This is a genomic window from Neorhizobium galegae (genome assembly GCF_021391675.1).
Lineage (GTDB): Bacteria > Pseudomonadota > Alphaproteobacteria > Rhizobiales > Rhizobiaceae > Neorhizobium > Neorhizobium galegae_B.
This window is the reverse complement of record NZ_CP090095.1, coordinates 968,058-1,025,728: the sequence shown is the minus strand read 5'-3', so window position 1 is coordinate 1,025,728 and position 57,671 is coordinate 968,058. Positions and strand designations below refer to the sequence as shown.

49 protein-coding genes and 1 riboswitch (2 of these 50 cut by a window edge) are annotated in these 57,671 nt (G+C 62.6%); of the genes, 28 read left to right on the top strand and 21 right to left on the bottom strand.

Going from position 1 to position 57,671, the window contains the following annotated elements:
* Both treS and glgB read left to right on the top strand, forming a co-directional pair.
* Positions 1–1,650 carry the 3' end of a maltose alpha-D-glucosyltransferase gene (treS, locus tag LZK81_RS04950; protein WP_418936493.1) on the top strand. 1,656 nt of this gene lie to the left of the window's left edge, so the window shows 1,650 of its 3,306 coding nt (coding positions 1,657–3,306); its start codon lies beyond the left edge, outside the window; the stop codon is at positions 1,648–1,650.
* The gene (gene glgB, locus LZK81_RS04945) at positions 1,647–3,854 is read left to right on the top strand and encodes a 1,4-alpha-glucan branching protein GlgB (RefSeq protein WP_233955373.1); all 2,208 of its coding nucleotides are present in this window, start codon (positions 1,647–1,649) and stop codon (positions 3,852–3,854) included. The genes treS and glgB overlap by 4 nt, the downstream gene beginning before the upstream one ends.
* 309 nt (positions 3,855–4,163) lie before the next feature.
* On the opposite strand, the gene LZK81_RS04935 is transcribed toward glgB, so the two are convergent.
* Positions 4,164–5,357 carry a winged helix-turn-helix domain-containing protein gene (locus LZK81_RS04935; RefSeq protein WP_233955372.1) on the bottom strand — a complete coding sequence of 398 codons (1,194 nt, stop codon included), beginning with the start codon at positions 5,355–5,357 and terminating at the stop codon, positions 4,164–4,166.
* Positions 5,358–5,465: 108 nt separating this feature from the next.
* Between LZK81_RS04935 and LZK81_RS04930 the strand changes: the two genes are divergently transcribed.
* Genes LZK81_RS04930 through LZK81_RS04920 form a run of 3 tightly spaced genes read left to right on the top strand, consistent with a single transcriptional unit; the run spans position 5,466 to position 7,339 of the window.
* The gene (locus tag LZK81_RS04930) at positions 5,466–6,143 is read left to right on the top strand and encodes an energy-coupling factor ABC transporter ATP-binding protein (RefSeq protein WP_046603444.1); all 678 of its coding nucleotides are present in this window, start codon (positions 5,466–5,468) and stop codon (positions 6,141–6,143) included.
* Positions 6,140–6,745: an energy-coupling factor transporter transmembrane component T family protein gene (locus LZK81_RS04925; RefSeq protein WP_233955371.1), complete on the top strand. Its 606-nt coding sequence runs from the start codon at positions 6,140–6,142 to the stop codon at positions 6,743–6,745. The genes LZK81_RS04930 and LZK81_RS04925 overlap by 4 nt, the downstream gene beginning before the upstream one ends.
* Positions 6,746–6,775: 30 nt before the next feature.
* Positions 6,776–7,339: a biotin transporter BioY gene (locus tag LZK81_RS04920; protein WP_233955370.1), complete on the top strand. Its 564-nt coding sequence runs from the start codon at positions 6,776–6,778 to the stop codon at positions 7,337–7,339.
* A gap of 13 nt (positions 7,340–7,352) precedes the next feature.
* Here the strand turns inward: LZK81_RS04920 and LZK81_RS04915 are convergent, their stop codons facing one another.
* A complete protein-coding gene (locus LZK81_RS04915; RefSeq protein ID WP_233955369.1) occupies positions 7,353–7,751 on the bottom strand; it encodes an acyl-CoA thioesterase in 399 nt (132 codons plus the stop codon).
* Positions 7,752–7,897: 146 nt separating this feature from the next.
* On the opposite strand from LZK81_RS04915, the gene LZK81_RS04910 reads away from it, so the two are divergent.
* The 9 genes from LZK81_RS04910 (at position 7,898) to dxs (ending at position 16,506) form a co-directional block, all read left to right on the top strand.
* Complete coding sequence (locus LZK81_RS04910) at positions 7,898–8,830, top strand: histone deacetylase family protein (protein ID WP_233955368.1); 933 nt, start codon at positions 7,898–7,900, stop codon at positions 8,828–8,830.
* Between the two features lie 3 nt (positions 8,831–8,833).
* Complete coding sequence (locus tag LZK81_RS04905; RefSeq protein ID WP_007757495.1) at positions 8,834–9,088, top strand: exodeoxyribonuclease VII small subunit; 255 nt, start codon at positions 8,834–8,836, stop codon at positions 9,086–9,088.
* 161 nt (positions 9,089–9,249) lie between these two features.
* Positions 9,250–10,185, top strand: a complete 936-nt coding sequence (locus LZK81_RS04900; RefSeq protein ID WP_046603561.1) for a TAXI family TRAP transporter solute-binding subunit — start codon at positions 9,250–9,252, stop codon at positions 10,183–10,185.
* Positions 10,186–10,370: 185 nt separating this feature from the next.
* Positions 10,371–12,479 carry a TRAP transporter permease gene (locus LZK81_RS04895; protein WP_233955367.1) on the top strand — a complete coding sequence of 703 codons (2,109 nt, stop codon included), beginning with the start codon at positions 10,371–10,373 and terminating at the stop codon, positions 12,477–12,479.
* A 10-nt stretch (positions 12,480–12,489) separates the two neighbouring features.
* Positions 12,490–12,849: a DUF1850 domain-containing protein gene (locus tag LZK81_RS04890; RefSeq protein ID WP_233955366.1), complete on the top strand. Its 360-nt coding sequence runs from the start codon at positions 12,490–12,492 to the stop codon at positions 12,847–12,849.
* Positions 12,850–12,889: 40 nt separating this feature from the next.
* Positions 12,890–13,201 (top strand): nucleotidyltransferase family protein, encoded by a 312-nt coding sequence (locus tag LZK81_RS04885; protein ID WP_046625055.1) that lies wholly within the window; start codon positions 12,890–12,892, stop codon positions 13,199–13,201.
* A 96-nt stretch (positions 13,202–13,297) separates the two neighbouring features.
* Entirely contained in the window at positions 13,298–13,552 is a 255-nt protein-coding gene (locus LZK81_RS04880; RefSeq protein WP_233955365.1) for a DUF86 domain-containing protein, read from the top strand.
* 9 nt (positions 13,553–13,561) lie between these two features.
* Entirely contained in the window at positions 13,562–14,485 is a 924-nt protein-coding gene (locus LZK81_RS04875; RefSeq protein WP_233955364.1) for a pirin family protein, read from the top strand.
* Positions 14,486–14,586: 101 nt separating this feature from the next.
* Positions 14,587–16,506, top strand: coding sequence for a 1-deoxy-D-xylulose-5-phosphate synthase (gene dxs / locus LZK81_RS04870; RefSeq protein WP_046611009.1), 1,920 nt, complete (start codon positions 14,587–14,589; stop codon positions 16,504–16,506).
* A 24-nt stretch (positions 16,507–16,530) separates the two neighbouring features.
* Here dxs and LZK81_RS04865 read toward each other — a convergent pair whose 3' ends face one another.
* From LZK81_RS04865 to LZK81_RS04840, 6 genes are all read right to left on the bottom strand, one after another.
* Positions 16,531–17,370 carry a 2OG-Fe(II) oxygenase gene (locus LZK81_RS04865; protein WP_046603434.1) on the bottom strand — a complete coding sequence of 280 codons (840 nt, stop codon included), beginning with the start codon at positions 17,368–17,370 and terminating at the stop codon, positions 16,531–16,533.
* A gap of 256 nt (positions 17,371–17,626) precedes the next feature.
* A complete protein-coding gene (locus LZK81_RS04860) occupies positions 17,627–18,214 on the bottom strand; it encodes a YceI family protein (protein WP_052753472.1) in 588 nt (195 codons plus the stop codon).
* A complete protein-coding gene (locus LZK81_RS04855) occupies positions 18,211–18,804 on the bottom strand; it encodes a cytochrome b (RefSeq protein WP_233955363.1) in 594 nt (197 codons plus the stop codon). The genes LZK81_RS04860 and LZK81_RS04855 overlap by 4 nt, the downstream gene beginning before the upstream one ends.
* A gap of 121 nt (positions 18,805–18,925) precedes the next feature.
* Positions 18,926–19,921: a DUF4424 domain-containing protein gene (locus LZK81_RS04850; protein ID WP_233955362.1), complete on the bottom strand. Its 996-nt coding sequence runs from the start codon at positions 19,919–19,921 to the stop codon at positions 18,926–18,928.
* Between the two features lie 25 nt (positions 19,922–19,946).
* Complete coding sequence (locus tag LZK81_RS04845; protein WP_233955361.1) at positions 19,947–21,956, bottom strand: HAMP domain-containing methyl-accepting chemotaxis protein; 2,010 nt, start codon at positions 21,954–21,956, stop codon at positions 19,947–19,949.
* A gap of 334 nt (positions 21,957–22,290) precedes the next feature.
* Positions 22,291–24,231 carry a methyl-accepting chemotaxis protein gene (locus LZK81_RS04840; protein ID WP_046625052.1) on the bottom strand — a complete coding sequence of 647 codons (1,941 nt, stop codon included), beginning with the start codon at positions 24,229–24,231 and terminating at the stop codon, positions 22,291–22,293.
* 153 nt (positions 24,232–24,384) lie between these two features.
* On the opposite strand from LZK81_RS04840, the gene LZK81_RS04835 reads away from it, so the two are divergent.
* The 3 genes from LZK81_RS04835 (at position 24,385) to LZK81_RS04825 (ending at position 28,107) form a co-directional block, all read left to right on the top strand.
* The gene (locus LZK81_RS04835) at positions 24,385–25,149 is read left to right on the top strand and encodes a TlyA family RNA methyltransferase (RefSeq protein ID WP_046625051.1); all 765 of its coding nucleotides are present in this window, start codon (positions 24,385–24,387) and stop codon (positions 25,147–25,149) included.
* Positions 25,146–26,390 carry a class I SAM-dependent RNA methyltransferase gene (locus LZK81_RS04830; RefSeq protein WP_046603428.1) on the top strand — a complete coding sequence of 415 codons (1,245 nt, stop codon included), beginning with the start codon at positions 25,146–25,148 and terminating at the stop codon, positions 26,388–26,390. Before LZK81_RS04835 ends, LZK81_RS04830 begins: the two co-directional genes overlap by 4 nt.
* A 133-nt stretch (positions 26,391–26,523) precedes the next feature.
* Positions 26,524–28,107 carry a peroxidase family protein gene (locus tag LZK81_RS04825; protein WP_046625049.1) on the top strand — a complete coding sequence of 528 codons (1,584 nt, stop codon included), beginning with the start codon at positions 26,524–26,526 and terminating at the stop codon, positions 28,105–28,107.
* 38 nt (positions 28,108–28,145) lie between these two features.
* Here the strand turns inward: LZK81_RS04825 and LZK81_RS04820 are convergent, their stop codons facing one another.
* From LZK81_RS04820 to LZK81_RS04810, 3 genes are all read right to left on the bottom strand, one after another.
* Complete coding sequence (locus LZK81_RS04820) at positions 28,146–28,514, bottom strand: hypothetical protein (RefSeq protein WP_233955360.1); 369 nt, start codon at positions 28,512–28,514, stop codon at positions 28,146–28,148.
* 83 nt (positions 28,515–28,597) lie between these two features.
* Positions 28,598–29,305 (bottom strand): crotonase/enoyl-CoA hydratase family protein, encoded by a 708-nt coding sequence (locus tag LZK81_RS04815; protein WP_233956471.1) that lies wholly within the window; start codon positions 29,303–29,305, stop codon positions 28,598–28,600.
* A gap of 62 nt (positions 29,306–29,367) precedes the next feature.
* On the bottom strand, positions 29,368–31,161 hold the full coding sequence (locus LZK81_RS04810) for an acyl-CoA dehydrogenase (protein WP_233955359.1): 1,794 nt from the start codon (positions 31,159–31,161) through the stop codon (positions 29,368–29,370).
* Positions 31,162–31,491: 330 nt separating this feature from the next.
* Between LZK81_RS04810 and LZK81_RS04805 the strand changes: the two genes are divergently transcribed.
* Complete coding sequence (locus tag LZK81_RS04805; protein ID WP_233955358.1) at positions 31,492–32,487, top strand: transporter; 996 nt, start codon at positions 31,492–31,494, stop codon at positions 32,485–32,487.
* A 67-nt stretch (positions 32,488–32,554) separates the two neighbouring features.
* Here LZK81_RS04805 and LZK81_RS04800 read toward each other — a convergent pair whose 3' ends face one another.
* The 3 genes from LZK81_RS04800 to LZK81_RS04790 form a co-directional block, all read right to left on the bottom strand.
* The gene (locus LZK81_RS04800) at positions 32,555–33,007 is read right to left on the bottom strand and encodes a BA14K family protein (RefSeq protein ID WP_233955357.1); all 453 of its coding nucleotides are present in this window, start codon (positions 33,005–33,007) and stop codon (positions 32,555–32,557) included.
* A gap of 192 nt (positions 33,008–33,199) precedes the next feature.
* A complete protein-coding gene (locus LZK81_RS04795) occupies positions 33,200–33,622 on the bottom strand; it encodes a BA14K family protein (protein ID WP_046625103.1) in 423 nt (140 codons plus the stop codon).
* A 110-nt stretch (positions 33,623–33,732) separates the two neighbouring features.
* The gene (locus LZK81_RS04790; RefSeq protein WP_233955356.1) at positions 33,733–34,977 is read right to left on the bottom strand and encodes an aromatic ring-hydroxylating oxygenase subunit alpha; all 1,245 of its coding nucleotides are present in this window, start codon (positions 34,975–34,977) and stop codon (positions 33,733–33,735) included.
* 101 nt (positions 34,978–35,078) lie between these two features.
* Positions 35,079–35,310, bottom strand: a riboswitch (cobalamin riboswitch).
* A gap of 166 nt (positions 35,311–35,476) precedes the next feature.
* Here LZK81_RS04790 and LZK81_RS04785 point away from each other — a divergent pair.
* The 4 genes from LZK81_RS04785 to LZK81_RS04770 are packed head-to-tail and all read left to right on the top strand — an operon-like array spanning position 35,477 to position 38,951.
* Positions 35,477–36,091, top strand: coding sequence for a DUF6656 family protein (locus LZK81_RS04785; protein WP_233955355.1), 615 nt, complete (start codon positions 35,477–35,479; stop codon positions 36,089–36,091).
* A gap of 33 nt (positions 36,092–36,124) precedes the next feature.
* On the top strand, positions 36,125–37,102 hold the full coding sequence (locus tag LZK81_RS04780) for an L-threonylcarbamoyladenylate synthase (RefSeq protein ID WP_233955354.1): 978 nt from the start codon (positions 36,125–36,127) through the stop codon (positions 37,100–37,102).
* Between the two features lie 26 nt (positions 37,103–37,128).
* Positions 37,129–38,574: an FAD-binding oxidoreductase gene (locus LZK81_RS04775; protein ID WP_233955353.1), complete on the top strand. Its 1,446-nt coding sequence runs from the start codon at positions 37,129–37,131 to the stop codon at positions 38,572–38,574.
* Entirely contained in the window at positions 38,571–38,951 is a 381-nt protein-coding gene (locus LZK81_RS04770; protein WP_046603420.1) for a winged helix-turn-helix domain-containing protein, read from the top strand. Before LZK81_RS04775 ends, LZK81_RS04770 begins: the two co-directional genes overlap by 4 nt.
* Before the next feature lie 16 nt (positions 38,952–38,967).
* Here the strand turns inward: LZK81_RS04770 and LZK81_RS04765 are convergent, their stop codons facing one another.
* On the bottom strand, positions 38,968–41,556 hold the full coding sequence (locus tag LZK81_RS04765) for a DUF1217 domain-containing protein (protein WP_233955352.1): 2,589 nt from the start codon (positions 41,554–41,556) through the stop codon (positions 38,968–38,970).
* A 303-nt stretch (positions 41,557–41,859) separates the two neighbouring features.
* On the opposite strand from LZK81_RS04765, the gene LZK81_RS04760 reads away from it, so the two are divergent.
* Positions 41,860–42,426 (top strand): DUF6101 family protein, encoded by a 567-nt coding sequence (locus LZK81_RS04760; protein ID WP_037084360.1) that lies wholly within the window; start codon positions 41,860–41,862, stop codon positions 42,424–42,426.
* Between the two features lie 80 nt (positions 42,427–42,506).
* Here LZK81_RS04760 and ubiA read toward each other — a convergent pair whose 3' ends face one another.
* The 4 genes from ubiA to LZK81_RS04740 all read right to left on the bottom strand — a co-directional run bounded on the left by ubiA (position 42,507) and on the right by LZK81_RS04740 (position 48,191).
* Positions 42,507–43,457, bottom strand: coding sequence for a 4-hydroxybenzoate octaprenyltransferase (ubiA, locus tag LZK81_RS04755; protein ID WP_233955350.1), 951 nt, complete (start codon positions 43,455–43,457; stop codon positions 42,507–42,509).
* 99 nt (positions 43,458–43,556) lie between these two features.
* Positions 43,557–44,366 carry a MipA/OmpV family protein gene (locus tag LZK81_RS04750; RefSeq protein ID WP_418936468.1) on the bottom strand — a complete coding sequence of 270 codons (810 nt, stop codon included), beginning with the start codon at positions 44,364–44,366 and terminating at the stop codon, positions 43,557–43,559.
* A 100-nt stretch (positions 44,367–44,466) separates the two neighbouring features.
* On the bottom strand, positions 44,467–45,723 hold the full coding sequence (locus tag LZK81_RS04745) for an SAM-dependent methyltransferase (RefSeq protein ID WP_046603416.1): 1,257 nt from the start codon (positions 45,721–45,723) through the stop codon (positions 44,467–44,469).
* Positions 45,724–45,893: 170 nt separating this feature from the next.
* Positions 45,894–48,191 carry a Tex family protein gene (locus LZK81_RS04740; protein ID WP_233955349.1) on the bottom strand — a complete coding sequence of 766 codons (2,298 nt, stop codon included), beginning with the start codon at positions 48,189–48,191 and terminating at the stop codon, positions 45,894–45,896.
* 225 nt (positions 48,192–48,416) lie between these two features.
* Between LZK81_RS04740 and LZK81_RS04735 the strand changes: the two genes are divergently transcribed.
* From LZK81_RS04735 to LZK81_RS04715, 5 genes are all read left to right on the top strand, one after another.
* Positions 48,417–48,626 (top strand): hypothetical protein, encoded by a 210-nt coding sequence (locus LZK81_RS04735; protein WP_046603414.1) that lies wholly within the window; start codon positions 48,417–48,419, stop codon positions 48,624–48,626.
* Between the two features lie 146 nt (positions 48,627–48,772).
* Positions 48,773–50,044: a phosphoribosylamine--glycine ligase gene (purD, locus tag LZK81_RS04730; RefSeq protein ID WP_233955348.1), complete on the top strand. Its 1,272-nt coding sequence runs from the start codon at positions 48,773–48,775 to the stop codon at positions 50,042–50,044.
* Between the two features lie 100 nt (positions 50,045–50,144).
* Positions 50,145–50,663, top strand: a complete 519-nt coding sequence (locus LZK81_RS04725; protein WP_233955347.1) for a plant virulence effector HPE1-like domain-containing protein — start codon at positions 50,145–50,147, stop codon at positions 50,661–50,663.
* Between the two features lie 280 nt (positions 50,664–50,943).
* Entirely contained in the window at positions 50,944–52,785 is a 1,842-nt protein-coding gene (locus LZK81_RS04720; RefSeq protein WP_046611027.1) for a methyl-accepting chemotaxis protein, read from the top strand.
* 370 nt (positions 52,786–53,155) lie between these two features.
* Complete coding sequence (locus tag LZK81_RS04715; RefSeq protein ID WP_233955346.1) at positions 53,156–55,009, top strand: methyl-accepting chemotaxis protein; 1,854 nt, start codon at positions 53,156–53,158, stop codon at positions 55,007–55,009.
* Positions 55,010–55,074: 65 nt separating this feature from the next.
* Here the strand turns inward: LZK81_RS04715 and glyS are convergent, their stop codons facing one another.
* Positions 55,075–57,297 (bottom strand): glycine--tRNA ligase subunit beta, encoded by a 2,223-nt coding sequence (gene glyS, locus LZK81_RS04710; RefSeq protein WP_233955345.1) that lies wholly within the window; start codon positions 57,295–57,297, stop codon positions 55,075–55,077.
* 88 nt (positions 57,298–57,385) lie between these two features.
* Positions 57,386–57,671 carry the final stretch of a DUF2207 domain-containing protein gene (locus LZK81_RS04705; RefSeq protein ID WP_233955343.1) on the bottom strand. It continues 1,643 nt past the right edge of the window, so only the last 286 of its 1,929 coding nucleotides appear in the window; the start codon falls outside the window, past its right edge; its stop codon occupies positions 57,386–57,388.

Here is a 57,671-nt window from a genome sequence, read left to right as displayed (position 1 = left end):
TTCTGGTTCCAACTCGTGGCCGAAGCCGACGGCCCGGTCTGGCGCAAGGAGCCGCCGGAGCAGTTGCAGGACATGGTGACCATGGTGACCCGCCGCGACCTGCAGGAACTGGTCGACGAGCCCCGGCTTGCCGCAACGCTGTCCAACGAGGTTCTTCCCGCCTATCTCGGCAAGCGCCGCTGGTTCGGCTCCAAGGGCGAAGTCCTGACAGGCGCCACGCTGGTCGCGGCAACGCCGATCGCCTTTGCCAACAACATCCTGCTCGGTGAACTCGAGGCGGAGGTGGATGGCCACAAGGACACCTATCTTTTGCCGCTTGCGGTGTCCTGGGATGATGCACAGCCCACCGCGCTCGCCCAGCAGCTCGCGCTTGCCCGTATCCGCCAGGGCCGCCGTGTCGGCTTCCTGACCGACGGGTTCGCCATGGAGGGCCTGGCGCGCGGCGTGATGCGTGGCCTCGGCGAGCGTTCGGTGATTTCCGGTCGCGCCGGCACATTGGAATTCATCGGTACAGAGAGTCTCGACAGCCTGACGGTCCACGACGACATGGCCGTCCGTTGGCTCTCGGCCGAGCAATCCAACAGTTCGCTTATTTTGGGCGACCTGGCGATGGTGAAGCTCATCCGCCATGTCTTTCCCGGCGTGCATCCGGAAGTCGAAATGACCCGATATCTGACCAATGTCGGTTATCAGAACACCGCGCAACTGCTTGGCGAGGTCGCCCGCACGGCCCCGGACGGCAACAGATACACGCTGATTATCGTGCAGAGTGCGATCCGCAATCAGGGCGACGCCTGGAACTGGATGCTCAGCAACCTGCGCCGCGCCATCGACGAAATCGTCGTGACCGGCCTTGAGGGCGAGGTGGTGGACGAGCATTTCAAGCCGTTGGTAAACTTGGTCGCGACCATCGGCAAACGGCTGGGCGAGTTGCATGTGGCACTCGCTCAGGCGACCGACGACCCGGACTTCCAGCCGGTCCGGGCGACGGCGGCGGATGCCAAAAAATGGCGCGAGGCCGTCACGGGCCAGATTTCCCACAGCCTGGCGATCCTCGAAAAGACGGTCCAAGGTCTGGATTCGGATATCGCCATCGAGGCAAAAGCGCTCCTCGACCGCCGCGACGACCTTCTCGGCCTCGCGACGCACCTCGCGAGCGCGGTGAAAGGCACGCTGATGACCCGCAACCATGGCGACTTCCATCTCGGCCAGATCCTGGTCGCGGAGGGCGACGCCTATATCATCGACTTCGAAGGCGAACCGACCCGCGACCTTACCGAGCGTCGTGCCAAGACCAATCCGCTGCGCGACGTCGCGGGGCTTTTGCGGTCGCTGAGCTACCTCGCAGCCTCGGCCGACCTCGACCGGGAAATCGTCAGCGAGGTGGACGACGCGCGCCATCGGGAGCTCGTCGCCCGTTTCATCGAGATGGCGGAACCGGCCTTCCTCGATGCCTATTTCGAGGCGACCGAGAATTCCGAGGCGCTGCGCATCCCGCAGGAGGCTCGCACGCGCATCCTCGATCTCTTCCTGCTTGAAAAGGCCGCCTACGAGATCGCCTACGAAGTGCGCAGCCGTCCGCACTGGCTTCCCCTCCCGCTTGCCGGCTTCTCGGCGATCGCATCCCGACTTCTGGAGAACGTCTCATGAGATACGAGCGCACAGACCTGATGATCGGCACCGTCCGCGAGGGCTTGGCAGCCCTGGTCGAAGGACGGCACGGAGACCCGTTCTCGATCCTCGGACGCCATCAATACGGCAACCTGACCGTGGTCCGGGCGCTGATGCCCGGAGCGCTGTCGGTCGACGTGGTGGAGGCCGATACCGGCAAGGTGCTGGCCGAACTGGAAACCATCCATGAAGGCGGACTGTTTGCCGGGGTGACCGGCAGCACGACGCCCTATTTATTTCGGATCCACTGGCCGGACGCCATCCAGGAGATGGAAGATCCCTATTCCTTCCCGCTGCTGCTCGGCGATCTCGACCTGCATCTGATCGGCCAGGGCACGCACTACGATCTTGGCCGGACGCTCGGCGCCATCCCGATGGAGGTCGAAGGCGTCGAGGGCGTGCGCTTTGCGGTGTGGGCGCCGAATGCGCGGCGTGTCTCGGTCGTCGGCGATTTCAACGCCTGGGACGGACGGCGCTACCCGATGCGGCTTCGCACGCAGGCCGGCATCTGGGAACTCTTCCTTCCGCGCCTCACCCATGGCGAACGCTACAAGTTCGAAATCCTTGACGGAAACGGCAACCTGCTGGCGCAGAAGGCCGATCCGGTGGCCCGCTCCAGCGAGGCAGCGCCGTCAACGGCATCGATCGTCGCCTCCTCCAAACCCTTCCGCTGGAGCGACGAGGACTGGATGCGCCGGCAGCGCACTGAGCGCGCCCGCGAAGGCGCGATGTCGATCTACGAGGTGCATCTCGGCTCGTGGCTGCGGATCGCCGAGGAAGGCAACCGCCATCTCGACTGGGTCGAACTCAGCCAGCGGCTGATCCCTTACGTTCAGAACCTCGGCTTCACCCATATCGAAATGCTGCCGATCATGGAGCATCCGTTTGGCGGCTCCTGGGGTTATCAGCCGCTCGGGCTGTTTGCGCCGACCGGACGTCACGGCACGCCGGAAGATTTCGCCTATTTCATCGATCGCTGCCATGCGGCGGGCATCGGCGTCATCCTCGACTGGGTGCCGGCGCATTTCCCGACCGACGTCTGGGGTCTTGCCAAGTTCGACGGCACGCCGCTCTACGAGCATGCCGACCCGCGCGAAGGTTTCCACGGGGATTGGAACACGCTGATCTACAATCTCGGCCGCAACGAGGTGAAAGGTTTCCTGATCGCCTCGGCGCTCGAATGGCTGGAGCACTACCATGTCGATGCGCTGCGCGTGGATGCGGTCGCCTCGATGCTCTACCGCGACTACAGCCGCAAGGAGGGCGAATGGATTCCCAACCAGTATGGCGGGCGCGAAAACCTTGAAGCCGTCGAGTTCTTCAAGCACCTGAACAGCATCATCCATGACCGCTGCCCGCACGCATTCACGGCGGCGGAGGAATCGACCGCCTGGCCGGGCGTCACCAAGGCGACCGAAGAGGGCGGGCTCGGCTTCGACTTCAAATGGAACATGGGCTGGATGCACGACACGCTGCATTACATGCAGGACGATCCCGTCTACCGGAAATACCAGCATGGAGCGATGAGCTTCGGAATGATCTATGCCTATTCCGAACGCTTCATCCTGCCGCTCTCCCATGACGAAGTGGTGCACGGCAAGGGCTCGCTGGTGGCCAAGATGCCGGGCGACCACTGGCAGAAGCTTGCCAACCTGCGCGCCTATTACGGCTTCATGTGGGGCCATCCCGGCAAGAAGCTGATGTTCATGGGCGGCGAACTGGCGCAGGAGACCGAGTGGAACCATGACGGCTCGGTCGTCTGGGACCTGCTGGACAGCCCCGACCACGCAGGCGTCCAACGGCTGATCCGCGACCTGAACACGCTCTATGCCCAGGAACCCGCACTGCAGTTCGGCGACCTACACCATGAAGGCTTCGAATGGGCGGTGGCCGACGACGCCGAGAATTCCGTCTATGGCATGCTGAGGAGCAGCGAAGACCGGTCATCGCATGTCCTTGTCGCCTCGAACCTCACGCCCATGCCGCGACACGGCTACCGCATCGGGGTCCCGGCGGAGGGACGCTGGGAGGTGGTGCTGAACACCGATGCCGCGCTTTATGGCGGGTCCAATCTGGGGCAATCGGAAGCCTGGACGGAACGTGCGCCGGCGCATGGGAAGGCGTTTTCCATACAGGTGGTGCTGCCGCCGCTGGCGACGGTGTTCTTGCGGTGGAAGGGGTAGGTTTTACGGCAGCATCGTGGGCGAGGTTCTTCCAAAGCGTCGTCGTTCTGTGAGGCACCCCCCCCTCTGCCCTGCCGGGCATCTCCCCCACAAGGGGGGAGATTGGCCAGAGGCGGGCTCTCCGCTTCCCATCTAAATGCGAGCCGATTCCCATTGAAAAGTTGAGCTCGGTTCCTGCCATGAATGACGACATGATTGAGCCGGTAGGGCAACTCCATCCGATCTCCCCCCTTGTGGGGGAGACACCCGGCAGGGCAGAGGGGGGTGCCACGGCAAACGGCGCGGCCTAAGGTTTTCCGGTGGCTTCGCCTATTCCCCCCGCCAGCCATCCTGATAGATCACCTTGTCCACACCCGCAAAACGCCCGACCCGCAACAGCTCCGCCTCCAGTTTCTCCAACCGCCCCGCCGAAGCCCGCACGCCCTTTTCCATCCACAGCCTCTTCACATCCAGCGTGCCGGACTTGCGGTCCGCCTTCATGTCGATGCGGCCGATCATGCGGTCGCCTTCGAGCAGCGGGAAGACGTAGTAGCCGTATTGGCGCTTCGGCTCCGGCACGAAAACCTCGATCCGGTAGAAAAAGTTGAACAGCCGCTCGGCACGATCGCGGTTACGCAGGAGCGGATCGAAGGGACTCAGCACGCGCACGCGGGCGGGCGGTTCGGGGATCTCACCCAGGTTTTCAGGGAAGCCGAGGAAGGCGAAGGAGGGGCGCGGGCGGCTGCCGTCCGCCGTCTCGATCAGCACTTCCGCCAGTTCGTCCCGATGGGTCTTCACCCAATCCTTGGCCTCGTCCGGCGTGACGAGATCGAAGAAGGCGGCAAGTTCTCCGGAGGTCGCAAAACCGAGGCGGGTCATGGCGCCGCGGCAGGCCCAGTCGATGAACGCCTCGTGGCTGACCTCCGGCTCGTGATGCTGCGGCGGGATCACCCGTTCCATCAGGTCGTAGATCTTCTGGAAATTGACGCGGCCGGCGATCGCCAGCTTGCCGGTGTGCCAGTAATATTCGAGCGCCGTCTTGTTCGGGTGCCAGTTCCACCAGCCGCCGGACTTGTGACCTTCCTGCTTCATGTCGCGGGACATGATCGCGCCGTTTTCGGCGATGTGCTGGAAGGTTTCTTCGAAGGCTGCGTCGAAGCCCTCGCCGTGCCATTTGCGCCAGCGTTCGGCAAGGATCGGCTCGCGGCGGCGAAAACGGTGTTTCCAATAGCGGAAGAAGCTCGCCGGGATGATCGAGGCATCGTGCGTCCAGTGTTCGAACAGCTCGCCGTCCTTTTCCAGAAGCGCGGTCAGGTGTTCGCGCCGGTAGGTCTGGTTGCGCGAAAACAGGATCATATGATGGGCGCGCTCGACGGTGGCGATACTGTCCACCTGCACGAAACCGAGATCGTCGATGAGCTGTAGCAGGCCGGCTTTGGTCAACGCGCGGCCGGGCGGTTCGCAGAGCCGCTGCCGTTCGAGGAAGATCTTGCGGGCCTGATCGTTCGGAATGAGAATCGCCATGGCATCTAGACTAGGATGTCACTGCCAAGGATTCAATGTTCACGTTCGGTTCCGCATTCCCCTTCCCCATCTTCCGGTCTATAGACCGCTGAACAGCGAGGGACAGGCTTGGATATCCTTTTCGAACAGGCAGAAGCGCGTTTCGAGGGACGCACCGTCGTCCATCCGCTGACGCTTCGCTTGAGCGAACGGCGGATCGGCGTGATCGGCCTCAACGGTTCCGGCAAGACGACGTTCGCGCGGATGATCAACGGGCTGGTGCTGCCTGCCGCGGGCCAGGTGACCGTCAACGGGTTCGATACGGTGAAGGGCGGCGACAGGGTTCGCGGCCAGACAGGCTTCATCTTCCAGAACCCGCAGAACCAGATCATCCTGCCAATCCTGAAGGAAGATATCGCGCTGGGGCTCAAAAGCCAAAAGCTCTCGAAGGCGGACACGGAGGCGGCGGTCGAGGCCGTGCTTGCCCGTTTCGGCATCGCCCATCTTGGCGAGCGGCGGGCGCATGAACTCTCCGGCGGCGAATTGCAGCTCGCCGCGCTCGCCTCGGTTCTGGTCACCCGTCCGGACATCCTGATCATGGACGAACCGACCAACCAGCTCGATCTCCGGAACCACGGTCTGGTGGAGCGGACGATCCAGGGCCTCGACGAAAACGTCATCGTCATCAGCCATGACCTCGGTCTGATCGCCCAATTCGACCGGGTTCTGCTCTTCCACGAAGGCCGCCTCGCCCATGACGGCGCGCCGGCGGAGGTCATCGCCCGCTATCGCGAGCTTGCGGCATGAAGACGCTCTATGTGGAGGGCAACACGTTTCTGCACCGGCTTTCGCCGCGGACGAAACTTCTCGGCCTCGCCGTGACCAGCCTCCTCCTTTTCCTCATCCATTCACCGGCGGTTCTTGTCGTCGCTGCCATTCTCGGCGGCATCGTCTACGCATCGCTCCGGCTCGGATGGCGCCAATCCTGGCTCCGGCTGCGGACGATCCTGCTGACCATCGCGGTCGTGGCGCTCTTCACGCTCGTCCTCAACGGGCAGCACGATGCGCTGGTCGTCGTCACACGGCTGACGGCGCTCGCCCTCCTCGCCGCCGCCGTGACGGCGACCACGAGTACCGGCGATTTCATCGACGAGGTCACCCGCCTTGCCATGCCGCTCGAACGTTTCGGGTTCGTCAAGGCCGCGGATATCGGGCTTTCGATCGGCCTCGTCATCCGTTTCGTGCCGGAAATCCTCAGCCGTTACCAGGCAATCCGCGACGCGCACCGCGCCCGCGGACTGAAGGTCCGGCCGCTGACGCTGGCGGTGCCACTGATCATCCTGACGCTCAAAAACGCCGACGAGATCGCCGCCGCCATTGACGCACGTGGCATCCGGGCGCAGAAATAACCTCATATGACAACCAGGGAACCGCATAGCATGACCACCCGTGATCTCGTTCTGGCCGCCCTTTTCGCCGCCATTATCGTAGCGCTCGGCCTCGTGCCGCCGATCATGCTCGGCTTCATTCCGGTGCCGATCACGGCGCAGTCGCTCGGCGTCATGCTGGCGGGCGTCATCCTCGGCGCCAAGCGCGGCGGGTTCGCGGTGATGCTGGTCCTGCTGCTGGTCGCGATCGGCCTGCCGGTTCTATCGGGTGGACGCGGCGGCCTTGCCACCTTCGCCTCGCCGACCGCCGGTTATCTCGTCGGCTGGTTCTTCGCAGCCGTCGTCACCGGTTATTGCTCCGAGCGCTTCGTCGATCGTTCGCAGAGCGGCATCGTGCAGATCACCGGATTTTTCCTCGCAGCCCTGCTCGGCGGCGTGGTTGTGGACCATGCGCTCGGCATCTTCTATCTCGCCTATGTCACGGGCACCGGGCTTGCGACCGCCCTCATCGGCGACCTCTCCTTCGTTCCGGGCGATGTGCTGAAGGCGATGATCGCGGCACTTGCGGGCCGCGCGGTGATGGTCGGCTATCCGCTGCTGCCGCAACGGGCCTGATCGCCGCGTCCAATCAATCCAGGAACTGATAGAGCCAGTCGCGCAGATCTTCGGGGAGCGGCACCGGTTCCCTGCTTTCGGGGTCGCAGGTCATCCAGACGATCTCGGCTTCCGCGACGGCCTCATCGCCCCGCAGCATATGGACGAGGAAACCTGCCGACTTTCCGCCGATCTTGCTGACGCCGATGTGGGTGTGGACAACATCGCCCAGCTTCAAGGCCGAATGGAACGTGCAGGTGATCTTGCCGATCCTGAAGAACGGATCGTCCTTCTGCGGCTTGCGGCGGCGCCAGAATTCCGTGACGGCCTCTTCCGCCCGCACGACATAGGACGACCGGAACATCTCCCCGTTCATGTCGACATCGCGGAAAGGAACCCGGAATTCCTGTGACTTGACTGACTCTTTGGCCACGATACCCTCTGGGTTGCACCCAATCATGTAAGACCATTCTTTCAAGCTAAACAAGCGCAAGAGCAAGGGGTTGCGGCTTGAAAAAGTCAGCTTTCTGCGCCATGTCGGAGAGGTCCAGACCGGACTGACCCTCACGAGGCCGCCGCATGACCACGCGCCTTTACGAACACAAGATCTTCCTCGAACATCGCACGCCCGAAGGACATCCCGAACGAGCCGACCGGCTGCGCTCGCTGGCGATTGCGCTGGAGCATCCGAATTTCGGCAGGCTCGACCGGAAGGACGCTCCCCAGGCCAATGAGGACGCGGTTCTGCTCGCCCATCCGGAGGAGCATCTGCGCGCCGTCATGCGCGAAATCCCGGAGGAGGATACGATCCGCCAGATCGAGGCGGATACCTATGTGGGGCCGAAAAGCTTTCAAGCCGCGCTGACCGGGATCGGCGGCGCGATGGCGGCCGTCGACGACGTGGCGACCGGCAAGGTCGACAACGCCTTCGTCGCGGCGAGACCCCCCGGCCATCACGCGGAAAAAGACAAGGCGATGGGTTTCTGCCTGTTCAACAACGCCGCGATCGCCGCCCGCCATGCGCAGCAGAAATACGGAATGGAGCGCGTTGCGATCGTCGACTGGGACGTGCATCACGGCAACGGCACGCAGGACATCTTCTGGGACGATCCGTCGGTGCTGTTCTGCTCGACGCACCAGATGCCGCTCTATCCCGGCACCGGCGCCAAGGACGAGACCGGCACCAAGAACAACGTGGTCAACGCGCCGCTTTCGCCCGATACCGGCAGCGAATATTTTCGCGAGGCCTTGAAGAGCCGCGTGCTGCCGGCGCTCGACAATTTCCGGCCGGATTTCATCATCATCTCCGCCGGCTTCGACGCGCATCACCGCGATCCACTGGCGCAGATCAATCTCGTCGGCGACGACTTCGACTGGGCGACCGGCCGGTTGATGGAGATCGCCGGCAAATATGCCGGCAACCGTATCGTCAGCCTGCTCGAGGGCGGATATGATCTGGAAGGGCTCGCCGAATCGGCGGGCATGCATATCTGCAGACTGATGAAGGGATAGACGATGACCGACAACACCGAGACCCTCGATGTGAGCGGCTATTCCTTCGAGAAGGCCGTCGCCGAACTCGAAAGCATCGTCGCGCGGCTGGAACGGGGCGACGTGGCGCTCGACGAATCGATCGCCATCTACGAGCGCGGCGAAGCGCTGAAGAAACATTGCGAAAAGCTGCTGACGGCCGCCGAAAACCGCATCGAAAAGATCCGCCTCGACCGGGCCGGCAAGCCGCAGGGCGTCGAACCGCTCGACGGCGAGTGACCGCCACAGCCTAAAACCAAAGTCTTACAACCTTCGCAAGGATTGCGTCATAAACCGATTGACGCACTGGGACCGCCTCCCCATGATAGCCACCATCTAAGTGGTTACTTTGGGAGGAGACCATTATGAACTTCGGCGTGAAGTCCAGTAAAATCAATCTCATGTTCGTGGCGACACTTGCCGTTTCGACGGCATTTTCCGCCGCCGGCGCGAAGGCTGCGGAATTCATCAACGTACTGACCGGCGGCACGTCGGGCGTGTATTATCCGCTCGGCGTGGCGCTTGCGGAAATCTACGGACAGGGGATCAAGGACGCGCGCACCCAGGTGCAGGCGACCAAGGCTTCCGTCGAAAACCTCAACCTGCTGCAGGCAGGCCGCGGCGAAATCGCCTTTTCGCTCGGCGATTCCGTCCAGGAAGCCTGGAAGGGCAACAAGGAAGCAGGCTTTCCCGCCAAGCTCGACAAGCTGCGCGGCATCGCCGCCATCTATCCGAACTATATACAGGTGGTCGCCAGCGCCGAATCCGGCGTGAAGACGCTTGCCGATCTCAAGGGCAAGAGCCTTTCGGTCGGGGCGCCGGCTTCCGGCACGGAACTTAATGCCCGCGCCATCTTCACGGCCGCCGGCATGTCCTACAAGGATCTCGGCAAGACCGAATACCTGCCATTCGCGGAATCCGTCGAGCTGATCAAGAACCGCCAGCTCGATGCGACGCTGCAATCGGCAGGCCTCGGCGTCGCATCGATCCGCGACCTTGCGACCTCGCTGAAGATCAACGTGGTGGCGATCCCTGCCGCCGAGGTCGCCAAGATCGGCGCGCCTTATGTCTCGGTGAAGATCCCGGCCGGCACCTATGAGGGCCAGACCGCGGATGTCGAGACCGCCGCCGTCGGCAATTTCCTGATCACCCATTCCGGTGTTTCGGACGAGACCGTCTACCAGATGACCAAGCTGCTGTTCTCCAACCTGCCGAAACTTTCCGCCGCGCATGCCGCCGCAAAGGCGATCGACGTGAAGAAGGCGCTGGAGGGCATGCCGGTGCCGCTGCATCCGGGCGCGGAGCGGTATTACAAGGAAGCCGGGTTGATGAAGTAAACGGGCGAGGATGAGAGCGATTTGCCCCTCATCCGGCTGCCGCCACCTTCTCCCCGTCTTCACGGGGAGAAGGACTTATGCCGCAACTGTATCCGTCCCCCGCCAACGTCGTTTGGGTCACCTATCCTCTTCCCCCAAGCGGAGAGGGGATTAAGGTGAGGGGCAACGGAGACCTCGGAGAACCAATGTCCGAAACCCCAACGCAAAATTCGATCACCTCGCACTCGGCGGAAGAGCCGATCGAGGGCCTGCCGGCCGGCTTCGGTGAAGGTATCACCGGGCGGATCGCCTTCTGGATCGCCTTTGCCTTTACCCTCTTTCAGCTCTGGACCGCCGCCTATGGCACGCTTGCGAGCCAAGTCGTCCGCGCCATGCATGTGGGCTTCCTGTTGCTGCTCGGCTTCGTGCTGATCGGCAATCTCGTCGCCAAGACGAAAGCCGGCAAGATCTGGTTCTGGGCGCTCGGCATCGTCGGTTTTCTCACCGGCATCTACAATTGGGTGTTTTATACCGACCTCATCCAGCGCAGCGGGTTCCTGACGATACCGGACCTCATCATCGGAGCCGTCCTCATCGTGCTGGTCTTCGAAGCGGCGCGGCGGCTGATGGGCCTGCCGCTGACGATCATCGCCGCCATATTCCTCGCCTACTGCTTTTTCGGGCAATACGCCCCAGGCCCGTTCATCCATCGCGGCTATGATTTCGAGCAGATCATCGAGAATTTCGCCTACGGCACGGAAGGCATCTACGGCACGCCGATCTACGTCTCGGCGGCCTATATCTTCATCTTCGTGGTCTTTGCGGCGTTTCTGGAACGCGCCGGCATGCTGGCGCTGTTCAACGATTTCGCGCTCGGCCTCGTCGGAACCTGGCGCGGCGGGCCGGCGCAGGTCTGCGTCATGTCCTCGGCGCTGATGGGTACGATTTCCGGCTCCGGCGTCGCCAATGTCGTCGCCTCCGGCCAGTTCACCATTCCGCTGATGAAGCGCTTCGGTTTCCGCTCGGCCTTTGCGGGCGGCGTCGAGGCGACCTCGTCCATGGGCGGGCAGATCATGCCGCCGGTCATGGGCGCCGTCGCCTTCATCATGGCCGAGACGCTCAACGTTTCCTATGCGGAGATCGTCAAGGCGGCGATCATCCCCGCCGTTCTCTATTTCGGCGTCTGCTTCTGGATGGTGTTCCTGGAGGCGGGCAAGGCCGGCCTCAAGGGCATGAACAAGGCCGACCTGCCGAACCCCTGGGCGGCCGTCAGGGAGCACTGGCCGCTGATCCTGCCGCTCGCTGCCCTCGTCTACCTGCTGTTTGCCGGTTACACGCCGATCTTCGCCGGTACGATGGGGCTGGCGCTGGTCATCGTGCTGATCCTCGGCATGCCGCTTGCCGCAAGCATCGGCCCGCTTGCCTTCCGTCTCGTCTTCTGGGTCGTGCTCGGCATCGCCGCCGCCTCGTTCCTGCGCTACGGGGTCAATTTCCTGGCGATCGTCATCCTCGCCCTGATCGTTGGCTGCATCTTCGTCAAGGGCGGGCGCGAGACGCTGGCGATCTGCCGTGACGCGATGGCCGAGGGCGCCAAGAACGCATTGCCTGTCGGCATCGCCTGCGCCATCGTCGGCATCGTGATCGGCACGCTGACGCTGACCGGGATCGCTTCGACCTTTGTCGGCGCCATCATCCGGGTCGGCGAGCACAACCTGTTCCTGTCGCTGGTCTTGACGATGATCACCTGCCTGATCCTCGGCATGGGCATTCCGACGATCCCGAACTACATCATCACCTCGTCGCTTGCCGGCCCTGCCCTTCTGGAACTCGGCGTGCCGCTGATCGTCAGCCACATGTTCGTCTTCTATTTCGGCATCATGGCCGACCTGACGCCGCCCGTCGCACTCGCAGCCTTCGCGGCAGCACCGATGGCGAAGACCTCGGGGCTGAAGATCGGCGTGGAGGCGACCAAGCTCGCGACCGCCGGTTTCGTCGTGCCGTTCATGGCCGTCTACACGCCGGCGCTGATGCTGCAGGATCCGGGTGCGATCGCCGCGGCTTGGGGTTATCCGGTCGAGGTCGCCTATGTCTTCCTCAAGGCGTGCTTCGGCATCGCGCTCTGGGGCACGGCGGTGGTCGGCTTCCTGTTCGCCCGCATGGCAACGTGGGAGCGCCTGCTTGCGTTCGTCGCCGGTGCCAGCCTCGTGATGGCGCTTCCCTGGACCGACGAACTCGGCTGGACCCTCGGCGTCATCGTCGTCGCGCAGCATTGGTGGCGCAACCGCAACGCGCCGGCCGCACCGGCACTGACTTGAGCGCCGGGCGATGAGCCTCTGCATCCTGGCGGGCGGCAAAGTGACGGCGCTCGCCATCTCGGCATTCACGCTCTCCTGGACGCATTCGGTGCAGAAGACGGAATGGCGCGAGACCTGGTCCGTAACGCCGGCCGGGCTGGAGCTTCGTCAGGCGGAGGTCAAAGGGTCCGGCGCCGGCATGGAGCCCGGCGCGGACGCGGTGCTGAAGGACAGCTGGTGGGTTTGGGCGCCGAAACTGCCGCCACAGGAACGCATTTCGCTGGCGGCTTCGGGCATGACGCCGAGTGGGTGGAGGCTGTGTCATACGGATGGATGTGTGGAGCTTGGGGCGACGGCTAGGGATGAGGTCACTTTGAGCGGGTGCCCCTAACGCTCTCGACCAAATCCGAGGGCTCCACTATATTGTCCATATGGACAAGGATCTGGTCATCGCCAAGCTGAGGGAGCATGAGGACGAGCTGCGCGCCGCGGGCGCGGAGCATGTGTCGATCTTTGGCTCCGTGGCCAGGGGGGAAGCGACTGCGGAATCCGACCTCGATATTCTTGTCAGGCTGACCGACCCCGTGATCAAATCCGGTCTCGGATATTTCAGTGCTCTAGCGATCCTGCAAGAGCGCATCACCGAAATTACGGGCTACGAAAACGTTGATGTGATCGCCGAACCGATTCAAAAAGAGAACGTGCGGCGCTCCATAGAACGGGATCGCGCCATTGCCTTCTAAACGCCCTCTGACGCGGATGCGCGATATCGTCGAAAATGGGCGGCAATCCTTGAATATACCACTGGCATGGATTTTCGGGCATATGCGGGAAATCGATTGGTCCGTGACGCAGTCGAACGATGTTTTTCACGTGTTTCCGAAGCGGCTGTCAAACTCAGCTCATTGGCCGAAGAGCTGTTCCCCGCGCATAACTGGCTCGCCATTCGAAATCTCGGCAACGTTCTACGCCACGACTACAAAGGCGTTCTGGACTCGGTGATTTGGACGACCATCGTCGAGCGTCTCCCTCCCCTCCTCATTGAACTCGAAACATTCCTGGCGCAGTATCCGGCCGAACAGGAAACGCTTTAGCGAGTACCCATGTCCTTCTTCCCCGGAATAGACCCGGTCGCCGGTGACGCCTTTGCCTGTGATGCGATCGAGAACCTGATCATCCCGCGCACCAGCGATATCGGCGGGTTTTCCGTGCGGCGCGCTTTGCCGAGCCGGCAGAGAAGACTGGTGGGACCTTTCATCTTCTTCGACCGGATGGGACCGGCGCTGCTGCGCGCCGACGAGGCGCTGGACGTCAAGCCGCATCCGCATATCGGGCTATCCACCGTCACCTACCTGTTCGACGGCGAGATCAAGCATCGCGACAGCCTCGGCACCGAACTGGTCATCCGGCCGGGCGACATCAACCTGATGACCGCCGGCCGCGGTATCGTGCATTCGGAGCGCACGCCCGAAAACCTGCGCGGCCATCCGATGTCGGTCTCCGGACTGCAGACCTGGCTGGCACTGCCGGACGACAAGGAGGAGATCGATCCGACCTTCTCGCACACGGGCAAGGAAAAAATGCCGGTCATCGACGCGGACGGCGCGAGCGGCCGGGTGGTCATCGGCGCTTTCGAGGGCCTCGGCTCGCCCGTCTCGACCTTCACCGACACGCTCTATGTCGATCTCCGCCTCGAGGCCGGCAAGCGCTTCCCGTTTGCAGCGGCGCATGAGGAACGGGCGATCTACATTCTCTCCGGCGAACTGGTCGTTTCCGGTGACCGGTTCGCAGCCGACCAGCTTCTCGTCTTCCGTCCGGGCGACAACATCACGCTCGAAGCCGGCGCTCCGGGCTGCCATCTGATGCTGTTCGGCGGCGCGGCGCTGAATTCGAAGCGCTATATCTGGTGGAACTTCGTTTCCTCCTCCAAGGAGCGCATCGAAAAGGCGAAAGATGAGTGGCGAACCGGCCGTTTCGACATCGTGCCCGGGGACGAGGAGGAGTTTGTCCCCTTGCCCGTAGCCTGAAATCGGGTAGAACCGCGGGTCATGCAACTTGAAAAAGCCTGCTTTCTTCTCATCTTGGGGAGGAACACGCTTCCGGAAAAGAGCAGAAAAGGCCGTTATTCGTGACATCAACTCCCGCCACGCCATTGCTCGACAAGGTCATGCTTCCTGCCGATCTTCGCGAGATCGAAGATCGCGACCTGACGCAGCTTGCCCGCGAATTGCGCGACGAGATGATCGATGCGGTGTCGCGGACCGGCGGCCATCTCGGCGCCGGCCTCGGCGTCGTGGAACTGACGATCGCCATCCACAAGGTATTCAACACGCCGGACGACAGGCTGATCTTCGACGTCGGCCACCAGTGTTATCCGCACAAGATCCTGACCGGCCGGCGTGACCGCATTCGCACGCTGCGCCAGGAGGACGGGCTTTCCGGCTTCACCCGCCGGGCCGAGAGCGAATACGATCCGTTCGGTGCTGCCCATTCCTCCACCTCGATCTCTGCCGGCCTCGGCATGGCGGTGGCGGCAGATCTTTCCGGCTCGAAGCGCAATGTGATCGCGGTCATCGGCGACGGCGCGATGTCGGCCGGCATGGCCTATGAGGCGCTGAACAATGCCGGCGCGCTCGATGCCCGGCTGATCGTCATCCTCAACGACAACGACATGTCGATCGCCCCGCCGACCGGCGCGATGAGCGCCTATCTGGCGCGTCTCGCCTCCGGCCGCACCTATATGGGCTTTCGCGATCTCGGCAAGAAGCTGACCGCCTATCTCGGCAAGAATGTCGACCGGGCGATCACCCGCGCCGTCGAGCATGCGCGCGGATACGTCACCGGCGGGACGATGTTCGAGGAGATGGGTTTCTACCATATCGGCCCGATCGATGGTCATTCCTTCGACCACCTTCTGCCGGTGCTGCGCAATGTGCGCGACAATGCCCGCGGCCCGGTGCTGATCCATGTGGTGACGCAGAAAGGCAAGGGTTACGCGCCTGCGGAAGCCGCCGCCGACAAGTACCACGGCGTCAACAAGTTCGACGTCATCACCGGCGCACAGGCAAAATCGAAGCCGAACGCACCGAGCTATACCAGCGTGTTCGGCGAGGCGCTGGTTCAGGAAGCAGCACTCGACGACAAGATCGTCGGCGTCACCGCCGCGATGCCGAACGGCACGGGCATCGACAAGCTGGCGGATGTCTTCCCGGCCCGCACCTTCGATGTCGGCATTGCCGAACAGCATGCGGTGACGTTTGCGGCAGGCCTTGCGGCGGAGGGCTACAAGCCTTTCTGCGCTCTCTATTCGACCTTCCTGCAGCGGGGTTACGACCAGGTCGTCCACGACGTGGCGATCCAGGGACTGCCGGTCCGCTTCCCGATCGATCGCGCCGGCCTCGTCGGCGCCGACGGGCCGACCCATGCGGGATCGTTCGATACGACCTTCCTCGCCACCCTGCCGGGCATGGTGGTGATGGCTGCCGCCGACGAGGCGGAGCTGAAGCACATGGTGCGCACCGCCGCTGCCTATGACGAAGGCCCGATCTCCTTCCGTTATCCGCGCGGTGAGGGCGTTGGGGTCGAGCTGCCGGAACGCGGCCAGATCCTCGAAATCGGCAAGGGCCGGGTGGTCAAGCAGGGCGCCAAGGTGGCGTTGCTCTCGTTCGGCACGCGCCTCAAGGAATGTGTGCTTGCAGCCGAGGATCTCGACGCCGCCGGTCTTTCGACGACGGTTGCGGATGCGCGTTTCGCCAAGCCGCTGGACCAGGATCTGATCCGCCAGCTCGCCCGTAATCACGAAGTGCTCATCACCATCGAGGAAGGGGCGGTCGGCGGATTCGGCAGTCATGTGCTGCAGTTCCTCGCGACCGAGGGCCTGCTCGACAACGGCCTGAAAATCCGCTCGCTGGTGCTGCCGGACATCTGGATGCAGCAGGCGAGCCCGGATGCGATGTATGCCAAGGCCGGCCTCGACCGCGCCGGCATCGTTTCGACCGTCTTCAGGACGCTCGGCCAGCCGCAGATCGGCGTCGGTTTTGCCGGCTGAGCCCGACCGCCGGGCTCTCCCGGGCTAGAAGCCGAGGCGGCTCAAGGGCCCGATGATCTTGCGATAGAGCATCGGCGGAGTGAACTCCCGCAGCACGTCACGGCGGATTTCGGCATAGTCCTTCTTGTCTGCCGAATTCGGACGCGGCTTGAAGAGCGTCGAATGCGACTTGCGGGATTCGTCCCAGGTCGCCGTGTAATAATAGAGAGCGATCGAGTCCCTCGACTTGTCCTCCGGATGGTTCACGACGCTGGGATTGCCATGGAAAGAGTCCGACGTGGTCGAGAATGTGACCATGCGGTTGAACAGCGGGGTGAAACTGTGCACCTTGCCCTTCATCTCCTTGTCCCAGATCTCGAATGAGCCACCCCACTCCTCCCGCCAGCCCTTGTTGAGATAGATCAGCGTGTTGAGACGGCGCTCGACCTTCATCTTGGAGTGAAGATTGAAATCCGCGTGGATATCGAGATGCCCGCCGTTGGCAGTCTCATGGACGCCGGCGCCAAAAAAGAACGGGTCGGGGATCAATCCCTCGATGCCGGTCATCTCCTCCAGGAACAGGATGAAAGGGCGCGAATTCAGCGCGTAGAACAGGTTCTTGGTGTAGGTCGGAAGCCGCTCCGGAGCATAGGAGACCTTCTTGTTCTCCTGCGCTCTCGCAAACGTCGTCTCCTTTTCCGGGCGGTTCCCGAGGTCGGTCAGGACGTTTTCCAGAACTTGCTCGGGCAGGAAATTGTCGATGCAGATATGCGGATAGGGCGATGCCGATTGGTAAGCCTCGGCATAATTCCTGGCCATCGATCGAGCAGCATCAACATCTGCCAGAAGAGTATCCGGATCAATGGGATATACTAACTGCGCCATTACACTCCCCCAAACTATACTTTGGTCAGAGTGTCATGTTTTTTGGAAGGCGCAAGCATGCCAAAAGCCCATACTTCGAAAGCATTAGTTGCCAGAGGGATTCCAAATCAAGCCATTCATTTTAAAAATTCTTATTTTAAATCAATAACTTCAATTGACGGCGCCTTGCACCCCGGCACCCCTTTTCCAAGGCAAGGCTCCGAAGCAGTATCCTTCTACGTCGAATGAAGTAATGGGTCCATCGAGGGCGCTGTCTCTAGCTCCGCTCGCCCTCGATCACCATGTCGAACTGCACGACGTTGGAATAGATCGGCGTGCCGACGTCCATGGCGTAGCGCGAGCGGTAGATCTTGCCGCTGACGTTGAAGCCTATCTTTCGGCCGCTCCAGGAGGTCAGCTTCACATCAAAGATTTCGGCTGAGCTATGCCCCTTGGCGGTCAGCGTGCCGGTGATGCGGGCGCTGTCCGGGCCGGTCTGCTCGACCCGTTCCGACCGGAACGAGATCGTCTCGAACCGAGAGGAATCGAAGACGGCGCCGGAGCGCAGGAAAGCATCGATGCGATCCTGGCCGGTGCTGACGCTTTCCGGCTTCAGGTCGAAATTCACCATGGAATGCGCGAGATCGCCGGCTTTCAGGTTGAACGTGCCCGAAAACTTGCCGAATTTGCCCTTGATGCCGCCGCCGCCGACCTGATCCACGGCAAAGGCGATGCGGGAGCCGGGCGTGATGGCATAACGCCCGGCCGCGTCCGTGAGGCTCGGGACATCGACCGCGGAGAAGCTGGCCTGCGGAAGCGACATGGTGAGCAGCATTGCTGCGATGACGGTTGACTTGCGGGTCATGGTCCCGGCTCCTCGATTGACGTTTTGACAGGGCGGTACCGGCTGCCGAGCATGCGGGTGAGCACGTCGTCGTGCCTGACATAGTGGTGGTAGAGTGCGGCGGCGGAATGCAGGAAGACGAGCGCCAGCGTGGAATAGGCGAGAACCGCATGGACGGTCGTCCACCACACCTCGGCGGCTTCCGACTTCGGCACCGGAAGATGCGGAATGACGACGAGGTTGAACGCGAAGGTCGGAATTTCGAGCGGCGATACGGAGGCGACCATCCAGCCGGCCACCGGTACAGCCACCGCCAAGGCCAGCAGCAGGTAGTGCATCCCATGTGCCGAGCGACGTTCCAGGGCGCCCAGACCTTCCACGGGCCTCACCCGCGCGACGGTCAGCGAACGGACAAGCCTCACGGCGGCCAGAAGGAGAGCCAGCATGCCGAAGGACTTGTGCCACTGAAAGAGCGCGAACTGCAGGGCGGGGTCGATCGATCGGCGGGTCATGACAAAGCCGAGCACCAGCAGGCCGAGGATCAGCACCGCGATCAGCCAGTGCAGAGCAATCGCGACAAGATCATAGCCATCGGCGGAGCGACGCGGCATGGAATGTGTCCGGAATTCTTCGGCAATTCACAAGCGGAAACATCGTACTTTTTAAGCCGAGCGGCAAGCGCCGTCGCGATCACGCTCATTCAATATTATTGAATAGAGATTTGTGCCGCCGTTACTGGTCGGCGGCCGTCAGGAACAGGATGTTCAGATCCTTCTCCGGGTAGAAATCGTCAGCAGTCATCTCGAAGGTCGTCGGGCCGATCTTCTTCACGCCGTTGCCGCAGAAGCTGACGTAGTCCTGCGCCCTGCCCTTGTCGATCGTCAGCTTGAACTTGCCGATCGAGCCGCCCCAGTTGGCGCCGGTGGTGAGGATGTACGACACCCATTGCTCGGTGTAGTTCGGGCCGCTTTTCCCAGCCGCGGCTTCGAGCTTTGCGGCCGTCTTCATGAAGGCGGCGTCGATACAGTAGCGCTCCGTATAGTCCTTATAGTTCGTCGCCGGCTTGCCCTGATCGATGAAGGTCATGGCAACCGTGCCACCGACGCTCGGCTTGTAGCGGTGGCTGACGCGGACCGGTTTGCCGGCCGGGAATTTCGTCTTCCACCAATAGACCGAGCGGAGCGTCCAGGCCGGCGTCAGATCCTCCTGCCAGCCCTTGCCGGCGTCGTAACGGTTGATGAACACCAGCCCCTCGGCGATCCATGCCGTCTTCACATCCTCGGGCAGGGCCTTGAGTGCGGCGAGCGTCCTGTCGCTATAGGGCAGAAGCGGAATGTTGCGCGCCAGGAGTTCGTCGGTGCGGTCGATGCCGGCCGCCAGCACCCGCTGCTGCAGCTCCGGCTTGATCTGCCGGCTGTCCTGCACGACCGAGAAGCCGAGGAAGTTGTCGCTGTCGGTATCGTCGAGCGCGATATTGCTGTCCATGCTGCCGGTGATATCCGGCATCGGGAAGGCGATGACGCTTTCGGCGTCCTTGTCGCTGGTATTCTTGAAGACGTAGTCGACCAGCACTTCCTCACGGGAAATGTAGAGCTGCTCCTCGGCCATGGTGACGTCGGAGGTCTGGACGTAGATCAGCCCGCCCGTCTTCAGCTCCGCCATGGAATCGTTGGCGAAAGCCGGAGGCGCGAGGGCCAGCAATCCAACGATCAGCATTCTCCCCCGCATGCCCGCCCCCTGTGCCATCATGGCGTCAAGATAGACCGGATTGGCCCCGCCGAAAAGGCGGGGCAGTCAACCTTGTCCGACGGTCAGAATTCCGACCAGTCTTCCTTGGCCGCCGTCGCCGCGCCCCCCGGCCGCCGGCGCTGCGAGGGGCGTTGGCGCGCTGGGCATGGACGGGCGATCCGGCCGACCGAGTGTCGTTGGGGTATCGAGACGCCCGATGCGTCTGGTTGCCGCCGCCGCCGGCCGTTTGTCCGGCAAGCCTGAACTGGCCGATCAGATCGCGCAGCTTGACGCTTTCCAACGCAAGGTTCGTACTGGCGGCGTTCGATTCCTCGACCATGGCGGCGTTGCGCTGTGTCACCTGGTCCATCTGGTTGACGGCGGTGTTGACCTCCGCAAGTCCGGTTGATTGCTCCTTCGCCGAGATGGCGATGGAATTCATATGCGCGTTGATAGTGATGATGTGATTCTCGATCGCCTTGAGAGCTTCGCCGGTTCCGCCGACCAATCTGACGCCGCTTTCAACTTCGCCCGTGGAAGTCTGGATAAGGGCCTTGATTTCCTTGGCGGCCTTGGCGGAGCGCTGCGCCAATTCCCGGACTTCCTGGGCAACCACGGCAAAGCCCTTGCCCGCCTCGCCGGCACGTGCGGCCTCGACACCGGCATTCAGGGCCAGCAGGTTGGTCTGGAAGGCGATCTCGTCGATGACACCGATGATATTGGAGATCTGCTTGGACGATTCTTCGATGCGGCTCATCGCCTGGACGGCCTGCGACATCACCTCACCCGAGCTGCGGGCACTGTCATTGGCCTGCTTGGCCGCCTGCTGCGCCTCCTCGGCCCGTTTGGAGGAATTGCCGACATTGGCGGTGATCTGGTCCAGCGCGGCCGCTGTCTCTTCCAGAGATGCCGCCTGCTGTTCGGTACGCTTGGAAAGATCGTTGGCGCTCGAGGCGATTTCCTGGGTGCCGTTATCAATCGCGCCGGCGGCGTCGGCGACAGAGGAAAGGGTCTGCGAGAGCTGCAAAGCGGCGGTGTTGAAATCGCTGCAGAGAGACGTGAAGTCCTCAGAGACGGTTTCGGTGATCCTGTAGCTGAGATCGCCTGAGGCGAGATGCTTCAATGCGCTGGCAAATGCGCTCGTGGCCTGCAACAGCTGGCCCCGAGCCTCTTCCGCAGCCGCCTTGCCGAGCGCGATACGCTGCCGCTCGTTGCTGTGGCGCTGCTCTTCTGCCTCCGCCATGAGTCTCTGGTTATCGATCGCCGCCAGGCGAAACACTTCGACCGCCGCAGCCATCGCGCCGATCTCGTCGCCGCGGCCCGCAAAGGGGATTTCGTTGGCGCAATTGCCCTCGGCCAGCTCCTTCATCGAGGCGGTGATCTTCTCGACGGGAGAGGCGATACCGGTCAGCGCATAGAAGCCGGCGCCGAACAGGATCAGAAAGCAGATACCGGTCATGGCATAGCTGGTGGTGACGGTCGTTGCGAAGAAGTCCTGGCTCTCCTTGTAGGCGTCATCCACCTTGGAGAGATCGTAGTCCAGCATCGCCGTGATCGGCAACCTGGCCAGTTCGATCTGCGGCAGCAGTTCCTCGTTCAGGATCCGTGCGCCCTCCTCTTGGCCTTCTGCCCCGGACAGTTTCAGCATTTTCTTGCCCGGCACGTCGTAGGCGGCAATCGCTTTTTCGACATTCGCAAGCAGTTCCTTGCCCTTGGCGGTGACGACCGAGGGCCGCACGCGCTCGATCGAATCGTGCAGATCCTTCTGCCGGTCCGCCATGAACTGGTCGGCTTCCTTGATCGCTTTCGGCGTTTCGGCGATCACCCGGCGAGCAAAGGCAAAATTGAGGCGCGGGAGGGCGAGGCGGATATCCTGGGATGCGATGAGCTTGGGGACGCGATTGGTGACGATCTGCGTCGATTCTTCATTCATCTTGGTGATGCCACTGGTTGTGACCCAGGCAGACACGACGAACAGCACGCCGATGATCGTGAAGAGGGTGACCAGGGCGATCTTTATGCTAGGGCGGGACATGCGGTATCACTTTCCTCTGGCAGGACAACCCAGACGACCGACATGGGCTTCTGGTTGGACTGAAGCTCGTTGCGAAGATTCATACGCGAGGCGCATGCAAAGATGCGCGCTATAGGGGTAAAGATGGACCCCGCAATTTTAATATTATCTAATTTAAAACATAGCAATATTCACCACTCAGGATTGATAAGGCTTTCGGTATGCCAATTTATGCGCGTCTTGCCGCAATGTTCGAGCGGCGCACCGCCTGACAACCGCGTCCACGGCTTCGCAACATGAAAAAAGGCCCCGGAACCGGGGCCTTGCTGCGTCGATCGATGGTTGATCGGGGATATTAGAATTCCGACCACTCTTCCTTCACGGCCGCAGCGCTCGCCGCCTTGCCGGAAAAGGCGCGGGCGACGGTGGAACGGAGGGCATTTGCCGGCGATGCCACCGGACGGGCTGCCGACGGCGCCGCAACCGGACGCGAAATCCGGGCCGCCGGTGTGCCCCCGAAGTTGAACTGCCTCAGCAGGGCATCGAGCGCCTGGGCTTCCTGGGCAAGCTTGTGGCTTGCCGCGTTCTGCTCTTCGACCATGGCGGCGTTCTGCTGCGTGCCCTGGTCCATTGCGTTGACCGAGGTGTTGATCTCCTGGAGGCCGGTCGACTGCTCGCGGGTGGAGATGACGATGGCGGAGAGATGCTGGTTGATCTGCTGCACTTCACCGACGATCGCCTCCAGCGCCTGGCCGGTCTCGCCGACCAGCGTGACGCCCGCATCCACCTGCTGGCTGGAGGTGGTGATCAACGCCTTGATCTCCTTTGCCGCATTGGCGGAACGCTGAGCGAGCTCGCGAACTTCCTGTGCGACGACCGCGAAACCCTTGCCCGCCTCGCCGGCGCGGGCCGCCTCGACGCCTGCATTGAGCGCGAGCAGGTTGGTCTGGAAGGCGATGTCGTCGATGACCGAGATGATATTGCTGATCTCGCCGGACGACTTCGAGATCTGCTCCATGGCGGAGACCGCCCGGCGGACCACCTCGCCCGATTTCTCGGCGCCGATGCGGGTCCGCTCGACGCGCTGGCCGACATCTTCTGCACGGCGGGCCGATTCCTTCACCGTCGTCGTCACCTGTTCGAGCGCGGCGGCTGTCTCTTCGACGGCTGCGGCCTGCTGTTCGGTGCGACGGCCGAGATCGTCGGCCGCGGAGCGGATTTCACCCGCGCCGGAGCTGATCGCCGAGGCGTTCTCGCCGACCGCCTGGAGGGCTGCCTGCAGCCGGCCGAGCGCCTGGTTGAAGTCGGTGCGCAGCCGGTCGAGATTGCCGGAGAAGGGCTTTTCGATGCGGTAGGCGACATCGCCATCGGCAAGGCTTGCAAGCCCCGTGGCAAGCGCGTCGATCGCAAACTCGAGATTGGCGGCTTCGCGGGCCTTCTGGGCGTCGTTGTCGAGGCGTTCGCGCTCGCTGGTGTCGCGCAAGATATCGGCATCGCGGGCCAGGCGCTGCTTTTCGATGGCCGCATCCTTGAAGACCGTGACGGCCTTGGCCATCCGGCCGACTTCGTCGCCGCGTTCGAGAGCGGGGACCTGGATGTCATGATTGCCGCCTGCAAGGCTGGTCATGGCGTCCGTCATGCCGACGATCGGCTTGACGATGACGCGCGACAGGGCCAGCACCAGGGCAACCGCAATCAGGCCGGCAATGCCGCCGCCCATCAGAAGCGTCAGCAGCAGATCGGTGTGGGCGCGGGTCTGGGCATTGACCATGGCGGTCGACAGGTCGAAAGCCTGCTTCTTGATCTTGGCGGCAGCCTCGCGGAAGACGTCGAGCTGGCCCTTCGACTGGTTGCGACCGATCTCGATGACTTCGTCGATCGGCTTGCCGGTGTTCTTGCGCGCATCGAGCTGCGGAACGGTCAGCTGGGTGTGGAACACATCGGCTGCGGCCCGCATCGCATCGAGCGAAGTCAGCATATCCGGCATACCGACGGCGACCTTCTTGGCGGCGTCAATCGCCGCGATCATCTTCTCGCGGTTGTTGAAGACGTCGGCATATGTGCTGTCGCTCTTGAAGAGCAGGAAGCCGCGCTGATTGACGGCTTGTTCCAGCATGGCTTCGAGCGCTGCGTCCACATGCATCAGGATGGTCTGGGAGACGACCTGCTGCGCGGAAGAGCGGCTCGACTTCAAGGCCTGCCAATAAACGCCGGCGGATGCCAGCAGGCAGACCGACATCAACGCCGCAAAGGTGATGATCAGCTTCTTGTTCAGGGATAGGTTTTTAAGCGACATCAGTGGCTTCCGCTCTCAGTTGAAACAGTATTGGATATCTCCTCCAGCCTGGAGAGAATCCCAACATGATTAAAATTTGATTGAATGCGGCCGGGAGTTTTCATGGGTCAAGCCCCTTGCAAGCCAGGCGATAGGCAGGCATTGACTGCACCCATGTCCTCAACTCCCGAAAACCAACGCCTCGACCAGCTTCTCGTCTCGCTCAATCTCGTCGCGAGCCGAGCCCGTGCGCGCGACGCGATCTCCCGCGGCACCGTCACGGTCAACGGCCGTGTCGTCACCAAGCCGAGCCTCACCTTCCCGCTCGACGCGAAACTCACCATCGACGACCCGGCGCAGGATTACGTGTCCCGCGCGGCGCTGAAGCTCGTCGCGGCGCTCGATCACTTCAAGCTCGACCCGGCCGGCCATGACTGTCTCGACATCGGCGCCTCGACCGGCGGCTTTACCGAAGTGCTGATCATGCGCGGCGCAGAGCATGTCACCTCGATCGACGTCGGCCACGGGCAGATGCACCCGCGGCTGATCGCCGAGCCGCGGGTCACCAATATCGAGGGCCTCAACGCCCGATATCTGACCGCCGAGGATTACGACGACCGCGAGATCACCTTCATCGTCTCGGACGTCTCGTTCATTTCGCTGAAGCTGGCGCTGGCGCCGGCGCTGGATCTTGCCGAGCCCGGCGCGCATTGCGTGCTGCTGGTCAAGCCGCAATTCGAGGCGGGACGCGATGCGATCAGCAAGGCCGGGCTGTTGAAGGAGCCGGAGACGGCACCCCAGGTCGCTGCCGAACTCGAACGCTGGCTCGTCGAAGAAATGGGCTGGGCGAGCCTCGGGCTGATCCCCTCCCCGATCGCCGGCGGCGACGGCAACCAGGAATACCTGCTCGCAGGCGTGAAGCCCGGGGAACCGTCATGAGCACGGTCACCGTCACGATCAACCGTCTCGGCGCGCAGGGCCACGGCATCGCCAATGGCGAAGACGGCCCGGTCTATGTGCCCTACGCTCTTCCGGGCGAAACGCTGGCGATCGCCCGCAACGGCGACCACGGCACGGTGATGTCGACTTCCAACCCGTCGCCGGACCGGGTTACCCCGCCCTGCCGCCACTTCGGGCCTGACAGCGACGCCTGCGGCGGCTGTTCGCTGCAGCATCTGGCCGACGCGCCCTACCACGCCTTCAAGCGCAATCTCGTCGTCGAGGCTCTGAAATCCAAGGGCCTGACGCCTGAAGTGGGCGAACTGGTCATCGCGCATCCCGGCGAACGGCGGCGGGTGGTATTTTCCGCCCGCAGGACGGAAAAGGAATTGCTGCTCGGCTTCAACCGCGCCGAGACCAACCATATCGTCTCGATCGTCGAATGTCCGATCGCCTCGCCCGGCATCGTTGCCCGGCTCGAGGCGATCCGCGCGGTGGGCAAGGCACTGGCGACTGGCTCCGATACGTTCCGGATCGCGGTTCTGGAAACGCTTGCCGGCCTCGACCTTGCCGCGGAAGGGTTGAAGCCGCTCGACGACAAGCAGCGGCGCCTGGTCACCGAGACGGTGCTGGCGCTGAAAAACATCGCGCGGGTTTCTGCCAATGGCGAGATCGTCATCGAATTGCAGAAGCCGCTGGTGGATTTCGGCGGCGTCAAGGTTTCCCCGCCGCCCGGCGCCTTTACCCAGGCGACGAAACCGGCGGAAGACGCGATGGCCGAACTGGTGCTTTCGCATGTGGGCAAGGCCAAGCGGGTTATCGACCTGTTTGCCGGCTCCGGCACATTTTCCCTCCGGCTCGCCCGCATCGCCAAGGTGCATGCGGTCGAAGGTGACGAGAAGTCGGTCAAGGCGCTCGATCACGCCGCCCGCAACACGCAGGGGCTGAAGCCGGTATCGGTTGAGAAGCGCGACCTCTTCCGCCGGCCGATGATGGTGTCCGAACTGAAGAACTACGACGCCGTCGTCTTCGATCCGCCGCGCGCCGGTGCGGAAGTCCAGATGAAGGAGCTTGTCCGATCCGGCGTGAAGACGGTCGTGGCGGTGAGCTGCAACCCGCTGACGCTCGCCCGCGACCTCAGAATTCTTGTCGACGGCGGATACCAGATCAAGGCCGTCACCCCGATCGACCAGTTCCTCTGGTCGCCGCATGTGGAGGCTGTGGCACTGCTGCAGAAGTAACGGCGCTTCGCACGTCGGAAACAATTCTGAGTTGCATTCGATTTGTTTGCATCAATAAGTTAAAATGCCATCCTTTCGATGCAACCATCAGCCGCGAATAACGAGTGGCGATGGTCTTCGAAGGAGGGCAATCATGACAGAATTCGCAATGCATGGACACGGCGTCCGAGGCATGCACTGGGAGACGCTTCAGTCTCTGACCGGGCATGGGGATCCCGGCAAATTCGGGCGGATGTTTCCAAAACTGGATCCGCTCAATGTCGACGACGATATCCTGATCGAACTCGCCCGCGCGATGAAGGAGCCGGGGAATCCGGGCGAAAACCCCGATCCCGCGGGTGATAACAGACACATCCCGGCAGGCTTTACCTATTTCGGCCAATTCGTCGATCACGACATCACGCTCGACACGACGCCGCTCGATCAGCAGAAGGCTGATCCCCTGGCTACCAGGAATTTCAGAAGTCCGGCACTCGATCTCGATTCACTCTACGGAGATGGCCCGGGCATCCATCCCTATCTTTACCAGCGCGATCCGGTCAGTTTCAGGATCACACCGAAGCTGCTGGTCGGGCATGCGGCGGAATCCGGCGACAATTCACCGACCAATCCCACCGGGAAAATCCCGTCCCTGCCGAACGACCTGCCGCGCAACCAGGTCGGCCACGCATTGATCTTCGACGAGCGAAACGACGAAAATCTTCTCGTCGCGCAGACACACCTGCTGATGATCAAGTTCCACAATGCCGTCGTCGAGTGGGTCAAGGAAAAACAACCCGGCCTGGATGGAACCGCGCTTTTCAAGGAGGCGCGGCGCATCGTCACCTGGCACTATCAGTGGATCGTGCTGTTCGACTTCGTCGAAAGGCTGACCGAGCCGGGGCTCGTCCGCAAGATCAAGGATGCCGGCCGTCGTTACTACCGGTTCGTCGAGACGCCCTATATGCCCGCGGAGTTCGCGGCGGCGGCCTACCGTCTCGGCCATTCGATGGTGCGCGAGACGTACAGCCACAATCACGTCTTTCATCCCGGTCCCGGCGCGATTGCCAATGGTACGCTTCCCTTGCTTTTCTTCTTCACCGGCAAGTCGGGCAAGATCGTCGGCGAACTGGATCCCGACCCTTTGGACTTCCCGCTCAATCCGCAGGTCGCTCTTCCGTCGAACTGGGCCATCGACTGGCGGCGGTTCTTCGACATCGAAGGAACCGGCAGTGCCGATTTTTCCTTCAACTTCTCCCGGCGGCTGGATCCATTCATCACGCCTTCGCTTCATGAACTTCCGGGCCTTCGGGAGGATCCGACCGAGACTGAAAGGCGCGAAGCCAATCTGGCCTTCCGCAACCTGCGGCGCGGCGTGCAGATCGGCCTGCCATCCGGCCAGGATGTCTGTCGGGCGATGGGTCTCACGCCGATGACGCCCGAGCAGGTCGCCAAGGGCCAGGACGGCAAAGTTGCGGAACGGCACGGGCTGCATATCAAGACGCCGCTCTGGTACTACGTGCTCAAGGAGGCGCAGCACTACCATCAGGGCGAACGCCTGGGGCCGATGGCCTCGACGATCGTCGCTGAGACGTTCCTCGGCCTCGTGCACGGGGACCACGAGTCGTTCCTGTGGCTGCGCTCCAACTGGAAGCCGGAACTGCCCGGCGCCACGGCCGGCCACTTCACCATGGCCGACCTGATACGCTTCGTGGGGGATATCAACCCGATCGGCTGAATAGTGGATAACGGCCTGGCGGGTGACCGCCGGGCCTCTTACCGATCCAGATCGAGCGTGCCGCTGCCGACCACGCCGGAGCAGCGGCAACGGCCGCCGACGCGGCCAGGTTCGGCGTTGCAGACATAGGGACGACGGCGATCCACGCTCGGCGGCGGGGAGACGACGCAGACATAACGCTGCGGGCGGGGACGATCTCTATCGCGGTCACGATCGCGATCCCCGTCACGATATCGGTCGCGATCATCCTCACGGCGGATGATGACGCCGTTCGGGCCAATGGTGACGGAGGGGCTCTGGGCGAGTTGCAGCGGCTGGCTCTGCAATGGGAATGCCAGCATCTCGGCCTGCGCCGGCGCTATTCCCAGAAGCAATACGCACAAGCACGACCAGAAACGATACGACATTCTTTCCTCCCAAATTGTGGAGGCAATCTAGCGCCGAAGCTGCGTCAAAAGAAGACGGGAGCAAAGTTTCCCAAGGGACACCGTTAACGTCGCATGAAGGCCTCGAAGGCCGCGCGCGCCTCTGCACTTTTGAGCTGGGCGGAGAAATGCACGAGTTCCTCATCCATGCGGGCGAGCACCGCGTCGCGCGGTCCGCGCACCAGGTCGCGGGCGATCTTCAGGGCCTGCGGCGGTTTGGTGGCAAGACTTGCGGCAAGCGCCAGCGTTTCGGCTTCGACAGCCTGCGGCTCCGCGATCTTCCAGATCAGCCCGGCATCGAGCGCCGCCTGCGCGGAAAATCCCTCACCCGCCACCAGCATGGCAAATGCGCGCTGGTGGCCGATGACTTTCGGCGCCAGCAGGCTGGAAGCGGCTTCCGGCACCAGCGCCAGGTCTACGAAGGGCGTCTTGAACAGGCTGCGGGCGGAGGCGACCGTCATGTCGCAATGCATGTTCAAGGTGGTGCCGATGCCGATCGCCAGGCCATCGACGCCCGAGACCAGCGGTTTTTCGGCAAGCGCCAAGGCCTTGATGAAAACGGCGGCGGCAGGGGCCTCCTTCGATCCGGACATGGCATAGGCGAGGAAATCGCCCATGTCGTTGCCGGCGGAGAAGCAGCCTTCGGTGCCCAGGAAGGCGACGGCACGTACGGTGTCGTCGCGGTTCGCCTCTTCGAGCGCGGCGGTCATGCGGTTGTACATGGCCGAGGTGATGGCGTTCTTCTTTTCCGGCCGGTTGAAGCGGATCACCATGACGCCCGGCTGGGCCTCGGGGCGCTCGACGAGGATGTGGGTCTCGCTCACGGATGTCTCCTTCAGGCCAGGATCGCGCGGGCGGCTTCAAGGCTCGCGGCGCCCGAAATGACGCGGTCCTTGAGGGCCGAGGTTTCGGCCAGCAGGTTCTCGGCCATGAAGCGGCAGAGCGCGACGCGCTTTTCCGGGCCGCCATTGTCGGCGGCGACGAGCGCACCCTTGGCGAGGTAGCAGCCGGTCAGCACCAGACCGAACAGGCGCTGATAGGGCGTCGCACCGGCGAGCGCATCGGCAGTCTTGCCGGCGGCCTGGGTTTCCAGGAGCCAGCCGGTGGCGGTTTCGAGAGCGGCGATGGCGGCGCGCAGGCGGTCTCCCGTCTCGCCGAATGCCGTATCGTCGGAGGCCGAGACCTTGTCGGCGATCTCCTTCAGCTCACTGACAAAGCCGCGCACCTGGTCGCCGGAGGAGAGCGGCAGCTTGCGGGTCACGAGGTCGATCGCCTGGATGCCGTTGGTGCCCTCGTAGATCGGCGCGATGCGGGCGTCGCGCAGGTAGCGGGCAGCGCCCGTCTCCTCGATAAAGCCCATGCCGCCATGCACCTGGATGCCGAGCGACGCAACGTCGACGCCGACATCGGTCGCGAAGGACTTGGCGATGGGGGTCAGCAGCGCTGCACGTTCGGTCCAGCGGCGGGCCTCATCGCCTTCGGTATGGTGCGACATGTCGGTCGCGTGGGCGCAGGTGTAGCAGATGGCGCGAGCGCCTTGGGTCAGTGCCTTCATGGTGATCAGCGTGCGGGCGATGTCCGGATGGTCGATGATCGGGCTCATGCCCTCCCCAGACCAGCCGGGCGCCTTGCCCTGGGTGCGTTCCCTGGCAAAGGCGACCGCCTTCTGGGTGGCGGCTTCGGCAATCGCCACGCCCTGCATGCCGACCGCCAGGCGCGCATTGTTCATCATCGTGAACATGCAGGCGAGGCCCTTGTTCTCCTCGCCGATCAGCCAGCCGATCGCGCCCTTGTCCTCCTCGTTGCCGGGAGAATATTTGCCGTCGCCATAGATCATCGTGCAGGTCGGCGAACCGTGGATGCCGAGCTTGTGTTCGATCGAATGGCAGAAGACGTCGTTGCGCGCCTCCAGCGATCCGTCGTCGCCCACCAGGAATTTCGGGACCAGGAAAAGCGAGATGCCGCGGGTGCCGGCAGGCGCATCGGGAAGCCGCGCCAACACCAGATGGATGATGTTGTCGGCGGCGTCGTGCTCGCCCCAGGTGATGAAGATCTTCTGGCCGAAAATGCGGTAGGTGCCGTCGTCGCTGCGCTCCGCGCGGGTCTTCAGGACGCCGAGATCGGAGCCGGCATGCGGCTCGGTCAGGTTCATGGTGCCGGTCCATTCGCCGGAGACCATCTTTGCGAGGTATTTTTCCTTGAGCGCCTCGCTGCCGTGGGCGACCAGCGCTTCGATGGCGCCCATGGTGAGCGTCGGGGCCAGCGCGAAGGCCATGGAGGCGGAATTCCACATTTCGAGCGCGGCGACGTTGAGCATATGCGGCAGGTTCTGGCCGCCATAGGCTTCCGGCGCGGTCAGGCCGTTCCAGCCGCCCTCGCGCCAGTGACGATAGAGTTCCGGCCAGCCGTCCGGCGTTTTCACCTTGCCGTCGGTCAGGCGGGCGCCCTGTTTGTCGCCGATCTCGCCGAGCGGCGCCATTTCGTTACCGGCAAACCGTCCCGCCTCTTCCAGGATCGCCTCGACCAGATCGGCGCTCAAGTCGCCGAACCTGCCGATCTCCAGGGCGTCCGAAAGGCCCGCCACGTGATTCAGGGTGAAGGCGATCTCCTCGACCGGTGCCTTGTACATGATGCTCCTCCTCGTGGGCGCAGACGTAACTGCCGTATTCTAGCCGATTCTGCTCCGTCGGCATTCCTCATATGCTTTTTACGTAAACGTAAATACGGTTGTCAATGTTCGTTCGTCAGGGCTGCCGTGACGAGGTCTTCGTCTTGGTCCGCCAAATAGTCGGCAAGCGCGGCGTCCAGCCATGCCAAAAGGTCCGGATCGTTTCGGTAGGCGGCGGCGCTGGCCGAATGACAAGCCTAAGCTACTTCTTCTGCTTTAGAGAATCTTGTTGAAACGAGCGTTACACAAGAGGTCTATGGAGTGATGCCTATGCTTCCGGATTCCTCGCCCATGTCCCTCATGAACCCCGCTATCCCAGGCCTCGTCTGGGCCTATCGCTTCCATCCGGGATCGGCGCCCTGTACTCGCCTGCCGCTTGATGCGGCGCGTAGCGATCTTGAGATCGCAGACGGCTTCCTCTGGCTGCATCTCAATCTCGCCGATAGCCGCGTCAACGCCTTCCTGGAAAACTTTCCGGGCCTGACGCCGCCGGCCATCACGGCGCTCACCACCCACGACACGCACGCCGCCGTGACGCTCGACGAGCAGCTCGTCTATGGCACGCTGGTCGATTTCCAGCGGGAATTCGACAGCGAGACACGCAATATCGGCTGGCTGCATTTTTTCGTCTCGGACAGGATCATCATCACCACGCGCCTGCAGCCCCTGCGCTCGATCGACCGGGTGCGGGCGGCGATAGAAAAGAACGCCTCGCGTTACAACAAGCCGATCGACGTCTTCGAGACACTGGTTGCCGAGTTCCAGCGCACGCTGATCACGCTGGTGATGGAGCTCACCGAAGAAATGAACATCATCGAGGATTTCGTCTACGACAACACGCCGCGCGACGAACGGCGGCGCCTCGCGCCGATCAGGCGGACGGTGGTCAGGCTGCACCGGCACCTGAGGACCGTGCTGACGCTGCTCAGGCGCGCGGCGGCGATCGATGACGACGAGATGCCGCCCGGTTTCGACGATGCCGCCTCGCGGCTGATCGGCCGGCTGGAGGCGGCGGACCACGATGTCTACGCGCTGCAGGAGCGGGCGCGACTGCTGCACGAGGAAATCGACTCCAAGCTCTCTTCCGAGACCAACCGTCACCTCTACATCCTGTCGCTGATGACCGCCTTCCTGCTGCCGCCGACTTTGGTCACCGGCTTTTTCGGGATGAACACCTCGTCGCTACCCTTCGAGGGAGGTTCCGGCGGGACGGCCTATGCCTTCGGCTTGATCGGCGTTTCGGTGCTTGCCGCCTGGTGGCTGTTGAAGCGCACCGGCATTCTCTGACCGCCGGACAAACGAAACCCGCCCGGGTTCGATACCGGACGGGTGGGATAGTGCCTACCGGCCGCTATTAGAAATAAGGCGAATAGCAGGTCTGGCGCGGGCCGTAGTTCGGCTGGAACGAGTTCGAATAGGCGTCGTAGGAACGGTAGCGATCGGCGCACCATTCGTAGTGGCGCGGATTGATATCGTCGCCGCCGCCATAGGCCGGAGCCGGCTCGGCGTAACGCGGCTGGGCGGCGATGGCGCCGCCGATCAGGGCGCCGGCACCGAATGCCGCCAGCGGGAACCAGTAGCCGTTATGGCGGCGATAGCCCGGACGGTAGTCGCGATAACCGCGATGCCCGCCATACCAGCCGCCGCCATGGCGACGGTACTGCACGAGGGTCACGTCGGTGTTAGTGCTGGTTTCGATCCCGGCCGCCGGAGCGGACGGCAGCGGCATCGCCTGAGCCGGCATCAGAGCGCCGGCGAGAACGGCAGCGGAGATGCCCGCAACCGCGATCTTCTTCAAAAGAGTCATGTTAAGTCCCCAGATCCCTTGTCTATGTTTCAATTTTTGACAGCCAATTATTTCAGTATGCAGCGGATTTCAGTTTTGCCGCAACCTTAGGAAGTTCATCCTGAATGCGCAATTAACGTGCGCCGCGACGAAGCAAACCCGGCCGCGGCATATGCCGCGACCGGGCCTGGCGAAGGGATGGTCAACGCTTGCTTACCTGTAAGGCGAGATGCAGCGTGCCCGCACGCCGGCGCGCGGCGCATAGGTATCGTCCCAGGCCCGATAGCTGCGATAACGGCTTTCACACCAGGCGACGTGACGGCTCGAATAACCGCCACGGTCGGCCTGTATGGCACCACCGATGATGGCACCGGCGCCGAAGGCGGCGAGCGGGAACCAGAACCCGTTGTGATAACGGTAGCCGGACCGGCGGTCGCGATAACCGCGGTGGCCGCGATACCAGCCATAACGGTCACGCCGGAAGTCGCGACGGTACTGGACATTGGTGACATCGCCGGCGGCCGAAATGCCAGATGGCGGAGCCGGCATCTGGACAGCTTGCGCAGGCACAAGGCCAGCAAAAGTCGTGACAATGGCGACTGCCGCCGCAGTCAGGCGTAGACGAAAGGCGTTCATGCGGAGTGCTTCCTCATTCTGATTTTCAATCAGAAAATAACGCCATACGCAGGATTCCGTTCCGGGAAACACGCCCCCCGCATCGATCAACGCCGATCACGACTTGGCGATCAGGCGACGATCGAAAGCTGCGCCTGGTCGCCCTGCAGCCGGTTGACCATGAAGTTCGAATACCATTCGACGAACTGCATGACGCCGCCTTCGTGGAGCGCCGAATAGGGACCCGGCTCATAGGCGGGCGAGCGGATGCCGAAGGCGTTTTCCTCGACGATCTGCCGGTCCTGGTGGTTGGTCATGTTCCAGACATGGGTCAGTTCTTCGAGATTGTAGTCGACGCCCTCGACCGCATCCTTGTGAACCAGCCATTTGGTGGTGACCGCGGTCTCCTCCGGCCCGAGCGGGGTGACGCGGAACGAGATCGCGTGGTCGCCGAGAATGTGGTTCCAGCTGCTCGGATAGTGGAAGAGCAGCATGGTGCCGATCGAGTTGATCGTCACGTCGTCGGAGAGTTTGCGCTGCACGGCGTTGCGGCCGGTCATCGTATAGCTCTCGGCATCCTCGATCAGCGGCATCCGCGCGACGCGGAACTGGCCGGTCTCGTCCATCCGGAATTCGCTCGGCAACCCGGCCTCTTCGCAACGCTGCCAATGGGCGGCGATGACCGGATCGTCCTTGGCACCCTGGACCCCGGTCGCGGTGGGCGATTCCGGATAGGTGCGGCAGAGCTCCGGGTGGTTGGCGGCGCAGTGGTAGCACTCGCGGTTGTTTTCCCAGACGAGCTTCCAGTTGCCCTTCTCGATGATCGTCGACTGATGCGCGACCTTGGCTTCCGACAGGCGATGCGGCGCCATATAGGGTTCGATCGCGGCGCGAACCGGCGCGAAATCCGGCGCCTCGTTGGCAAGGCAGATGAAGATATAGCCGGCGACGCTTTCGCAATGGACCTTCTTCATGCTGAACTGGGTCTTGTCGAAATCCTGGCCCATCTGGCGGCCGACCAGAAGCGAGCCGTCCAGCTCGTAGGTCCACTGATGGTAGGGACAGACCAGCCGCACCGCCGAGCCATGCTCCTTGGTGCAGACGCGGCTGCCGCGGTGACGGCAGGTATTGTGCAGCGCCCGGATCTGGTTGTCGCGGCCGCGCACGACGACGACCGGATAATCGCCGATCTGCAGGGTGAAATAGGCTCCGGCCTTGGGCAGCTCGCAATCATGCCCGACGAACAGCCAGTCGCGGTACCAGATCATTTCCAGATCGAGCTTGTAATAGGCGGGATCGGTGTAGAAGGGCTGTTCGAGGCTGAAGCCTTCGCGGCGGTTCTTGAGCTGCCGCAGGGCCTGATTGCGAATTTCCATAATTACCTTCCTCGTCAATGTGGACAGCGGAAGGACATGGAAATGCCGGCCGGCCTCAAGGCCTACCCAACACCCTGTCCCGAACGCCCGCCGCGTCCGGTCGTCATTTTTGGTCCCGAGGCTGGTTTCCGGGCTCAGGAGCTTGTCCCTTGGGGGGACCGGCTCGGCGCCTTCCCGGGCGGCCTTTGCGGCTCTTTCCCAGTGGCTCATGCCGTGCCTTATTGCTCCACCACCGTTGCGGGGGCAGCGCCGGATCGGGTTATTCAGACCCCTGCCGGCTTCCCAATTCTCCGCCTTCCCTAGTCAGGCGGCACCTCAAGATCGAGGCGGATATAATCATCGAGCGAGCGTGTCGCATAGGCGACATTGCGACATCGGCAACCGCGTTGGCGACAGCGGCGAAACGGCCCAAAATGCAACACTCCAGCCCCGCGAAAGCGAAACCTGTCATTAAGGGATAAGCCATAAAATCCCGGCGTGAATGGGGAGCGACACCACCGTGCAGGCCAAGGGAAAGATCCGTTATTACGAAGCGCCTCCACCGACGCCTCCGGCGCCAGTGGTCGTGAAGACTGCCGCCCATTCCGAATTCCTTCGGACCGGGCGGATCGCCCGCTACAAACCGGTCTGGCTGCCGGAAGAGCGCCGTTACCTCACCCACGACGAAGTCGCCGAACGCACGGGCAAGAGGCTCGAAGCCGCCGGGGAAACGAGCCATCACCGGATCAACTCCTTCCATCGCTCGATCAAGTTTCCGAAGATCATCTTTCACCACACGCTCGATGAGCGGCCGCATCTCGGCTATTGCCATGTCACCGCGGCAAGAACGTTTCTTCCACGCGGCGTCCCGGTGAGCTGGTCGTTCTATATCGCCAACTTCTTCTCCAAGATCGGCGAGGAAGAAACGTTCTTCGAGCATATCAGCCCGGCCTATTCGCGCATGTATTTTGCCGTAGCGGTCGAACGCGAGGCCGGTCAGCCGCTGCAGATCAACCGCACGATCCGCAAGAACGGCCTTCTGTTCCAGACCAACGATCCGATGGAAGCCGTCAAGAACGTGCTGATGCTTGGCACGTCCAACGAAATGCTCCGCGAGATCATCAAAAAGCTTTGAAGACGCCCGGGTCCGCGTTATTGACGGGCGGATATGACGGCTCAAATCATCGACATCACCCGGGATCATGACGGCGCGCTTGCCCAAGCCTGCGCCGTCCTTGCGGACGGCCTGCCCGTGGCGATCCCGACCGAAACGGTCTACGGACTTGCGGCCGACGCCACCAATCCCGCCGCCATCACCCGCATCTACGAGACAAAGGGCCGGCCGCGCTTCAATCCGCTGATCTGCCACATGTCGGATCTCGACATGGCCGAGCGTTATGCCGACTTCGATCCGATCTCGCGCAGGCTTGCCGAAGCCTTCTGGCCGGGTCCCCTCACCCTGATCCTTCCCCTGAAGCCCGAAAGCGGCATTCATGCGCTGGCGACGGCCGGGCTCGATACGGTCGGCATCCGGCTTCCCAAGGGCTTCGCTTCCGAACTCATCCGCGCCTTCGGCAAGCCGCTCGCGGCTCCCAGCGCCAATACGTCCGGCAAGGTGAGCACGACCAGCGCGCGCCACGTGGCCGACGACCTGGGCGAGAAGCTGGCGTTGATCATCGACGGCGGTGCGGCTCCGGTCGGTGTCGAATCGACCATCGTTCGCGTCGAGAACGGCGTGATCCGGCTGCTGAGACCGGGCGGGGTAGCCGCGGAAGAGATCGAGAAGGCAACGGGTCTTGCGGTGATCCGGCCGGAGGGACCGGCGGCGATCATCGAGGCTCCCGGCATGCTGGCCTCTCATTATGCGCCGGGTGCAGCGGTGAGGCTCAACGCCGACCATGTCGAGACCGGCGAGGCGTTGATCCGGCTCGGTTCCGCTCCGGTGAAGGGAATGGAACTCGCCGCAGCGGTTTTTGACCTGAGCCCGTCCGGCGACCTTGCGCAGGCGGCGGCAAATCTGTTCGATTACCTGAAACGCGCCGACGCCACCGGCGCCGCCAGCATCGCCGTCACGCCCATTCCCGACCATGGGCTCGGCGAGGCCATCAATGACCGTCTGGCGAGGGCGGCCGCCCCGCGGGAATAGCCGGGGACAAAGAGGAGGAGACGCCGATGGACATTTCAGGGCCGAACCCAGAACTTCTCGACCGCTTCGCCGCGATCGTCGGCGAAAACCACGTCCTGCGCGATGCCAGCGATCTTGCGCCGCATCTCGTCGAGGGCCGCGGCCTCTACAAAGGCTCTTCGCCGATGCTCCTGAAGCCGGGCTCGGTCGAGGAGGTTGCCGCGATCCTGAAGCTTGCGAGCGAGACCGGCACGCCAATCGTGCCCCAGACCGGCAATACCGGCCTTGTCGGGGGCCAGACGCCGCGCACCGGCGGCAACGACCTGATCGTCTCGCTCGAACGGATGAACCGTATCCGGGACGTCGATCCGGTCGCAAACGTGCTGGTCGCCGATGCCGGCGCCATCCTTGCGGACGTCCAGAAGGCGGCGGAAGCCGTCGACCGGCTGTTTCCGCTATCGCTCGGCTCGGAGGGGTCCTGCCGCATCGGCGGCAACCTCTCCACCAATGCCGGCGGCACCGCCGTGCTCGCCTACGGCAATACCCGCCAGCTCTGCCTCGGGCTCGAAGTGGTGCTGCCGACAGGCGAGATCTGGGACGGCCTGCGCCGGCTCAAGAAGGACAATACCGGCTATGACCTGCGCGACCTGTTCATCGGCGCGGAAGGCACGCTCGGGATCATCACCGGCGCGGTGCTGAAACTCTTCCCGCAGCCGGTCGGGCACCAGGTGGCATTCGCGGGCCTCAACTCGCCGGCAGACGCGCTGAAGCTCTTCGAGCGGGCCTCGAACCTCTGCGGCACGGCGCTGACCGGTTTCGAGCTGATGCCGCACATCGGCATCGAATTCGTGGTCCGGCATATAGAGGGCGTGCGCGATCCGCTCTCCGAGCCGCATCCGTGGTACGCGCTGATCGACATCTCGACTTCGGATTCCGCCGAGACGGCCAGTTCCATGGTGCAATCGCTGCTCGAACAGGGTTTCGAGGCGGGCCTCATCCGTGACGCCGTGATCGCCTCCTCCGTCGCCCAGCAGAAGGCGCTCTGGCACATGCGCGAAAGCATGTCCGACGCCCAGAAGCCGGAGGGCGGTTCGATCAAGCACGACGTGTCGGTGCCCGTCTCGAAAATCCCGAGCTTCATGGCAGAAGCCGAGCAGGCGGTGCTGGCAGCCATGCCGGGCGCCCGGGTCTGCGCCTTCGGCCATCTCGGCGACGGCAACATCCACTACAACATCTCGCAGCCGATCAGCCCCGACATGGCCGCCGACAAGGCAGCGTTCATCGGCCGCTGGCGGGAAATCAACGCGATCGTCCACGGCATCGTGCTTGCCGCCGGCGGGTCGATTTCGGCTGAACACGGCATCGGCCAGTTGAAGCGCGACGAGCTTGCCCATATCCGTTCGCCGATCGAGATGGACCTGATGCGGCGCATCAAGCAGGCGTTCGACCCGGCCGGCATCATGAACCCCGGCAAGGTAGTGGCCATTCCATGAGCCAACGGTCGAAGACCACGATCCGGATCGACCTCGACAACGGCGTGCGGCTCGGTCCGGGCAAGGCGCAGCTTCTGGAACTGATCGCCGAGCACGGCTCGATCCGGGCGGCGGGCGCCTCGATCGGCATGTCCTACCGGCGGGCATGGCTGCTCGGCGACGAAATCAACCGGATGTTCAGGGAGCCGTCGATCTTTACCCGCCATGGCGGGAAAAGCGGCGGGGGTGCGGGCCTGACCGAATTCGGCCAGGAACTGCTGTCCCGCTACCGGCGGATGGAAAAGGCGAGCCGCGACGCCATGCGCGCAGACCTCGACTGGCTCGAATCGAACGCCGATCCGCGCTTTGAAACGGCCGACAAGAGCGACGACGCCTGAAGAGGCCGGCTGGCTCTCAGCTCATCCTGATCTGGGACAATGCCCACAGCGTATCCGAGCTGATGCCGGCCGAGCCGCCGCCGCTCAGGATGCTCACCGCCGATGCCGCGTTTACGCTATTCTCCAGATCGTACATGATCGTGAAGCGCTGCACCAATTTCTTCACCTTTTCCGGATCGGCCAGGTCTTCGAGATCGAGCTTTTTCTCCACTATCTTGGCCTGCTGATCGACATCCATGTTGCCGATTTCCGGGGGCAGGCTGAAGGTGATCCGGAAGAACTCCATCAGCGCCTCGTCGCCCAGGATAACGTAAGGGTCGGTGATGCTGTCGGACATGCGCTCGAAATAAAGTGCGAGGCGGACGCCTGGATTTTCCTCGCCCTGCTGGGTTTCGAGCATCTGGCGGACGTAGAGGTCCTGGGTCGCGACAACTTCGCCACCGTTCTGGGCCTCGCCTGCCGAGCTGCGGTCGATCTCACCCTTGGAATCGAAATTGAAGGTGCCGACGATCTGCGCAAACCGCTTGTCCGTCTGGGTATTCACGAAGCTCTTGGGATCGGCGGGATCCGAGTTGAAAGCCTCCTTCAAGAAGTCGTTGGTGACCGTGGACGGATCTATCCCCTTGGAAATCAGCAGGATGTCGAGCGTCTTGCGGTCGGCGAGCAGCTCGTCGCGGCTGCCAATACGCTGCATCGCGTCGGTATAATATTTCGCCTCGGTCTGGGCCTTCGCCCTGGCCGCCTTGAGTTCATCGCCTTCCATGAACCGGCTTTTGCGCAGGATATAGTCCTTGGCGACGTTGGTGATCGCCGCATTGGACTGGAGCAGCACCTGTCGGGTGACGCCCCCATTCGTGTCGAAGTTGAAAAATTTCGCAAGCGAGACGAAGCGCTCGTCCTTCAGCTTGTAGATATAGCTCTCCGGATCGGAAAGATCGCTTTTCAGGGCATGCTTGATCGTCAGTTTCGAAACGGTCGCCGGGTCGAGGCCAACCGCCTCGAGAGCGAAGTTGTAGGAGTCCTGGGCGTCCTTGCTCAGGAAATCGTCAAGCGTCCTCACGGCAGTAAGGTCGAGCTTGTAGAACTTGATGGCCTTGTCGAGATCCGCTTCCTGCTTGTCGTCCCAGCGGCTCATATAGTCGCTGCGGGTGGAGCTGGTCTGCAATCCGTCCTGGGCCTGGCCGGCGGCGACGGTACCGTCGGTATTGAAATTGAAGGCCTTTGCCAGCTCCAGATATTCCGGATTGGTATCCCCAAAGCGGTTCGCATAGCTGTTCGGGTCGGCGAGGTCGCTCGTCAGGATCTGCTCGATCGTCGATTTCACAACCGAGGCCTTGTCGAGATTGAAGGCGACCCTGATATATTTGAGAAGTCGCGGGTCGTCGATGAAGTCGCTGACATTGTCCGCCGTCTTGAGCTCCTGCTCGAAGAGCTCCTGGTTGAACATCGCCTCGGCATGGGTGATACGGGCCTGCTTGTTGAAGAAACCGCCGACGATCTCCAGCAGCTTTTCGGGAGTGACCGCGCCGCCTGCCGGCACCGAGCCGTCCGCATTGAACTTGAAATCCTCGGCCAGCGATTTCATCAAGCCGAGATAGGGCGCGTCGGACGCCCCGGCGGCGATGAGCTTTGCAAGTTCGGCGCGCCGCTCGGCCGTCTGGGCGATCGGCACCAGCCTGCCATCCAGCTCGGTGTAGCGTGTCTGCGATGTGGCGAGGGTGGTCTGGTCCGTCTGGATCGCCTCCACCGTCTTGGTCAGTTCCACCTGCATGGCGTCGATCTGGGGCTGTATGACCGCCGGATCCCCGCCATTGTTCAGCTCATTCTGCTTGGTGGCGATCTGGGTTTCGATATCGGTTTTCTTCTGCTGGCCAAGCGTGATCGAGTTCTGCAGAGCAGGAATGCCGGTACTGAGGCCCAGCCGCTCGGCAAGCTCGCTGTCCTCGGTTTTCACCGCATTGTACTGGTTGAGAGTGTTGCCGTAGGCGGTGTTGTAAAAGCTGGTGGGGTCGGCCGGATCGCTAACCAACACGCCGCGGATCGCATTGTAGTTGTAGTATTCCGTATCGATGCCGTAGGCGGTGAACACGTAGTCGCGGAGCCTGGGATTGGCCAGCAGCTGATCGACGTTGGTGATATTGCCGGTCTCGCCCAGCATCGCCTTGAAATAACGGGTGTCCGCCTCGAGCGTATCGTTCTGTGCGGCGATCGTCTGGTCATAGGTATCGAAGAGTTCCTCCATCTGCCCATTGGACTGGGCGGCGGCCCCTTCTCCGTTAGAAACGCCGAAATTGAAGGCTGCGGCGATATTCTGATATCGATCGTCGGTCAGGCGGTTTGCGAAGCTGTTGTCGTCGCTGAGATCGCTTTCCAGCACCTGCTTCATGAACGCCTTGGCGTAGATCATGTCATCCAGGCCATGCGCCTGCATCGCATAGGAATAGAGACGATAGTTGTCGAGGAACTCGTCGACCGTTTTTATCTTTCCGATATTTTCCTGGTAGTATTTCGTGTCGCTGACCACCATCGTCTGCCCAGCGATCGTCTTCAGGCTTTTCTGCATGTCGCGATTGACAAGATCGAAGGTGAGATAGGTCGATACCACGGAAGGGCCCCACGAGTCGGAATGATGCTGCCGCAATCATCGCAACCTAGCCTTGCCCGGGGCTTTTCTGGGCGTTCCGACGTCGCGCCGGATTGTCCCAGGCCCGCACAGGAACGCCGCGATTCACCTTCCGGAAACCCAAAAGCGTGCCCTTTCGCTAACCATCCAGGCAGGCAAGGCTTCTTTAACCGCTATTTTTAAGCAGTCTCGAACATGGCCCGCCCTATGCTTTGGCTATCAGAGGACAAAAGTCCCGTAGAGAAACCGGCAACGGCTCTCAGGTAAAACAAGGGTAGCATATCGATGACCAACACTGTTCTGAAGCCCGTTTGGGCAGGATCGACATTCAGGCTCGATCCGTCTCGTTTCCCGCAGCAGGTTACCTATGCGCTGCGCGAGACATCAGGAGATGTCTCCATCACCATCGACGAACGCGGCGCTGTGCTGCGTAAGATCCTTCCCGCAAGCGGCCTGCCGCTCTCCTTCGCCCTGCCCGCCCGCGCCTTCAAAGGGGTCGCGGCCCGCGCCATAGACCACGGCGACGGCGAAGTGACGGTCACGCTCGAACTGCATCACGACGATCCGGATCTGTGCATCCCGCTGCTCGTCGCCCACGACCTCTGCGACATAGCCGCCGACTGGCGGAGCTGGTCGGACGCCTATCGCATTCCAATGCTGATGGTGGAAGCCGACGGCATCGCCCGGCCGCTGGAAAACCATATCGGCGACGTGCGCACCAATGCCGTCAGGCAGCGCCGCCGCCATTCCTATTTCGCGGCCCGCCGGCCGCGCTTCCTGGTCCGCCGCACCACCGGCAGCCTAGGCGTGACGATGAAGATCGAAGGCAAGGAGATTATCGCGCGTCGGTAGGGCTTTGCTTGTCCCTTTGTCCACCGCCCGCGCGATAAGGTGGGAGAGAGCCCGATCCTCAAGCGGTCGGGCTTTTTCCATTAAAGGGCGAGCGACACCAGGAGGCCGGCAAACAGGATCGCGCCGACGCGGTTATTGGACTTGAAAAGCCTCAGGCACTGGTCGGCGTTGTCGATATCGAGGACCAGAACCTGCCAGCCGAACATCACCGCCGCGGCGAAAAGGCCGAGATAGGCAAGGAAACCGACGCCGGCCGACCCGAAAGCGAGCAGCAGGAAGACGAGCGTCAGGCCGTAAAGGCCGATCAGCCAGGGCTTGGTATTGTCGCCGAACAGACGCGCGGTCGAGCGCACCCCGATCAGCTCGTCATCCTCCTTGTCCTGATGGGCATAGATCGTGTCGTATCCGATCGTCCAAGCAATGGCGGCAAGGTAGAGCCAGAGGGCGGCAAGCGAGAGACTACCGAACGTTGCGGCCCAGCCCATCAGCGCGCCCCAGGAAAAGGCAAGGCCGAGGAAAAATTGCGGCCAGTCGGTAAACCGCTTGGCGAACGGATAGATCGCCACCACCGCCAGCGACAGGATACCGAGCAGGATGGTGAAGGCGTTGAACTGGATGAGGACGAGCAGACCGACCAGCGCCTGCACGGCGATGAAGACCTTGGCCTCGAAGCGGGATACGCGGCCGGAGGGCAGCGGCCGCGAACGGGTGCGCGCCACTTCCATGTCGATGTCGTGGTCGACCAGATCGTTATAGGTGCAGCCGGCACCGCGCATGGCGACCGACCCCAGGAAGAACAGCGCGAGGTGGAAAAGCAGGAGGCCGAGGGAAAACGCGCCCTCTTCCCTAGCAGCGTTCGCCGCCAGCGCCGCGGACCAGAAACAGGGCCACATCAGCAACTGCCAGCCGATCGGCCGGTCCCACCTTGCGAGCTGCGCGTAGGGCCAGGCCGGCCGCGGCAGGACGCGGTAGACCCAGTTGTCGGATGGAGCGTCGGCCACGCGGCCGCTGAAATCGTCGGCGTTCGTCATGGCCGGTTCTAGCGCCGGCCGAACGCTACGGTCAAGCCGGCGCTTTGTCGCCTCACGGCGTGGAAGAGCCACGCCCCCCGGCGTAGAAGGAGCCACGCCTTAGGGAAGCGAGAAGCCGAATTTGTAGCTTGCCGAAACGCCGAACATCAGCTGGTTTTTTGAGCCCCGCTCGCGCACCAGGCTGCTGTCGGCGACATCGCCCGTCAGCCGCTTGTATTCGGCGAACGAGGTGAGCTCGAGCTGTTCGGTCGCCTTCCAGGTCAGCGCCGCACCGACGCCCACCGAATGCAGGCCGCTGCCCGGGTCGTAGGCGGAGAGGCCCGACGCTGCGGACTCGCTCGGGGTGACCTTGTAGTAGGCGTCGTTGTAGCCGTTGCTTGCCCAGGTCGCCCGCGGACCGCCGGAAAGCCTGAGATCCGGCTGAAGATCGGTGAAAGCATCGACCGAGACATCGGCGACGACGCCGTCGTGGCTGCGGATGCCCTGGCGGATTTCGGCCCGGGCGCGGATCCAATCGGTCGGATAGATATCGACGAAGCCGCCGAGTTCGCCACCGAGCTTGACCTCCTTCAGGCCCTTCAGGTCGTCGGAGGTATCGCCGTCGCGCGGCATGATCAGCTTGGCCGCCACGCCGGCGCGGATCGAACCCTGGTCGATCAGCGCGAAGGAGATGCTGTCGTTGCGGGATGAGAAACGTGCCTGCTTGCTGTTCTGGCGGCCGAGCGAGATGATCGGCGAGAACTGCAGGCTGCGGCCGTTGTCGCCCTCGAATTTCGGCGCGACGAAACCGGCGCCGCCGAGCGTCAGGTACCAGTCGCCTGACCAGAAGCCTTCCTGGGCCCCGGCGCTGCCGGGAGAAACGATCGAAAAGGCGGAAATGAAAAGGGCAGCCCGAAGAGGCAGGGACATGGCAATGGATCCTGAAAACGCAAAACAGAACAGAGACCCCAATGGGGATTTCTGTTCTATTATCGCATTTCCGTTGCCAGCCTGTTAACCAAGCGGAAGTTCAAACGGCGACCTTGTCGAGCGGGATGCGGCTCTGTTCGAAGGCCTTGAGCTCCGCCTCGCGCTCGTAGATGTAGTCGCGGTTGTCCGGAACGGCCGTACGTTTCTTGACGATCTGCATCTGGAAGATGAAGAAGCTTTCGTGGGTGAAGGCCATTTCCGAACCGGCCAGGTAGAACTCCCACATCCGCACGAAACGATCGTCGTAAAGCGCCGCCGCCTTGTCCTTGTTGGCTATGAACCGCTCGCGCCAGTGGCGCAGCGTATGGGCATAGTGCATCGGCAGGATTTCGATGTCGGAGACGAGCAGGCCCGCCTGCTCGATCGACGGCATCACTTCCGAGATTGCCGGGATATAGCCGCCCGGGAAGATGTATTTCTCGATCCAGGGATTGTTGACGAGGGCCGGATAGGGCTGGCCGATCGAATGCAGGACCATCACGCCGTCATCGGCGAGAACGTCGTTCACCTTGTTGAAGAACTTGGGGTAATTCAACCGGCCGACATGCTCGAACATGCCGACGGAAACGATGCGGTCGTAGCGCTTGTCCGGCGGCAGGTAATAGTAGTCCTGCAGTTCGAAGCGGACGCTGTTGGCAAGCCCGCGCTTGGCGGCGCGTTGGTTCGAAATCTTGAGCTGCGCGGTCGAGAGCGTGATGCCGGTCACATCGACGCCAGAGGATTCCGACAGATACATGGCCATGCCGCCCCAGCCGGAGCCGATTTCCAGCGCTTTCTGGCCGGGCTCGGCAAGCAACTTGGCGACGATATGGCGCTTCTTGGCGATCTGGGCCTCGTCGAGCGAAATGCCCGGCGGATTGAAATACGCACAGGAATATTGCCAGTCCTCGTCGAGGAAGAGCGAGAACAGCTTTTCGTTGAGATCGTAGTGATGGGCGACGTTGCGCCGATTGTGGTTGATCGGCACGCGATTGCGGAACTGGGAAACCAGCACGCGGGCGATACCGCGCCAGATCATCCCGAAGGTCAGGCCTTCGCTGAGGGTATTGTCCTTGATAAGCGCCAGGAACTCGTAGATGTCGCCGTCATCGATGACGAGACGGCCATCCATGTAAAGCTCGCCGAGCTTCAAGGGAGGATCCGCCACCAGTTCGCGTTCGGCGGCTTCGTCGGTAAACCGTATCGAAACGGACCGCCCACCGCCGCCGCCATAACGCTGCTCGCCGCCCGAAGCGCGTACGATCAAAGTTCCCGTCTTGATGATTTTGCTGAGAAGATTGTGAAGGGACGAGGCCACGGACCCACCTCCAATAATACTAAGGATACCTTACTAATCCAAAATCTAGGCGTTTCTGTGCGACTTTCAAGCACATTGCGGCCATGAAAATGACATAAAAAAACAGGCCGTCAAACCCTTGGCTGACGGCCCGCACGCTGTGATTGAGATTTTCCGGAAGCCCGTGAAAATTACTTGCGTTTTAAAGCTTCCGCGAGTGCCGCGCCGAAAGCGCCCTGAGATGAAGGTTTTTCAGTTTTCATCATTTTCGGGTTAACCGGCCGGACGTCGCGGTCGCCGCGCGGAGCGGGTGCCGCCTCGCCGCCGTCCTTGCGCATGGTCAGCGCTATCCTCTTGCGCTTCACATCGACCTCGACGACACGGACCTTCACCACGTCGCCGGCTTTCACCACCTCGTGCGGGTCCTTGATGAAGCGGTCGGCGAGCTGTGAGACATGGACCAGCCCGTCCTGGTGCACGCCGATATCGACGAAAGCGCCGAAGGCGGCCACGTTGGTGACCGTGCCTTCGAGCATCATGCCCGGTTTCAGGTCGGTGATCTCGTCCACGCCCTCGGCGAAGGTGGCGGTCTTGAAGCTCGGGCGCGGGTCGCGGCCGGGCTTTTCCAGCTCGGCGATGATGTCCTTGACAGTCGGCAGGCCGAAGGTCTCGTCGATGAACCGCTTCGGGTCGAGTGCCTTGAGCGCTGCGCTGTCGCCCATCAGCGAGCGCAGGTCGCGGCCGCAGGCGGCGACGATCTTCTTGGCGACGCCATAGGCTTCCGGATGGACGGCGGACGAATCGAGCGGCTCCTTGCCGTTCGGAATGCGCAGGAAGCCTGCCGCCTGTTCGAAGGTACGGTTTCCGAGACGGGCGACCTTCAGCAGGTCCTTGCGGCTCGAAAACGCGCCGTTCTGGTCGCGATGGGCGACGATCGCCTCGGCAATCGAGCGGCTGAGGCCGGAGACGCGCGAGAGCAGCGGCGCGGACGCCATGTTCAAATCGACGCCGACCGCGTTCACCGCATCTTCGACCACCGCATCCAGCGAGCGGGAGAGTTTCCCCTGGTCGACATCGTGCTGGTATTGGCCGACGCCGATCGATTTCGGTTCGATCTTGACCAGTTCCGCCAGCGGATCCTGCAGGCGGCGGGCGATGGAGACGGCGCCGCGCAGCGACACGTCGAGGCCGGGGAATTCGAGAGCGGCGGTTTCCGACGCCGAATAAACCGAGGCGCCTGCTTCCGAGACGATGACCTTGGTGGGCTTCTGCCCGGGCAGGTTCAACAGCATGTCGGCGACCAGCTTTTCCGTCTCGCGGCTGCCGGTGCCGTTGCCGATGGCGATCAGCTCGACATTGTGTTTGCGGATCAGCGAGGCGAGCTCGGCCTGGGTGCCGCGGATGTCGTTCTTCGGCGGGAACGGGTAAACGGTGGTGGTTTCCAGCAGCTTGCCGGTGGCATCGACGATCGCCACCTTGACGCCGGTGCGGATGCCCGGATCGAGGCCCATCGTGGGCCGGGAGCCGGCGGGTGCGGCGAGCAGCAGATCCTTGAGGTTGCGGGCGAACACGTGGATCGCCTCCTCCTCGGCGCGCTCTCGCAGTTCGCGCATCAGGTCCAGCGACAGCGACACCGAGAGCTTGACGCGCCAGGTCCAGCCGGCGGCTTCCATCAGCCAGCGATCGGCCGCACCCCGATCCCGGATGTCGAAAGCGAGAGCGATGATCCGCTGGGCGGGCTTGACCGGCGACGGATCGTCCTGGTCCACTTCGATCGTCAGCGTCAGGAATTCCTCGTTCCAGCCGCGCAGCATGGCAAGCGCGCGATGGCCGGGTGCTGTCGACCAGCGTTCGGAATGATCGAAATAGTCCGAGAACTTGGCACCGGCCTCCTGCTTGCCGTCGACCACCCTGGCCTTCAGCGTCGCGCCGCCCCGCATATGCTGGCGCAGCCGGCCGAGCAGGTCGGCATTTTCGGAGATCGTCTCGGCGACGATATCGCGGGCGCCTTCGAGTGCCACCTTCACGTCGGCGACCTCGTCCTTGATATAGGCCTCGGCCAGTTTCGCCGGATCGGCGCTGCGGTCGGCCCAGATCGCCTCGGCAAGCGGACCGAGGCCGCGTTCGCGGGCGATCTCGGCGCGGGTGCGGCGCTTTGGCTTATAGGGGAGATAAAGATCTTCGAGCTCGGCCTTGGTCGTCGCCTTGCCGATCTTTGCGGCAAGCTCGTCGGTCATCTTGCCCTGCGAATTGATCGAATCGACGATCGTTGAGCGGCGTGCTTCGAGTTCGCGCAGATAGACCAGCCGTTCCGCCAGGTTGCGGAGCTGCGTATCGTCCAGCCCGCCGGTCACTTCCTTGCGGTAGCGCGCAATGAACGGCACGGTGGCGCCGTCGTCGATCAGCCCGATCGCGGCGGCGGCCTGTTCGGGACGGGCATTGATTTCCGCGGCAATCGCTGCGGCAAGGAAACGGAGATCGGCGGCCATGGGCGTCCTCGTTCAAATGGGAGGCGCGACCATAGTCGAAGTTTGTGGCAAGGCAACGGAGCGAATGCCCGTTCCACAATTTGCTGAACCGGACCGTGCCGGGACGAAACACCGGGTGACCGATTGCTAACCAAGGCCCTGTGGAAAAGAATTAACGCACTCTCACCTCCGGCGAGAGGCAACTAAAACCCATCCGCCGCATGATGTGGCCGAATGGAGAGACGAATGCCCAAAAACGCCGCCAGGATTCTGGCATTTGATACGGCGGTCGCCAATGAAGAGCTCGAGGCTGCCATTTCCTATCTCGAACAGAAGCTGAACGATGCGTCCCTTCGGAACGAACCGGTGCCTTTTCTCGCCTACCGGAACAGGGTGATCTTCCAGACGACACTGGACATCCGACGTGGCGCCAAAAATCGGCGCGGTGAATTCTGACCTTTATCGAACGCAACGGCCTCCCGTCAAAACGCCATGATAGACGTAAGATGGGAGGCCACCCAAGCCTTGGCCCTTGACCTTTGCCTCCCCTCCCCTTAACCGCCGCGCAAGGCCATGGTTTTCAGCGCAGGCGAGGGCAGGACATGAAGGTTCTCTTGATCGGTTCGGGTGGACGCGAGCACGCGCTCGCCTGGAAACTCGCCCAGTCTCCGAAACTCGGCAAACTCTACGCCGCCCCCGGCAATCCCGGCATCGCCGACCATGCCGAACTCGTATCGCTCGACATCGACGATCATGCCGCCGTCGCGGCCTTCTGCCTCGACAACGCAATCGATCTCGTCGTCGTCGGGCCGGAAGCGCCGCTCGTGGCCGGACTTGCGGACCGTCTCCGCGCCAAGGGCATTGCGACCTTCGGTCCTTCCGCAGCCGCCGCCCAGCTCGAAGGCTCGAAGGGTTTCACCAAGGACCTCTGCGCCCGCTACGATATCCCGACCGGCGCCTATCGCCGCTTCACCGATGCGGCCGAGGCCAAGGCCTATGTGCGCGAACAGGGCGCGCCGATCGTCGTGAAGGCAGACGGGCTTGCCGCCGGCAAGGGCGTCACCGTCGCCATGGTGCTCGACGAGGCGCTTGCTGCAATCGACGACTGTTTCGACGGCGCCTTCGGGTCGGCCGGTGCCGAGGTGGTGGTGGAAGCCTATCTGGACGGGGAGGAGGCGAGCTTCTTCTGCCTGTCCGACGGCAGGACGGCGCTGGCGCTGGCGACGGCCCAGGACCACAAGCGGGTCGGCGACGGCGATACCGGCCCCAATACCGGCGGCATGGGCGCCTATTCGCCCGCTCCCGTCATGACGCCGGACATGGTCGCGCGCACCATGAAGGAGATCATCGAGCCAACGATCCGCGGCATGGCCGAAAGTGGGCATCCCTTTACCGGCGTGTTCTTCGCGGGCCTGATGATCACCGCCAAGGGTCCGGAACTGATCGAATACAATGTCCGCTTCGGCGACCCCGAATGCCAGGTGCTGATGATGCGGCTGAAGAGCGACCTGCTCGATCTGCTCCATGCGGCAGCGACCGAGACGCTGGACCAGGTTTCCGCCGAGTGGAGCGACGACGTGGCGCTGACCGTGGTGATGGCCTCCAAGGGATATCCCGGCGTCTACGACAAGGGCACCCCGATTGCCCACCTGCCGGAGGATGCTGCCGGCGGGAAGATCTTCCACGCCGGGACGGCCCTCAAGGACGGCAAACTTGTCGCAACCGGCGGCCGTGTGCTGAACGTCACGGCGACCGCCGGAACCGTCGCGGATGCGCAGGCGCGCGCCTACAAGCTCTTGGACCAGGTCCAATGGGAAAACGGCTTCTGCCGCCGCGATATCGGCTGGCAGGCGGTGGCGCGCGAACAGAACTGAGTGCCGGAAACGCCAGTTCATTCAAAATTTACCGATTATCCAGACGGGATAGAAACGAAGCGGCAGTAAATATTAGGGACCTCAAGAAGGATTCCCGGTCATGCGTCTCGTTCTGGCTACAGCTCTGGTGTTTGCAAGCGGTTCCGCTTTCGCGTCGTCGATCACGGTGATCAACAGCACGCATCAGCCAGGCGTCAGTATCGTCACCAAGAACTGCGCAAGCTGCCCGGTCGCCGTGGCCCCGAAATCCGAGGAGGCGGCCTACAAGGTTCCCGATCTGCCGACAGGCACCCAGAAGACAGAAATCATCGAGATCAACGGTGAGAAGAAGCTGGCGCGCACCGAAGCCTGGCTCGGCGGCTCGCCGGTAATCCATGTCAGCAAGCTGCCCAAATGGATGGCCGAGGAAAAGGCCATTGCCGAGCTTCACCCGACGACCAACGGCTCGACCCAGACGGAGATCGTCGCCGCCGAGGCACCGGATGACGGCATCGATACCGACGCCATGACCAGTGCCGTGAAGACAATCGGCGAGGCGTCGGTCGGAATTGCCGAAGCTTCGCTCGCGCCGAAGCCGCTGGCCCTCGACATGTTCGAACTGCGCACCAACCGGTTCTAATTTTAGAAAATCATTATATTTACATAGCAGAAAGTGCTTCTGGAACACCCTTTCACGGAATGCGCGCAAATTGCGCATCATCAAATCCCACCTGCCCAAAATATTTGCGTTTGGGGCTGTCAAGGGTCCGATAATTAAATTTTTATTCAAATGTTCGAGATCACTCTCCCGTCATAGTGCGATGTAAGCACGTGACCGGCGCAGGACGCGCTCCCCCAAAACTTCGCCCCCCGCTCCGGCTCCTCCGGGAGAGTTCGGCTGCCTGAAAGTGAGTCGAGACATGAAGAATCTCAAGATTTCCCACCAGTTATTGGCCATGGTGGCAGTGCTCATGGTGGCTTTTACCGCCGTCACCTACTATCAGATCCGCACGTCGATCGCCTCCATCTATGCCGAGCGCTACGAAATGCTGCGCACCCAGGTGGAAACGGGCATTTCCATCCTGCAATCCTATTACGACCGGGAAAAGTCGGGCGAGCTGAAGCGCGAGGACGCGCAGAAACTGGCTTACGCAACCGTGGCAGGGATCAAATACGAGCCGGCCGGCTACATCTTCGGCCTGAACTACGACACGGTGACGCAGTTCCACTATAATTCCAAACTGATCGGCGTGAACCAGAAGGGTCAGCCGGACAAGATGGGCAACCTGTTCCGCGAAGAGATGGTCGCCAAGGGCCGTGCCGGCGGCGGCGTCACCACCTATTTCTGGGACAAGCCCGGCATGCCGGCTGACAAGGTCTTTGAAAAGGCCGCCTATTCCCGCGCCTTCGAGCCTTGGCAGATCATTGTCGGCACGGGCGTTTACACCGACGACCTCGACGCCAAGATCAACAACACGATCCTGGAAGTGGTCGGCATCGGCTTCATCGCCTTCCTGTTTGCACTCGGCGTCGCCTTCATCGTCATCCGCAACATCACCAGGCCGCTCGCCGCCGTGCACACGGCCCTGCAGGCCGTCGCCGACGAAGACGTCACCTCGACGATCCCGCATACGGAAATGTCGAACGAAGTGGGCATGATGGCGCAAGCCACCCAGGCGCTGCAGGAAAAGATCCGCGAACGCCATGCCATGGCCGATCGCGAGGAAAAACAGAAGACGGAGCTCGACCGCGAGCGCCAGCAGAACGTCGACATGCAGCAGCAGGAAGCCGCGCTGCAGACTCGCGTGGTCTCCACCATCGGCGAGGCGCTGGAATCACTCGCCCAGGGCGACCTGACGATCCGCTGCAGCGATCTCGGGCCGCGTTACGAGACGCTCCGCCACAACTTCAACGAAGCGCTCGCCCATCTCGAAGCGGCCATGAGCAAGGTCAATACCAAGGGCATCGACATCGGCGGTTCGAAGGAAGAAATCCGCCGCGCCTCGAGCGAGTTGTCGCAACGCACCGAACGCCAGGCCGCCAATCTCGAGGAGACGTCCGCGGCTCTCGACGAACTCACCGTCGCCGTTCGCCAGACGGCAGAAGGCGCGCATGAAGCGGCCCAGCGCGTCACCTCCGTCAGCGCCGAGGCCAACCGCTCCGACCAGATCGTCGCCCAGGCGATCGACGCGATGGGCGGCATCGAACATTCGTCGGAAGAGATCTCCAAGATCATCGGCGTGATCGACGACATCGCCTTCCAGACCAACCTGCTTGCCCTCAATGCCGGCGTCGAAGCCGCCCGCGCCGGGGAGTCCGGCAAGGGTTTCGCGGTCGTCGCCCAGGAAGTCCGCGAACTCGCCCAGCGCTCCGCCGCTGCCGCCAAGGAGATCAAGGACCAGATCTCGCGCTCATCCGGCCAGGTGCAGAACGGCGTGCGCCTCGTCGGCGAGGCGGGCGAAGCCCTGAAGCGGATCTCCGACCAGGTGAAGGCGGCGAGCGACATCGTCGGCAAGATCGCCCATTCGGCTTCCGAACAGGACACGACGCTGCGCTCGATCTCGTCTTCGCTGAACCAGCTCGACGCGGCGACCCAGCACAATGCGGCGATGGCCGAAGAAACCACCGCCTCGGCCGAAGCGCTTGCCGCCGACACGGATGAATTGCTGAGCCTGATCAGCAGCTTCCGCATCAGTGCAGGCCACAATACCGGCTCGAGCAGCCTCAACCGTGCCGCACAGAAAATGCGCCGTGCGAGCTAAGTTAGTCGGGGGACGAGGAACCGTCGGGTCGAAAGATCCGGCGGCTTTCTTCATAAGATACAGGCGCTTTATAATGACAGGATCATGCGAGTATATCATCCGCATATCTTAAATATAATTCTCTAATTCTTTCAATTTTCCGCACTATTATCTCCGACATTAAACATGTCAACCTACTGGAAAATCACGATTATTTTCTGGATTACTAAATATTAATCTCAGAATTCGCTATTGTTAAATTTTCTTTCAAATATTGCGTCATATTCTCTTGAGCGTGCAATGCGGCACATTTCTATGCGCAGGACGCGCCTCTCCATTCCAATCATTCCTCCCAGTCGCTCGATGCGGCTCAATCACTTATGGAACGAACATGAAAAACCTGAGGATTTCAAACCAGCTCGTCCTGCTGGTTCTGGCCCTGATCGCCGGCTTCGCCGTCGTGACCTATTTCGAACTCCAGGCCTCGACGCGGGCTATCTATGCCGAGCGGTATGGAATGCTGCGGACCCAGGTGGAGTCCGGTATCGGCATCCTCAAGAAGTTCCAGCAGCGTGAGGCAGCCGGTGAGCTGACACGCCCGGAAGCCCAGAAACAGGCCTTCGCCGCCGTCTCCGCCATGAGCTTCCAGCCCGACGGCTATCTCTTCGCCTATGACTACGACGTGAAGATGCAGATGCATCCCGATCCGAAGAAGGTCGGCGAGAGCGGCAAGGGCAAACCCGATTCCGCCGGGAAACTGTTCCGCGACGAAATGGTCTCCGTTGGCAGATCCGGCGGCGGAATTATCGATTATTTGAGCTCGACCAAGCCCGGGGAGCCTGATGGCAACTTCGCGAAGAGCTCCTATGCGAAGGCATTCGAACCCTGGCAGATGGTGCTCGCGACAGGCGTCTATACCGATGACCTGCAGGCACAGATCCGCGGAATGGTGCTGGACGCACTCGCTATCGGCGCGCTCGCGTTGATCATCGCCCTTGCGGCTGCCTATGTGGTGATCCGCGGCATCACCAAGCCTCTGACCGCCGTGCATGGCACGCTTCAGGCTGTCGCCGACGAAAACGTCACGATCGCCATTCCGCATACGGACATGTCGAACGAAGTGGGCATGATGGCGAAGGCCACCCAGGCGCTGCAGGAAAAGATCCGCGAACGGCATGCCATGGCTGCACGCCAGGAAAGCCAGCGCCAGGAGCTCGACCGCGAGCGCCAGCAGAACCTCGACCAGCAGCAGCAGGAAGCCGCCCTGCAGACCCGCGTGGTTTCCACCATCGGTGAAGCGCTCGAAGCGCTCGCCCATAGCGACCTGACGATCCGCTGCGCCGATCTCGGCCCGCGTTACGAAACGCTGCGTCATAACTTCAACGATGCGCTTACGCATCTCGAAGCGGCGATGGCCAAGGTCAATGCCAAGGGTATCGATATCGGCGGCTCGAAGGAAGAGATCCGCCGCGCTTCGAACGAACTGTCGCAACGCACCGAACGCCAGGCCGCGAACCTCGAAGAGACCTCGGCGGCCATCGACGAACTCGCCGTCACCGTCCGCCAGACGGCCGAAGGCGCCCATGACGCGGCCCAGCGCGTGACTTCGGTCAGCAACGAAGCAAGCCGTTCCGACCAGATCGTTTCCCAGGCGATTGCAGCGATGGGTGGCATCGAGCATTCGTCGGAAGAGATCTCCAAGATCATCGGCGTCATCGACGACATCGCCTTCCAGACCAACCTGCTTGCCTTGAACGCAGGCGTCGAAGCCGCCCGCGCCGGGGAATCCGGCAAGGGTTTCGCGGTCGTCGCCCAGGAAGTCCGCGAACTCGCCCAGCGCTCCGCCGCTGCCGCCAAGGAGATCAAGGATCAGATCTCACGCTCATCCGGCCAGGTGCAGAACGGGGTGCGCCTCGTCGGCGAGGCGGGCGAAGCGCTGAAGCGGATTTCCGACCAGGTGAAGAGCGCCAGCGAGATCGTCGGCAAGATCGCCCATTCGGCCTCCGAACAGGACACGACGCTGCGCTCGATCTCGTCTTCGCTGAACCAGCTCGACGCGGCCACCCAGCACAATGCGGCGATGGCCGAAGAGACCACCGCCTCGGCCGAGGCGCTTGCCGCCGATACCGACGAACTCCTCACGCTAATCCGCAGCTTCCGGATCAGCACCAGCCAAGACACGGGCTACAATACCGGCGCGGGCAGCCTCAACCGTGTCGCACAGAAGATGCGCCGCGCAGGCTGACGCCAATCAATACATGGGACGGAGGAACCGCCGGGTCGAAAGATCCGGCGGTTTTTTTGTTTGGGTCAGCCGCTGATCTTCGAGAAATCAGCAACAGTCGCGGTCGCTTCGCGGATGGCCTTCAGGAGCGCCAGGCGGTTGGCGCGGATCGCCGTGTCCTCGTCGTTGACGAGCACGTCCTGGAAGAACGTGTCGACCGGGACACGGAGTTTCGACAGGGCTTCCATGGCCGAGCGGAAGTCTTCGCTGGCGACGGCATCGGACGCTTCCTTCGAGGCGACGACAACCGCCGCCCAGAGCGCCTTTTCGGCATCGAGCTTCAACAGCTCTTCCGAAACGCCATCGGCGACGACGGTGCCCTTCTTCTCCTCCGCGGCGAGCAGCTGCACGGCGCGTTTGGTGCCAGCGAGCAGGTTCTTGCCGTCTTCGGAGGTGATGAACGCCGTCAGCGCCTCGACGCGTCGGGCGACCAGCAGGAGGTCGTCGGAGTCCGGTGTCAGGACGGCGTCGATGAGGTCGTGGCGGGCGCCCTGATCGCGGAGGTAGACTTTGAGGCGGTCGTGGAAGAAGGAGAGGAGGTCGGGCTTATAAATCCTATCCGCGATCTCTTCTTCCGTCCTACCAGGATGAAAATAGAGATTCGGAACATAGGCCATTCGAAAAGCTTCGCTGAGCGCCAGCCGAACATTCCGCTCCAACAGAATCCGCACCACGCCCAGCGCTGCACGACGGAGCGCATACGGATCCTTCGACCCCGTCGGCTTTTCGTCGATCGCCCAGAAACCAACCAGCGTGTCGAGCTTGTCCGCGAGCGCGATCGTGAGGCCGACCTTGTCCTCGGGCAGACGATCCGACGGGCCGTTCGGCTTCCAGTGATCCTCGATGGCAGCGGCAACGGAGGCATCCTCGCCCTGCAGCAGCGCGTATTTGCGCCCCATCAGGCCCTGCAGTTCAGGGAATTCGCCGACAGCTTCGGTGCGCAGATCGGCCTTGGCCAGAACCGCGGCGCGATCAACCAGAACGGGATCGGCACCGGTGACCTTCGCCAGTTCCTGAGCCAGCGCCCGGATGCGTGCAACGCGCTCACCCTGAGTGCCGAGCTTGGCATGGAACGTCACGTTCAGCGCATCGAGCTTCGCCATGCGCTGGTCGAGCGGCTTCTTGAGATCCAGATCGAACTTCGCGGCGGATGCTTCCAGCGTGTCCAAGTCGGGCATGTCGCCCTGGTCTCGGGTCCAGAAATGCTTGGCGTCCGACAGACGAGCGCGCACGACCTTGCCGTTGCCGTGCATGATTTCCTTGCCGCCGTCCTTCGCCTCGATGTTGGAGATCAGGATGAAGCGGTTGGAGAGGCCCTCACCGCCGGTCTGCGGGCGGGTGACGAAGCACTTCTGGTTGGTCTTGATGGTCAGGCGGATGATTTCCGAGGGGATTTCGAGATAATCCTCTTCGAACTCGCCCATCAGCACGTGCGGCCATTCGACGAGGCCGGAGACCTCTTCCAGCAGGCCTTCGTCCTCGACCAGGTCGAGGCCGTTGGCGAAGGCGAGGTCGCGGGCGTCGTGCAGGATGACGTCCTTGCGGCGGTCGGCATCGAGCATGACCTTCGCCTTTTCGAGGCTCGTCACGTAGTCGTCGAAACGGCGCACGGTGATGGCGTCGGGCGCGTGGAAACGGTGGCCGTAGGTGACGTTGCTGGCGGTCAGCCCGTCGATCTCGAAGGGGATGACCTGGGTTTCGTCATGTTCCGGGCCGAAGACGCAGACGATCGACTGTAGCGGGCGCACCCAGCGCAGGCTTTCCGGGCCTTTGCCGTCGATGCCGGCGAAGCGGGCGCCCTTCGGCATCGAGGCGGCACCCCAGCGCATCGATTTCGGCCAGGGGAAATTGCGGATGATGCCGGGCATCACTTCGGCGATGATCTCTTCCGCCGGACGGCCGGGCTTGGAGATGATGGCGACATAGAAATCGCCCTTCTTCGGGTCGTTGACGACCTGCGCTTCCGAAATGGACGAAAGACCCGCGCCGCGCAAAAAGCCGGCGATGGCGCCTTCGGGCGCGTCGGTACGCGGACCCTTGCGCTCCTCGCGCTGATCCGCCGAACGCGCCGTCAGGCCGCGGATATCCAGCGTCAGGCGGCGCGGCGTCCAGTATTCGCGCGCACCCTCATAGGTCAGGCCCGCTTCCACCAGCGCGTCGGTGACGAGCTTTTTCAGGTCTCCCGCCGCCTTGCGCTGCATGCGGGCGGGAATTTCCTCCGAGCGGAGTTCGAGAAGCAGATCGGGCATCGATAATCAACTTTTTGATGATTGTTCAACAGGGCGTGGCCTTAGCAAGCCCGCCGCCAAAAGTCACCAGCCGGATTGGCGAAAGTGTTTACCAGCCGCCTCCTCCGCCTCCGCCTCCGCCGCCACCGGACGAACCGCCGGAAAAGCCGGAGGAGGACGAGGAGGATTTTGGGGCGGGGATGGTCGAGGCGATGGTGGAGGCCATCGAGGAGGAGAAGCCGCCGATGCGATCGCCGAAATTGGAACTGTTACTGCCGCTATACCAGCCGGGCGCATAGGCGCCGGCAGCAGCGCCTGCCGCAGCGCTCGCAAGCCAGGTCTCGAACGTGCTGCTCCACGGCTTTTCGACGCCGAGCGCCACCGCATAGGGCAGC

Bases quoted from the DNA above. Each gene is read 5' to 3' on its own strand.
- glgB (WP_233955373.1), top strand. From the start codon at position 1,647: ATGAGATACGAGCGCACAGACCTGATGATCGGCACCGTCCGCGAGGGC.
- LZK81_RS04935 (WP_233955372.1), bottom strand. From the start codon at position 5,357: ATGGCGATTCTCATTCCGAACGATCAGGCCCGCAAGATCTTCCTCGAA.
- LZK81_RS04925 (WP_233955371.1), top strand. From the start codon at position 6,140: ATGAAGACGCTCTATGTGGAGGGCAACACGTTTCTGCACCGGCTTTCG.
- LZK81_RS04920 (WP_233955370.1), top strand. From the start codon at position 6,776: ATGACCACCCGTGATCTCGTTCTGGCCGCCCTTTTCGCCGCCATTATC.
- LZK81_RS04910 (WP_233955368.1), top strand. From the start codon at position 7,898: ATGACCACGCGCCTTTACGAACACAAGATCTTCCTCGAACATCGCACG.
- LZK81_RS04905 (WP_007757495.1), top strand. From the start codon at position 8,834: ATGACCGACAACACCGAGACCCTCGATGTGAGCGGCTATTCCTTCGAG.
- LZK81_RS04900 (WP_046603561.1), top strand. From the start codon at position 9,250: ATGTTCGTGGCGACACTTGCCGTTTCGACGGCATTTTCCGCCGCCGGC.
- LZK81_RS04895 (WP_233955367.1), top strand. From the start codon at position 10,371: ATGTCCGAAACCCCAACGCAAAATTCGATCACCTCGCACTCGGCGGAA.
- LZK81_RS04890 (WP_233955366.1), top strand. From the start codon at position 12,490: ATGAGCCTCTGCATCCTGGCGGGCGGCAAAGTGACGGCGCTCGCCATC.
- LZK81_RS04885 (WP_046625055.1), top strand. From the start codon at position 12,890: ATGGACAAGGATCTGGTCATCGCCAAGCTGAGGGAGCATGAGGACGAG.
- LZK81_RS04875 (WP_233955364.1), top strand. From the start codon at position 13,562: ATGTCCTTCTTCCCCGGAATAGACCCGGTCGCCGGTGACGCCTTTGCC.
- LZK81_RS04865 (WP_046603434.1), bottom strand. From the start codon at position 17,370: ATGGCGCAGTTAGTATATCCCATTGATCCGGATACTCTTCTGGCAGAT.
- LZK81_RS04860 (WP_052753472.1), bottom strand. From the start codon at position 18,214: ATGACCCGCAAGTCAACCGTCATCGCAGCAATGCTGCTCACCATGTCG.
- LZK81_RS04855 (WP_233955363.1), bottom strand. From the start codon at position 18,804: ATGCCGCGTCGCTCCGCCGATGGCTATGATCTTGTCGCGATTGCTCTG.
- LZK81_RS04850 (WP_233955362.1), bottom strand. From the start codon at position 19,921: ATGCGGGGGAGAATGCTGATCGTTGGATTGCTGGCCCTCGCGCCTCCG.
- LZK81_RS04845 (WP_233955361.1), bottom strand. From the start codon at position 21,956: ATGTCCCGCCCTAGCATAAAGATCGCCCTGGTCACCCTCTTCACGATC.
- LZK81_RS04840 (WP_046625052.1), bottom strand. From the start codon at position 24,231: ATGTCGCTTAAAAACCTATCCCTGAACAAGAAGCTGATCATCACCTTT.
- LZK81_RS04835 (WP_046625051.1), top strand. From the start codon at position 24,385: ATGTCCTCAACTCCCGAAAACCAACGCCTCGACCAGCTTCTCGTCTCG.
- LZK81_RS04830 (WP_046603428.1), top strand. From the start codon at position 25,146: ATGAGCACGGTCACCGTCACGATCAACCGTCTCGGCGCGCAGGGCCAC.
- LZK81_RS04825 (WP_046625049.1), top strand. From the start codon at position 26,524: ATGACAGAATTCGCAATGCATGGACACGGCGTCCGAGGCATGCACTGG.
- LZK81_RS04820 (WP_233955360.1), bottom strand. From the start codon at position 28,514: ATGTCGTATCGTTTCTGGTCGTGCTTGTGCGTATTGCTTCTGGGAATA.
- LZK81_RS04815 (WP_233956471.1), bottom strand. From the start codon at position 29,305: ATGGTGATCCGCTTCAACCGGCCGGAAAAGAAGAACGCCATCACCTCG.
- LZK81_RS04810 (WP_233955359.1), bottom strand. From the start codon at position 31,161: ATGTACAAGGCACCGGTCGAGGAGATCGCCTTCACCCTGAATCACGTG.
- LZK81_RS04805 (WP_233955358.1), top strand. From the start codon at position 31,492: ATGTCCCTCATGAACCCCGCTATCCCAGGCCTCGTCTGGGCCTATCGC.
- LZK81_RS04800 (WP_233955357.1), bottom strand. From the start codon at position 33,007: ATGACTCTTTTGAAGAAGATCGCGGTTGCGGGCATCTCCGCTGCCGTT.
- LZK81_RS04795 (WP_046625103.1), bottom strand. From the start codon at position 33,622: ATGAACGCCTTTCGTCTACGCCTGACTGCGGCGGCAGTCGCCATTGTC.
- LZK81_RS04790 (WP_233955356.1), bottom strand. From the start codon at position 34,977: ATGGAAATTCGCAATCAGGCCCTGCGGCAGCTCAAGAACCGCCGCGAA.
- LZK81_RS04780 (WP_233955354.1), top strand. From the start codon at position 36,125: ATGACGGCTCAAATCATCGACATCACCCGGGATCATGACGGCGCGCTT.
- LZK81_RS04775 (WP_233955353.1), top strand. From the start codon at position 37,129: ATGGACATTTCAGGGCCGAACCCAGAACTTCTCGACCGCTTCGCCGCG.
- LZK81_RS04770 (WP_046603420.1), top strand. From the start codon at position 38,571: ATGAGCCAACGGTCGAAGACCACGATCCGGATCGACCTCGACAACGGC.
- LZK81_RS04760 (WP_037084360.1), top strand. From the start codon at position 41,860: ATGACCAACACTGTTCTGAAGCCCGTTTGGGCAGGATCGACATTCAGG.
- ubiA (WP_233955350.1), bottom strand. From the start codon at position 43,457: ATGACGAACGCCGACGATTTCAGCGGCCGCGTGGCCGACGCTCCATCC.
- LZK81_RS04750 (WP_418936468.1), bottom strand. From the start codon at position 44,366: ATGTCCCTGCCTCTTCGGGCTGCCCTTTTCATTTCCGCCTTTTCGATC.
- LZK81_RS04740 (WP_233955349.1), bottom strand. From the start codon at position 48,191: ATGGCCGCCGATCTCCGTTTCCTTGCCGCAGCGATTGCCGCGGAAATC.
- LZK81_RS04735 (WP_046603414.1), top strand. From the start codon at position 48,417: ATGCCCAAAAACGCCGCCAGGATTCTGGCATTTGATACGGCGGTCGCC.
- purD (WP_233955348.1), top strand. From the start codon at position 48,773: ATGAAGGTTCTCTTGATCGGTTCGGGTGGACGCGAGCACGCGCTCGCC.
- LZK81_RS04725 (WP_233955347.1), top strand. From the start codon at position 50,145: ATGCGTCTCGTTCTGGCTACAGCTCTGGTGTTTGCAAGCGGTTCCGCT.
- LZK81_RS04720 (WP_046611027.1), top strand. From the start codon at position 50,944: ATGAAGAATCTCAAGATTTCCCACCAGTTATTGGCCATGGTGGCAGTG.
- LZK81_RS04715 (WP_233955346.1), top strand. From the start codon at position 53,156: ATGAAAAACCTGAGGATTTCAAACCAGCTCGTCCTGCTGGTTCTGGCC.
- glyS (WP_233955345.1), bottom strand. From the start codon at position 57,297: ATGCCCGATCTGCTTCTCGAACTCCGCTCGGAGGAAATTCCCGCCCGC.